Here is a 56,885-nt window from a genome sequence, read left to right on the forward strand (position 1 = left end):
GGTATGGCATTCGCAAATGCATTCCTAGGTGTATGTCACTCAATGGCTCATAAGCTAGGTGCTTACCATCACCTACCACACGGTATTGCAAATGCCCTACTAATCGACCTAGTAATCAGATTTAATGCTGCAGAATGTCCAAGAAAGATGGGTACATTCAGCCAGTATGCTTACCCACACACAATGAGAAGATATGCTGAATTCGGTGAATACCTAGGCGTAAAGGGTAAGAATGATGAAGAAAAGGTAGAAAACCTAATCAAGATGATTGACGAGCTAAAGGAAAGAGTTGGCATTAAGAAGACAATCAAGGATTACGGCATTGAAGAAGATAAGTTCCTAGAAACACTAGACAGTATGTGTGAAGATGCATTCGATGACCAGTGTACAGGTGCTAACCCAAGATACCCATTAATCTCAGAAATTAAGGAAATGTATCTAAAGGCTTACTATGGTGAATAATTTAAGATTTTAATTATCGCTAATTAAAACTTAGTTAACCAAGTAAACAACAAATAAATGTGCAAACTAAAGTAAAACTGATAATAAGTTCTATTTTGTGTGTCTTTAATAGAATAACATTGTTGTCAGTATGCTTTAGTTTTGTACTTGAATATTTTGGTTTCCGTAAACCAATAAATAAAAAGTCTAAAAGAAGAATAATCTCAGCAAATAAAGTATTCAATTAGATTTATGAAATACAAAACCCCTCACAATTGTGAGGGGTTATTTGTATATATAATCATTTTCTGTTTTTCTTTAAACAGTTTTTGTCAAATTCAGGGTTAAAGGCATAGAAGTTTTTACAGTCAAGTCGGTCAGTTAGTATTCGTAAGTTTTCACCAAATCGCTGATAGTGTACAACCTCTCTTTCTCGTAAGAACCTAATCGGGTCAATAACATCCGGGTCATCACAAAATCTTAGTATGTTGTCATATGTTGACCTAGCCTTTTGCTCTGCTGCCATATCTTCATGCAAGTCGGTTATTGCGTCACCTTTTACTTGCATTGACGCTGTTGTATATGGTGTACCATTTGCGTCACAAGGATAAACACCGGTTGTATGGTCAACAAAATAAGCATCAAATCCAGCATCTTTTAATTGGTCTTCTGTTAAGTCTTTAGTTAGCTGATAAACAATAGTGCCTATCATTTCAAGGTGACCAAGTTCTTCTGTACCTATGTCGGTAAGTGTTGCTTGAAGTTCAGGGAACGGCATTGTGTACCTCTGACTTAAATATCTAAGTGATGCACCGAGCTCACCATCAGGTCCCCCATATCCCAAAAGTTATAATTCAAAAACAGAAAAATAACTCAACGGAAGAGAGGGAACGATTGAAGATGATTTTATCGATAAAAGTGCATAGCAATGCGTTTTTTTCCACTTCAGGAGTTGACTTACTTTTAAGAGTAGAGATAATTTCTTTTCTTCTGCTCATTAGTTTTTTCTTCGCTAAAAGGTGGTCTGGCTTAGGCTCTGGTGGTTTATTTTGCTTTTGTAATGAACGTATCTTGCTTTCAATTAACTCTTTTCTCTGCTTAAATTCAGCAAGGTTATAAACACCTTCCTCATAGGCCTCTTTAATTCTTCTTAACTTTGTATTTTCTTTTTCTATCATAAAATCAATGTTCAGTTCTTGTGGTTCTTCATGTGGTTGCTCTTTAGGTTTTAACTGAAAGTCACCACTCTTTAGAGTATCATCAATAGCATTAATAACAACCTCGTTTAGCCTATTAACTTGAATTGAATGTGATACATTACAAGTGCCATGTGCATACTTTATACACTGTAAACTATTACAAGCCAATGAAAGAGTAGCACCACAGTTAGAACACTTAACAAGACCTTTAAGCATATAATCCTTGCCATTTTGTCTGTCAGTAATGTAAGGTCTGTATTTTGCTTTGTTTTCGTCTAACTTTTTTTGGACCTTATCAAATATGTCAGTATCTATAATAGGCTGATGAATACCATCAACAATCATTATATCTTTATCATCATAATTTCTCCTGGTTCTTCGCTTAGGGTTCCAACGAATTTTGCCTATGTAAACCGGATTACGCAAAATGTATTCAATGGTTCTGTTTTCCCAGTTATTACCTCTAGTTGTCTTAATGCCTAGGTCGTTCAGTTCATTGGCTATTGCTCTGCATCCAACACCATTAAGGTACTTGATGAAAATTCTTTGAACAATAGGAGCATTGATAGGGTTGACTTGATACTTCTTATCAACAATATCATATCCAAATGCCGGTATAGATACTGCACCACCTCTGCTGACCTTTTCTGTCATTCCTCGTTTAACTTCTGTGGATAGATTAATAGAGTAGTATTCATCAAACCATTCAATAATTCTCTCTATCAGACTACCAAAAGGACCATCTATAATAGGCTCTGATGTGCTGATAACATCAATGCCACGCTTTTTTAACATACCCTTATAGAAAATAGCCTCTTCCTGATTTCTTGCAAATCGGCTAAACTTCCACACCATAATTGCAGAGAATGGGGAAGGGGTTTGTTTAGCAACTGCTATCATATGGTTAAACTCAGGTCGCTTACTTGCCTTTCTACCGGAGATACCGTCATCACGAAAAATATATTCTTTAGGTATCAAGTAGCCTTTTTGTTTTGCAAATTCTCTAACAACTTTAATTTGGCTATCCGGTGAAAGCTCTGTCTGATCATCTGTGCTAACTCTGATGTAAGCAGCTGCGATTTTTAAATCATCCATTTATTTTGCTCCTTTCTTATCTAAAAAAGGGTGCAAAAATCCCTTGTAAATTATATTGAAAAATTTACAAGGGTATGATACAATATTACTTGCTATGAAATAGTATCATTGCACCCTGTGTAATGATTATCGTCCTTTGGTATTGCCGTACCAGAGGGCGATTTTTTATTATAAATTAAGTGCGTTCTTATAACTCACAATCCATTGTGGTTTATAACCGTTGGAATATTGGAATTTATTATTTTTGATTTCGGCTACTTTTACAAAACCGTTTTCATTATCGTAAAAGATAACTTCATCACAAAGTGGAAGTACAGAGCCAAGTGACTTAATTCTTCTGTCAAATCTGCGTTTAACATCATCAGAAGGAATGTTGTGACCACCCTTTCTAACTCTGTTAGCAATACGGTTTATGCTTTCTTCCATTGAATTAAGACCAACATAGTACATTGTAACATAGTAGCCTTGTTTTCTAGCTTGTTTAATGGTTCGTACAGTTCTATGACCGGCAAGAGTAGTTTCTTGTGTGAAAGAAATATTGTTATCTAGGCAGTAGTCTATTTCTTCTATTGCCTTTTTACCTGCCTTAATGTTATCAAAGTTGTTTTCCTTTGCAATAACATCTGCATCTATAATGTGACCTAGAAGAACATTCTGACCTTCTAGTACACCTCTTAAACTTGACTTGCCTGTACCATTAACTCCAGCTATTAAAATATAATTGTTCATTTTATCACCTTTAACTCTTTAGTAGTTCATCAGTAGATACCTTGAAAATCTCTGAAATGTTGATAATGGTATCTATGGATGGTTCCATTTTCCCTTGTTCGTAATTTGATATTGCACTTCTGCTTAAATGCAACATACTTCCTAACTCAACTTGAGTTAGTTTGTTTTTTAGCCTATATGCTCTAAGGTTGTAAGAAAAAGACATTAAAATTCCTCCTTCTGTGATAAAAATAAGAATTGCATAGTAATTATTAATCATATGTAATATAATTAATATAGGGTGATAATATGAAAAACAAAATTTTACATTTACTAAATATAATAATTTTTAAGTATATATATTTATCTGTTTTGTTCCCGATAGTTGTGATAATAATTATTGATTGCTTGTCAAACTTCAAATTATTTGAAACTTTTATATCACAAAGTTCAAATATGAGTAATTTGGCTGGCATTTCCGGTACTTTTATAGGATTTTTATTAACAGCTGCAACAATATATCTTTCTTTACCTCTAGACAGTAAATTTAAAGTGTGGTTTATAAAACATGAACATCACAAAATATTCGTAAAAAATATTTTGTTTGGAACTATATTTTTTATGGTGCCTATTATATCTTGGATATGTAATTTAGAAATTTTAAATATAATAGGAATATATTGCTTTATAGCTGGTTGTTTAGAAGTACTAGTTTCTATGTACTATATATATCACTTAATAACAAAACAGAAATCATGAATTTATTTCTTTATACAACAATTCAATTTCTTGTTGAAACTTTCTTTTTATAAAATTAATATTTTCTTCTGGGTTACCTTGAATTTCAATAGGTGCACTTCTGTAAAATGTTTTTGATAAAATATCAAAAAATTGTTCTGTACCATCATCTGATTCACCAGATATTTTGTATTTTAAATATTTTCCCCTTTCACTTTCAATCTTATTCAAGTCATTGATGAATTGAGGTCCTGTATGTTTAAATTTGACTGATATTGTCACTTTATCAGCCTCAGCCGATTCTGTTTCTTGATATTGGTTCAAACTTCTAAATGTTTCTTTTGATGTTGATGGATTACATACATATTCTATGCCTTTAACTTTTTTAAATTTTTTTAATGCGTCATCTAAAGAAGTTATGGAATAAGGAATAAATCCAATGTGAAAATTTTCTTGAAGCAAAAATTGATTAATCATTTTAGTAAATTTTCCAGAATGTATGCTTGAAATAATTGAGGTGATGCACTTGTTAATATCAATGTAAAAGAAAGAAAAGTATTCAAAAATAACATTTTGATTAAGATCTTCTTTGTTATCATTGTTTATTACTTTTAATTTTAAAAATTCATCTTTTGGTTCGTCCTCTTTAAGAAATCTACCAAATAAGTGCTTTTCGTCAGATGAAATAATTTCAATTCCAATTTTCATATCTTTAGAACGATATTCTCCTAATTGTGGAAAGCATTTTCTAAACATGCTTTGAAGCATAGATGGATCATCTATCTTATTTGAAAAAAGAGAATAGTCTGGAATTGTTTTGTAAAAATATACGGTTTTTTTAATTGTTTTTGTTGCCATTTTTTTCACTCCTAGTATTGACATAATATGCCAAAATATATTATAATCATACTGAAAGTGAAACAACCACTCTTTACTTTCATATAAGTACTATCTTGTTCCCAGCAAGGTAGTGCTTTTTCTTTTATTATATCCTCAAGTACCAAAACGGTAGTTGAGGTTTTATTTTATATTACTATAAAAACTAATTGCTTTACCTAATATTCTGATTTTTTCAAGTTCTGAACCTTCATAATTCATAACTTTGTAGGTAGGATTTTCAGGACGAAGTTCTATTCTGTTACCGTATTTATATACTTTCTTTAAAGTAGCGTCATTGCCGATAAGAACGGCAGCAATTTCCCCATTTTCAACATCAGGTTGTTCTCTAACAAAAACTATATCACCATCAAATATTCTAGCATTAATCATACTATCACCTTTACAACGCAAAGCAAATGTGCCTTTAGTATCTGTTGGCATAGGAACATAATCCTCAATATTTTCATCAGCGAGAATTGGTTCACCACAAGCAATAGTACCAACTAGAGGGACTAACTTAGTCTTTGGTAGGGGAATAATATTGTCTGCCTTTTGAGTGGTAGGTTCTTGTGTGTCTCTTTCCATTGGTACATTATCAAATCCCATTAACCAAGCTTCATTTACATTTAATGCCTTTGCAATTAAGTATGTGCGAGTTTGTTTTGGTTTGAATTTACCAGACATATATTGGCTCATTGCAGATTTAGGGATTTTTGTTTTATTACAAAGTTCGCTTTGAGTAATTCCCTTTATATCCATAGCTTTTAGTAGTTGTTTGTAAAACTCAGCCATAAATATCACCTCTTTGATTGAATTATATAATATAGTTTAGAAAAAATCAAGAAATATTTGAAAAAAGTTTAGAAAAATTGAAATTTTATGTTGACAATATAAATTTCTTAGGTTATACTAAGTTTAGAAAAACTAAACAAGAGGTGAGATAAGTTGAGTATAGAACCCTATTACCCTAATTTAGAAGCAGAATTTTCTAGAAAAGGTATTAAGAAAAAGCAAATTGCCGAACAATTAGGAATTTCAGAACGAGCATTTAGTAGTAAAATGACTGGCAAAAATGATTTTTGGTTATCTGAAGCATTTGCTATTTATTCATTATTTACTGATGTATCATTCACAGATTTATTTGCCCATAAATAAAAGAGCGAAGTACAAAACTTCGCTCAGCTGGTTAATTATTTTGTTTTTCTTCCGGTTCTAGTTTGTGATAATGCACTACCAGCAACAGATTTGCTAGTCTTACTACTACTATTGCTACGCAAAATCTTTGATGCTTTAGATGCAACACTTTTACTAGTCTGTTTAGTATTAGCCATAGTGTACCTCCTTTCTTAAATTATAGATATATTATACTATATATAGAAATTTAAGTCAAGGAACCACTACATAAAATACTATATATCGATTGTGCATTATTCATAAGGTGTAGTAGTAGAATTACAAATTTAGTTCAAAATATTTCAACTTTTGGGTAAAGTGAATTTGTAGGTACATTAGAAATATTGTTAATAATACACAAATCTTTCTTTTTTTATTATATTAAGGAGGTGAATATAATGCCTAATGAAACTGCATTTAATTATAGTAAATTAAAAGGTAGGATTAAAGAAAAGTGTGGAACTTGTTTTAACTTTGCCAAACAGTTAGGTTGTTCAAACAACACTTTATCTGCGAAAATTAACAACGCTAGTGATTTTTCTCAAACAGAAATTATAAAATCAGTAGATATTTTAGATTTAAAGGTAGAAGATATTTCCACATATTTTTTTACTCCAAAAGTTTAGTTTTCTAAACTTTTAACCTAACAAAAAACTGAATAGAGTGTGTTTCTATCCAGCTATTGCCCAAATTTGTTTACCCAATATTTCTTGCAGGTTTTCACCACATATCAACACACAATATGTTTCTATCAGAAATGTTATTGCTTTGGCAGTATTGGTTCTGCACTAATAGCCTATATGTCAACAACCTTTTAAGGAACACTTTTTGAGGTGGGCATTTTTACGAGTGCCACTCTAGAGTTTACGTGGTCCACACTTAACGCCTCAACAGTTGTTTCACCCCTAAAACATGGGAACTGGCAAATTCAAAAGTTTGGTCAAAAAGACCAGCTCCTTTCTATGCCAATAGGCTAGTCTAATGATACAAATATTTTTGTATTTTGTCAAATAAATTTGGGATAAAACAATGTAAATCAACTGTCCATAATTGGGACTTATGAAAGTAGGTGAAAGAATGGATGATAATATTCTACCACATATTCTAATTGTATTGTTGGTATTGCTGGTGTGTTGCACGATCGTACAAAATTTTATCATGCAGGACACAATTAATGAGCAAAAGGATACTATAGCCATTATGCAGGACACTATAGACACCCAAGAAGACACTATAGCAACTATGCAGGAAATTATAGATATTCTTGAAGAAAGTAGGTGAGAAATTTGGAACTAGTCGGGATAATATTACTTGTATTAGTTATTGTACTGATTGCAAGTTTTATAACTGCAAAAATAATAGCCGTCCATTTCTTTAAGATAATAGACGACTTTTTGACAAGTTATGAAAATAATATTATGGATTTGATTCGTTGGGCAAAGGAGAAAGACAAACATCAATAAAGGATTCTCCTAGTGGAGTGATTTGTGCATATCCTTTATTGAATGCTAACTTATTATTTTCTCCTTTGCAGTGATTAATTTTATCAAATTCTTCTTTTAAGCATTTGTAATATTGTGTTTCAAAAAAGGGTTTATAGTAATCATCATTTGATAAATGCCCACTATATATAGTTTCTATTAAACCTAATCTACTAAGAGATGATATTGAAACATTTTGTAAATCTATATCATCACAGTTTGGATTACTAATAAATAGGTATGAAGTAATCAATTTACTGCGATTTTTATCATCAACAATTTTTAATTGTAGAATAGGATATTGAATTTTAGTTTGAAAAAGTTTGAGATTTTGAGCATCTAATGGTGACATTTGTTTGATAATTTCTGCAAATGAAGGATGAACTTTAGTGGCCATACGATTATCCATTGAATTCACAATTAATTTTTCAAACATGTTTCTGATTTCTCTTTCATCAAGGTAATACTTTGAAGTATCAAGTGCCGGCAAGATGATAGATTCTTTAGGTTCTATTTGATTTTTTTCAGGAATATTATCAACACTATCGGCTAGGGTCTTTTTAAATTCTTCAAGATTCTTTTTACGGATAAGCCTACTTTTTTCAGCTTTTTCATGAAGACCACCAAAACATAAATCGCATAGGTCTCCTAAAGCAGTACCAAAAGACTTGCAAGGTGGATTAGTAAGATTTTTAGCTTGTTCAGTATTAAGAATATTAGAAACAGGGTCAATATTAGGAATATCATTTTTTGACATAATATCTTCCTTTCTTTTAAATATTTCTCTTTCATTTTATAGCTTTTTGATGAAAATTACAAGAATACTGAAAAGTTTTATTGAAAATGTGAAGAAATTAAAAGAATAGGACAATCAAGGCACAACATAACTTTTAGTGAGGTGATGAAATGGCAAAAGAGTTAGCGTATAGGGTATGGGTTAATGATGGTGGTAAGCAGGTGTTGTGGGCAGAAAAGGACCACAACGGCAACAAGACCAATCATCTAACCAAGGAACAAGAACAATGCTATATTAATGGCATATGTTCAAGAATAAGTCAGGGTATGACTGACTATGTGAATAACCATCCTGATTCAGTACTACTGAATTAGGCAAAAGAAAGGAAGTGAAAAAAGTGGGAAGTTTCACTATTGCAGTTATCATACTGGCATTTGTACTTCTAGTCCTAGGTGTTATAGGTTGTCTGAATAAGGCTCACACAGATAATACCAAGTGGCTACAGAATAGCTGGAATGAAGTGATGAACGAACAAAGGCATTTGCTAGAAATGATTAGGGAAAACCAAAATCAGATAGTAAGACTGCTAAGAAAGTTGGAGGAAAAGGACAATGAAAGAAAAGATTAAAGCAGTAGGATTGGCAGTATCAATAGTGGTTACAATCATTGTTTCCTTAGTGCTACATATCAATCTGATGTCAAAGCATGGTGGTTTCTTACTTCTTCCGTTTCTCTACTTTGGTTTTGTGTACATTATGCCACGCATATTGTCTGATATTTTAGCAGACTTCAAAGTTGCATACAGTAGGGAAAACCTCTGTATAACTAAAGACGATTATCAGACAAAGTGTTTTGAAGAGGCACTAGGCACAAAACCGGAAGAAGTTGAACACATTGTTGAGGGCAAAGAAGTATGAACACAAAGTACATTTTTCCGTTGCTATTAATAGCACTTGATGTAGGTGCTGCAATAGTCTATGGCATCAACAAAGACATCAGAATGGCAACATATTGGATTGCAGCTGCAGTTCTTAATATATGTGTGACCTTTTAGGGGGTGGACTGGTTATATTAAATCTTTTTTATCATTATATAATTAATGGCAAAAATAAAAGCCACTAGAGAACTGCAATTCCCTAGTGACCTGAAAGGTGTTCCTATGACGGAACATATTAAAGTAAACTAATTTCATTTTAGATTATCTAAAGTGAAAAGTCAAGGAGGAATTGAAAAATTGGAACAGATTACTTTATCTGAACAACATAAAAGGGCTGTTGAACTTCATCAGAAGATTATTATTTCTGCTAATCTGGCTCAGCAGAACTTATGGGATATGTGTACTTCTCTTAAGTTAATGAGAGATAACAAACTGTATAAAGAGTTAGATTATTCTAACTTTGAGGACTACTGTGAGAATGAAGTGGGTTTTTCAAGAATGCAAGCTCATAAGTATATTTCTATTGTAGAAAATGTAAATACTGAAAATGTAAACTCGAGTTTACATTTAGGAGTAACTAAACTATCATTACTTGCCTCTGTAAGCCAATCACAACAGGCTGAAATAGCCGAAAAAGTTGACCTGGAAAGCATTTCAGTACGAAAGCTAAAGGAAGAAATAGAGACTTTAAAGGCTGAAAAACTTGCAGAGAAAGAAAGTCTTGAACGAAAGAACAATGACCTTAAAAGGGTAGCTGACGAAGTAACAGAGAACAACTCTAAATTAGAGAAAGACTTGTTTTCAGCAAGGAAAAAGCTATCGGTTGCTACTGCCGATAAGGAGTGGTTGCAAAAGAAGATTGATGACCTGGAAAGCCGACCAATAGAAGTTGCAGTTGCCGAAACATCAGACAATGAAAGAAGACTTCAAGAAACAATCAAGTCCCTTGAAAGAGAGAATATCAAGAGGAATGAAGAACTTGAAAGACAGTATCGAGAAGATGAGCAGACAGTAAGAAGAATGCTTGAGAAAGAAAAGCAAGATGCACTTGATGATTTAACCGAAGAATATGAGAGCAAAATCAAGGACCTTCAGTCAAAGTCAAGGGTAAAGCAGTCAGACGGTACAGAGGCTTTTCAAGTGTGGAAACTGGTAGCAATGAAAGCATTAAGTAATATCCACAGAATTATTCTTATGAATGGAAGTAACAGACAAATGCAGAATATTTTTCACAGAGAAGTTTGTGAAATCAATGCTAAGATAGATGGCATTTTTGCAGAATGTAAATAATGAAAATGTGCAATCGATTGCACATTTTGAACATTGAAAACTAGAAAACAGGAGGAAGTAAAATGTCAAAACTTTATGAACTGTCAACAGATTTTCAGAATCTATTTGATATGTTTGAAGAAATTAATAACTGGTCACCGGACACAGACGCAGATGGACAACCTATTGACAGTGAGGGCAATGTAATTGAAAACCCTACTGCATACAAGGTGCAAATGCTTAACGGTTGGTTTGATACCCTAGAAGGTATTGAGGGTGAATTTGAAATGAAAGCAGAGAACATTGCTGCCTTTATCAAGTCACTAAAGGCTCAGTCAGACATTCTTAAGAATGAGGAAACTGCACTTAAGAAACGCAGAGACACTAAGGATAGACAGATTGAAAGTCTAAAGACTTATCTACTTAATCAGATGAAAGCAATAGGCAGAAAAAAGATTGATATGCCTAAGGCAGTTATCTCAATTCGTAACAATGCACCTTCACTTGTAGTTGATGATGAACTTGAATTGATTAATTGGGCAGAAGAAAATGATATGGACAGTTTTCTTAATTATCAACTGCCTAAGATTAAGAAGTCGGAAGTGAAGAAAGCTTGTAAGGATAATATGAATATTCCGTATGTACATATGGAAAGTAAAGAGTCACTAACTATTAAATAAGGAGGATATTATGGGATTACCGGTTTTAATTTTAGGTTTTTCAGGTAGTGGTAAGTCAGCATCACTTAGAAACTTTGCTCCTGACGAACTGGCACTTGTAAATGTAAATGGTAAACCACTACCATTTAGAAATAACTTTAAGTCAGTTATTTCATCAGATGATTACAAAACTATTGAAAGCTTTATTAAGAGTACAAAGGCAAAGTCTATAGCCATTGATGATACTCAGTACCTTATGGCCAATGAGTTTATGCGTAGATCTACAGAGAAAGGTTATGATAAGTTTACGGAAATAGGCAAGAATTTTTGGGAACTTGTAAAGATGACTGAATCATTACCAAGTGATACTATTGTTTATTTCTTAAGTCATATTGATGTGGATGATAACGGTAGGCAAAAAGCCAAAACAATAGGAAAACTTCTTGATGAAAAGATTACTGTTGAGGGTATGTTCACAACTGTATTAAAGACTGCCGTAGTGGATGGTAAGTATTATTTTGCTACTCAAACAGATGGTAATGATACTTGTAAAAGTCCTATGGGGTTATTTGATACTATGTTGATTTCTAATGATTTAAAGATAGTAGATGAGGCACTTAGAAACTATTACTATATGACAGAAGAAAAGCTTTGTGAAGTGTGCAAAAAACCTATTGTGTCTGATGGTAAAAGAACAGTACAGCAGATTATTGAGGGTACAAAGAAGAACTACAAAAAGCAGATGTGTATGTCTTGTGTTGCAAAGCTGATTAAAAAGAGAAAAGAAGAAAAAGAGGCTAAGCAATGAAACTAAGACCATACCAAGAACAGTTAGTTAATGAACTCCATACTGCTTGGAAAGATGGTTACAAAGCCCCTTGTATTGTTTTAGGTTGTGGTGGTGGCAAGTCTTGCATAGTTGCAGAAATTGCAAGACGAACCACCTGGAATGGCAAGAGAGTTTTGTTCCTGGTACATAGAAAAGAACTAGTTGACCAAATCTTTCGTACATTCGTACGGTGGGGTGTTCTTATGGATTTGTGTCAGATAGGTATGGTTCAAACCTTTACAAGAAGGTTAAAGAAACTACCTAAACCGGCACTGATTATTACAGATGAAAACCACCACAGTACAGCCTCATCATATAAAAGAATTTATGACTACTTTCCCAATGTACCTAGGGTAGGTGTTACTGCAACACCGGTAAGGCTGAACGGTGATGGCTTAGGTGATGTTAATGATAAGTTAATTGTAGGTGTAAGCACAAAATGGTTGATAAATCATAAGTGTCTTGCACCTTATGATTACTATGCACCTTGTATTGCAGATTTAACAGGACTGCATACAAAGATGGGTGAATATGTTACTGCCGATATTGAAAAAGCAATGATAAAGAATACTGTATTCGGTGATGCAATTAAGTATTACAAAAGTCTAGCTAATGGCAAAAAGGCAGTGTGCTATTGTTCATCTCTAAAGCACAGTATGGCAACTGCAAAGGCTTTTTGTAATGCCGGTATTAAGGCAGTACATATTGACGGTTCAACTCCTAAGGCAGAAAGAGATAAGATTATCTCTGACTTTAGAAAGGGTGACATTACTATTCTTTGTAATGTGGACCTTATCAGTGAAGGCTTTGATGTTCCTGATTGTGAATGTACCATACTGCTAAGACCTACCCACAGTCTTACTTTGTATATACAACAGTCAATGCGTTGTATGAGATATAGGGAAGGTAAGAAAGCAATAATCATTGACCATGTAGGCAACTATGCAAGACATGGTATGCCTGATGATGACAGAGTTTGGACCTTAGAAAAGAAAAAGCATAAGAGTGTTAAGAAAGCAGAAGAAGAACAAAGCAAAAAGATAAAATCTTGTCCTGAATGTTTCTTTACCTTTGAAAGTCCACCACCGGGTACTACCCCTGTATGCCCTCATTGTGGATATGTTTTTCCTAAAGCTGAAAGAGAAGTTGAGGTTGACACCGAAGCACATTTAATTAAGGTTGAGGGTTTCAAACTTGATTTTACTTCACCGGAAGATTGTCATTCTTATCAAGATTTACTTACCTATGCAAAAGAACATGGCTATAAAAAAGGTTGGGCCTTTTATCAAGCAAGAAATAGAGGTTTGTTAGTATGACAGAAGAACATATTATACAGAATAATATCCGTATTGTCTTGTCAAATGATTGTGTAATCTTTAGAGGGAATGTTGGCAAAGGCTTTACTAAAGATGGCAGATACTTTGATACAGGACTACCAAAAGGCTTTCCAGACTTGTTTGGTTTTCGCAAGTCTGATGGCAGAGCAGTATTTATAGAAGTAAAAACTTATAAGGGAAAAACATCAAAAGAACAGAAAAATTTTATAAACAAAATGCTTTCATATGGTGCTATTGCAGGTGTATGCAGAAGTACAGAGGATGCATTAAATTTAATAAAGGAGTTTTAATATTATGGGATTTAAAAATAATTATTCTGATGTAAATGAAAACAGCATTAAGCCTATAGGTGACTATGAATGTGTTATCCATAAGGTAGAAGAGAGAACTACTAGGAACGGCAAAGTAGGTCTTAACATTCAGTTCCTTATTCGTTCTGATGTTAATCAGAAGTACCAAAAGGGCTACATTTTCCATACCTTATGGAAAAGGAAAGAACCTACCGACCTTGATAAGCAAGTGAATGGCTATGGCTTTAATCAGGTTATGCAGTTAGGTAAGGCATCAGGTTTACCGGAAGGCAAAGACTATGACAACCTAACTCAGTTTATCAATGACTTAATTAATAAGCCGGTAAGAATTACTCTTAACCATAGGGAGTACAATGGTAACACTCAAGAAGAAGTTAAGTACATTAATAAGACTAAGTTCCCATTAAATGGTGCTAATATTCAACAACCTAAAAGCAATGATGGGTTTGAAGAAATGCCTGTTGAAGATGATTTACCATTCTAATTGTAATCATTCTATTAAAATTTCTGTGAAATTGCATAGTGCTATGCAACTTATTTGTGATTTAGGGGTATTAAGTGGGATACCCCTAAAAAATATTTAAGGAGAGATAAGATGAATATAAATAATAAATATATGGCAGTTCCACAGGAATTAAAGGCTTTGCCAAACTGGGTGTGTTACAAGAAAGAACCTGACCCAAAGTCCCATAGTGGATTTAGCAAAAAGCCTATTAACCCCAGAACCGGTAACTTTGCAATGTCCAACAATCCGTCAACATGGAGTGACTTTGAAACTGCTGTAAGAGAATCAGAGAAGTATTCAGGCATAGGCTTTATGTTTTCTAATTCACCATACTTTGGTGTTGATCTTGACGATATGCCAAAGGATATTGAAGATTTTAAAAATGGTGGTACCGACAATATAATCAGTGAGTTTGTACATACACTCCAATCCTATACAGAGTTTTCTCAATCTAAAACAGGTGTGCATATTATTTGTAAAGGTACTTTACCTAAAACAGGAAGGAAGAAAAAGCATACCTTTGGTGGCTTTGAAATGTACGATAAAGGCAGGTTCTTTGTTGTTACCGGTGACTATTGCAGTGAATATGTGGATATATCTGAATGTACCGAAAAGATAAAACCACTTCATTCAAAGTATATTGGTGGTGGCAAAGAACCTACACCTAAAATTCAAAAGCCAGTAGTAACTTTATCCACAACTAATGAAATAGTTGAAACTGCTATGAATGCAAAGAATGCCAACTTGTTTACTGCTTTATACAGAGGTGATTTCTCTGCTTATGGCAGTCAAAGTGAAGCTGACCTTGCTTTCTGTAATATGTTAGCTTTTTGGACAGGCTGTGATTCTGAAAAGATGGATGCAATCTTTAGACAGTCAGGTCTTATGAGAGATAAATGGGACAGAAAGCAAAGTGGCTCAACCTATGGTACTATCACAATTCAAAAAGCAGTAGCCGGTTGTAACAGTGTTTATGAACCTAAAAGCAGTGATAATTACAAAATATCAATAGGTAATAAAAAAGCACCTACAATACCTAGTAATGAAACGGTAAGGAGTTATTCCTTTGACGATATGGGTAATGCTCAAAGGTTTGTTGATTTATTTGGTGACAATATCCGTTACTGCTATACAGATAAGAAGTGGATGTACTATGACGGTAGAAAGTGGTGCATTGACAATATGGGTGCAGTTCATAGGATGGCCGATAAATCTGTTAATGCTATGAAAGCAGAACTAAAGAACTATGTTAAGTCTGATGAAGAGGCAGGTGGTGATATGGAAAAGGAGTTTAGAAAGCATATGAAACAAAGCCGTAGTAACCGTTCCAAGAATGCTATGCTTAATGAAGTTCAGCACTATGTTCCTATTCTTCCGGCACAACTTGACAGATACAAGATGGCACTTAATACACCTGATGGAGTTATTAACCTTAAAACCGGTGAACTAAAGCCTCATTCCTATTCTCATTATTTTACTAAGGTTACAGCAGTAGAGTATTCCAACAATGCTGATTGTCCTTTATGGCTAAAATTTCTTGATGATATTTTTAACGGTGACAAGGACTTAATAAGATATGTGCAAAAAGCAGTAGGCTATAGCCTTACCGGTTCTACTGCTGAACAATGTGCATTCTTCCTTTATGGTACAGGTAAGAACGGCAAGTCAACTTTTATTGATGTTATCAGAGATGTGTTTGGTGACTATGCAGCCAACATTCAGCCTGAAACAATTATGGTTAGAAATAGCCAAAGCAGTGCTATTAACAGTGATATTGCAAGACTTAAAGGTGCAAGACTTGTAACCTCAGTAGAACCTAATGAGGGTGTACGAATTAATGAAGGACTACTAAAACAGCTTACAGGTGATGATACTGTAACTGCCAGAAAGCTATATGCAGAGGAATTTGAGTTTAAACCTGAATTCAAGCTATGGATGGCTACAAATCATAAACCTATCATCAGAGGTACAGATACAGGTATATGGCGAAGAATACATATGATACCTTTTACAGTTCAAATACCGAATGATAAAGTTGACAAAAAGCTAAAGTATAAGCTTAAAGCAGAGATGACAGGAATATTCAAGTGGTGTGTTGATGGTTGTTTACTATGGCAGAAAGAAGGTCTAAAGATGCCTAGAGCAGTACTTGAGAGTGTAAACGAATATCGCAGAGAAATGGATGTTATTTCTGCCTTTGTAGAAGATATGTGTGTAGAGAGTGGCAGTGTTCAGGCTAGTACACTTTATGCAGTGTATGCTAAATGGGCAGAGGAAAACCATGAATACCGAATGTCTGCTACTAAATTTGGTGTAGAGGTAGCCAAAAAGTATGAGAAAATCAAACTAACTAAAGGAATATTCTATAAGGGAATTTCTCTTATTCAATAACATTTATGCAGGGTTATGCATAGTTTCAGGGTTTTTTCTATTCTTTATACAAAAGAAAAAATAATAATATATATATAGAAAAGGTTTTTGAAAAAGGGTTCAAACCCTGCATAACCCTTCATAGTTTTACATTATAGGAGTTTTTATGAACCACAGAATTAATTTGAATTTTAGTGATAGCAAAACCTTTGCTACTCTTGAGGGCAAGGCTATTGACGGGGTACTTGATTATAAGAACTTTCCACCAGTTGAGTATAAGTACTTTTCAAGATTATCTAAGCTGGGTTACCTTAACCGTCATAGTGGGTGGGATAAAAACCTTTGCGAAGAAAAGCAAAAGGATTTGCTACTTGAATATAAGGAAGAAAAAGCAGACTCAGAAAAGTTTCTGAACCTATCAAAACATATTCAAGAGAATATTAAACTTGGCAATGAACTAAACAGAAAGATTTATACACTATCTGATAAAGACAAAATCTTGGATTGTGCATTATTGATTATTGAATTAATCACTAATGAAAACGGCTTTTCAGATAGAATACATAGGAGAATTAAGGAGTAACAATAATGGAAATTAAGAGAGTATGTGCAGTATGTGGAAATGAATTTACTGCAAGAAACCACAATGCAAAGTATTGCAGTTATGAGTGTGTAAAGATACACAACAGAGTGAAGAACCAAAGGCTAAGGCAAGAACAAGCTAAAACGCCAAAGCAGTCAAGAGAACATAACCTTAACCGTACTTTGTACAATTTACATAAGTACAACGAAGAAAACGGTACAAGGCTAAGCTACGGTCAGTATAGAGCTAAGATTGAAACAGGAGAGATTGCTATATGAGTAATTATATTGATATTTCAAAGGGCAAATATATTGATGTTACAGAATTAGGAGAAATGATTGATAATAATGAATATGATGTTATTTGTGAGGAGAGTTTCCCATGTTCTTCTTATGGAATGACAACAGATGATTTTATAGACCTGATTAATGATTGCAAAAGAGTAAACTTGGGTAAGGCTGTTTCAAAACGAACACCTAAGAAGGTGGCATCAAGCAAAAAAGCATTGCTTGATAAATTTTGTCCTAGTTGCCATAAGAACCTTACTATGTTTAGTGCTAGTTGGGAATATAATTACTGTCCTCATTGTGGCCAGAGGTTAGATTGGAGTGATAACCTTGAACGCTAAAGAGTACCTTAATCGTGTAAGGTTTGCTGATATAAGCATTAATACTAAGAGTGATGAATTGTATCACCTAAAGCTAAAGTCATTACAAGTAAGCCCACAAAGCCAAGGTGAAAGGGTACAGAGTTCCGGTAGTGGTGGCGACTTTACAAAGATTATTGATAAGATTGTTTTATTGCAAGACAAAATCAATGAAGAAATTACGGGACTTGTAGAATTAAAGGAACAAGCCAGAACCCTTATACATATGCTGACTGATGAACGATATAAAACAGTTCTGACAGAGTATTACCTAAATCATAAAACATGGGAGCAGGTAGCTGATTGTATGAATTATGATTTGAGATGGGTATATAGAATACATGGGAAAGCCTTGAAAGAGTTTAGCAAAGTATTAAATAGCCATTAAAAGCCACTATAGAAAGTGCTATAATGATATTATGGAAAACCGAAAGAGATAGATAAGATTGCAAGAATGATTTTCACTTCTACTATTCCTCTTGTATAAAAATTCAGCATTACCCACCTAAGCACTTAGGTGGGTTTTGTTATCAATATCCAAAAGTTGACAATTTATTTAATCTTTTGTACAATGTATATGTATAAAATTATTGAGGTGAATTGTATGCTTAAGCAAGATAAAACATATAGAAAAATTAAGAAGTATGCTAAGAATGAGTTTAGCATAAAGGAACATATAGATGGTTATTCAAGTCTAATTGATGTGATTAAGAAAATTTTAGGCAACAGATACACATTGAAAGAATTGAAAGATGAAAAAATGAAATTAGAATTTATGACAATTCCTAAATCAGAATATAAATTCTGGATACAATTAATTGTAACTATTGTATTTTCCTTAGCAACACTAGTTATTAATTTTTCGAAAGATTTTCCAAAAATGACTGATGAAAATCAAGTTGTTATATTCATTAAAATATTATTAAGTTTGTTTATTATAGCGATTGCTGTAGCTATTGATATGGTAATTAATAAATTAATTGATAACCATAATTATTATGTAGAAAGATATAATGAACTTAAACTAAGTTGTTTAAACCAAGTTCTAGAAATTAAGCTTAAAGAAAAACATAATCAAAAGCATAAAGCAGATTATACACAAAAGCATTTTAAGGTGAATGTAAAATCAATTAAATAATATTCCAAAGGTTAAGCACTGCTTAGCCTTTTTCTTTTGCTATAAAAATGCTGAAAGGTGGTGTTATCATGAATGATAAGCTAAACGCAAGACAAAAGAAATTTGCTGAATATTATGCACAGAGTGGTAATGCCACAGAAAGTGCAATAAAAGCAGGATATTCAAAAAAATATGCAAACACTAATGCATCAAAACTACTACAAAATACTACAATAGTACAGTACATCAAAGAACTTTCCGACAAGCTGAAAGATGAAAGAATAATGTGTGCAAAAGACAGACAGGTAACATTATCTGATATTGCAAGAAACGGTGAAGAAGAAACATCAGACAGAATTAGGGCTATTGATACCCTTAATAAAATGACAGGTGAATATACCCTAAAAGTTGATGCAAATGTCAGTGCAGAAGTTTCTAAACTTGATGACCTGATTAAGCAAATGAGTGTTGATGATGAGTAATTTATTACTTTCTCAAAAGTATAAAGATTTCATCAAATGTAAAGCACCGGTTGAGTTTCTTGAAGGTACTACTGCTGCAGGAAAAACAACGGTAGGTATCTTTAAATTTTTTCTAAAGGTTGCACAGAGTAATAAGAAATATCATATCATTGCCTCAAAAGATACAGGTACTGCTGAAAAGAATATTATTAATAAGGACCTTGGTGTTGTTGATGACTTTGGTGTTCTTACAGAGTACAACGGCACCGGTACAAAAGATGAAAAGATACCACACATTCTGTTTCATACAAACAAGGGCAATAAGATTGTGTATGTTATGGGTTATGGTGATAAGAAAAAGTGGCAGAAGGCTCTGGGTGGTCAGTATGGTTGCTTGTATATTGATGAAATCAATACAGCAGATATAGACTTTGTGAGAGAAGCAAGTATGCGTTGTGACTACTTTATGGCTACTCTTAATCCTGATGACCCTAATTTACCGGTGTATAAGGAGTACATTAACTGTTCCAGACCACTTGAAAAGTACAAGTCAGATACACCGAAAGAAATATTAAATATGCTAACAGAAGAACCAAAGCCTAACTGGGTCCATTGGTTCTTTTCTTTTGAACATAACCTAGGACTGTCAAAGAATAAAATAGAACAAATTAAACTGAATGTTCCAAAGGGTACAAAGCTTTATAAGAATAAGATTTTAGGACTTAGAGGCAGGGCTACAGGTCTTGTATTTAGTAACTTTGATAGAAATGTTCATATTAAATCAAAAGAATGGGCAAAACAGTTCCTTGCTGATGATAGAAAAAGAAAAAAGGAACATTTTATTATCTTTACTTCAGGGCTTGATACTGCATATTCCCAAAAGTCACCTGACACAATAGCAATGACCTTCTTTGGAATAACTAATAGAGGTAATTGTATTCAGCTAGACGAAAAGGAATATAATAATGCAAAACTAAAAACACCACTGGCACCCTCTGATGTGGCTATAAACTACATTGAATTTTTAAAGAGAAATCAAGCTGAGTGGGGACTTGCGAGAAATGTATTTATTGATAATGCAGATCAAGCGACTATAACAGAATTGAACAAATATAAACGCAAGAACGGTTGTGTATTTACATTTAATAACGCATACAAGAAAACAACAATAATAGATAGAATTAATATGCTCTTAGGCTGGTTTGCTAAAGAGCATTATTTTATATTGGAACATTGTACAAGCACTATACAGGAATACGAACTGTATTCTTGGCTAGAGGATAAAGACAATACTCCTGAAGATGGTAATGATCACTTTATAAACTCATCACAGTATGGGTGGCTACCCTATAAGGATAAGATAGGATGTGAGTAGAGAATGGGGCTGATTAATAGAATGGCTGATACAGTAAGAAAAGGATTAAGAAGTTTTCTTAGGATTACTTCTGCATCAGATACTACCATTACAATCAGTGAGGGTGTAAACCACCTAACTGATTGTGCTAAAAACAGAATATGGTATTGGGGCAAGAGTAAGCAACTTCAAGAACTGTATGGAAGTCTTGATGTTCAGAAAACAATGTTTTGGAAAGCTAGACCTACAGCAGGTCAGGAAATACAGAAAATCCATGTTGCTATCCCTGCCTTAATCGTTGATGTTATTACCAATATTCTAAAAACCGATTTTAACGGTATTGAGATACACAATAATAATACAACCGAATATGAAGAAGTATGGGAGGAAATACAGAAAGAAAATAATTTTGCTGATGTGCTTGAAAGTGCAATTAAGGACCTTGCAATAGTAGGTGACGGTGCATTTAAGATTTCATTTGATAATGAGATTTCTAAATTACCTATCATTGAATGGTACGGTGCCGAAAAGGTAAAATACACTTATGCTCGTGGCAGAATCAGAGAAATTAAGTTCTATACAGAATACACAGAAAAGACAAGGTGCTATCAGTTTGAAGAGACCTATGGATATGGATATATCAAGTATGCTTTATATGACAGTAACGGAAGAGAGGTTGACCTTCATACTGTGAGTGCCTTGTCTTGGATAGATAGTGAGGGCATCACATTTGATAAATCATATATGTGGGCAGTACCTTTAATTTATAGCAATGGCTTTTATGAGGGTAGAGGTAAGGGTATTATCAGTAACAAGGAAGATGCCTTTGACAGTATAGATGAAATATGGTCGCAGTGGATGGATGCCTCTCGTTCAGCCAGATCAAAAACATATATGCCTGATTGTTACATACCTAGAAATCCTGAAACAGGTGAGCCTATTGCACCAAACCCATTTGACAACAGGTACATTGCTATAGGTAACGATATGAAAGAGGGTGTAGGCAATAAGATTGTAACAGAGTCACCGTCTATTCAACACGAAAGTTACCTATCAGCCTATGTAACTGCTTTAGATTTGTGCCTACAGGGTGTTATCAGTCCAAGTACTCTTGGTATTGATAATAAGAAATTGGACAATGCAGAGGCACAGAGAGAAAAAGAAAAGACTACTTTATATACAAGACAGAACTTTGTTAAACTTCTTGAAAAATCATTACCTAATCTTGTTAAGTCCGTACTTAATGCTTATTATGAACTAACAAATAAAGCCTTAGTACCGGCTGACCTTGATGTGGCAATTAACTTTAGAGAGTATGCTAACCCTAGCTTTGAAAGTCAAGTAGAAACTGTAGGTAAAGCAAGACAAAGTGCAATAATGAGTGTTGAAACTTCTGTTGAAAAGCTCTATGGAGATAGTAAGTGTTCTGATTGGAAAGCTGAGGAAGTCAAAAGAATTAAGGAAGAACAAGGCATAACCACCCTTGATGAAACTTCTGAAATTGATGACCTAAATACGGTACTAAACAATGGCTGATTATGATATTTCTAAAGCCTTTGAAACCATAGAAAATGAACTCATTGACAGTATGATGAGAAATTTTAAACATCATAGGGCAGAGGAAGAAAAAGAAGGTTATAACTGGTCACAGTGGCAGTCTGAACAACTTAAAAGCCTTGAACAGTACCGTAGAACCAACCAAAAGAAATACGGTAAGCAGTTTTCCACATTAAATAAGAAAATTGAGGAAATGCTGAAAACTGCAATGGCTGACGGCAATGCAAAGCAAGAGGCTGAAATATTAAAAGCTATTAAAAAAGGCTTTAATGTCGGTAAGGTAAGTCCTTCAGCTACCGGTGAATTTTTCAAAGTCAATGACAGAAAGTTAGATGCACTTATTAATGCAACTAAGAGCGATATGAAAAAGGCAGAAACTGCAATACTCAGAATGTCTAACGATAAGTACAGAAAAGCTATTTTCAATGCTCAGGTCTATGCAAACAGTGGTGCAGGTACATATGAAAAAGCAGTTGATATGGCAGTTAAGGATATGTTACAAGCAGGTCTTAATTGTGTGGAATATCGTAACGGTGCTAGGCATACACTTTCCGACTATGCAGATATGGCAATCCGTACTGCTAATAAAAGGGCTTATCTCTACGGTGAGGGTCAGAAAAGGCAAGAATGGGGTATCTCACTTGTAGTGGTAAATTCCCGTCAGGGTGGTTGCCCTGATTGTGCACAGTACATTGGCAGAGTATTTATTGATGATGTGTATTCCGGTGGCAGTAAAGCTGACGGTAAGTATCCTTTGCTTAGTGAGGCTATCGCAGGTGGTTTGTTTCATCCAAGGTGTAAGGACAGTACAAGTACCTATTACGAGGGTATTACCTCTCTTGAACCTGTAAGCAGTGAAGAACTTACCCAAATGGAAGAAAGAGAAACCCTAGAAACAAAGCAACAAAACGCAGAAAGACAAGAAAAACGATACAACAGACTTGCCCAACATAGCCTTGATGAAGATAATAAAATAAAGTATCAGAATAGAGCTGATGATTGGCATACAAGCAATGAAGAATATAAAGAAAAACTTGATGAAATAATTGAAAATTCTGTTGAAAATTCTAGTGAAAGTGGTATAATTGAATTAAGAAGTGTTGATGCAAGAGATAAGTTGAAAGATATTGATACTTCAAATATCCAAAAACTAAAGTCAGGTTTTTCTTGTTTTCCTAAAGGTGATTTACTTAATCAGTTTATCAAAAAAGTAAAATCAAAGGATGGTTACTATGATGTAGGGATGCATGGCACTCCTACTGCAATGTGCTTTGGTACAGATGCACCAAACACTTCACCTAGATTATTAGCAGATGTTATAAGGCGTAGAAAAGATTATAACGGAGAGAATATTCGTTTATTATCATGTAGTACAGGCAAAATAGTAGATGGTAATTATTGCTTTGCTGAAGAATTATCCAATGCTTTAGGAGTTTGTGTTGAAGCTCCTAGTGATGTATTGTACATAAGAAGTAACGGAACTTTTTCTGTTGGTGAAGAAGAAACAGGTAAAATGATAACATATAAACCTAATCAGAGGGGGCGTATAAAATGACAGAAAAAAATGGAATGAAATTTTTTGGTTATTGGGATAATATGCCATATTCTACTCTTACAGATAGCTTTGATGAATTATCAAAGATAAATAATAAAATTGATAAAAAGAAAGTTATTAAGCATATAGAAAACTTAGATGTTTGGGCTACTAGTTTACCAACTTATGATATGTTTACTGGTGAAAGAATACAAGCTGGTAAATATAAGGATGGGAAATATGTTTTCCCATTGGATTTTTTGCACTACTATAAAAATTATGATATTGGTATTCCTTTGGAGTATGAAGAATATCTGAAATCTATATTATAGCACTTTACGATTTGTGAGGTGCTATTTTTATTTAAAAGAAATTAGGTGATATGTTGATATGTCCGTATAGAGATAAAGTGGAAACCACTGTGCAGAAAGAAAGTTATTGTTATAATGACGATAACCCTGAACAATGTACAAAAACAGATACTATCGTACAAACCATTCATCAGCCAATGAAATGTGTAAAAGCTGAGTGTGGGGCATTTTACAATGGTAAATGTAATTACAAAAATTAATATTGTTATTAGGCACTAACTCTTGTTAGTGCTTTTTTAATACCTAAAAGGTGGTGATGATATGAAAGTAAAGGTTACTAGGGACTTTAATGATGTTGAGAATAACCTATGCACAAGGCATAGTGGTGAACTGTATGATTGTTCTGATGAAAGAGCAACAGAACTAAACAAACTTGGCTTTGTTGAATTTGCAGAACCTAAGCCAAAAGAAGAAACAAAGAAGTAATTTATCACTAACTTAACCGTTAGTGCTTTTTTATTGTCCGAAGACATTAAACTACGAGAGACACTTGTACAACTGTAAATGAGAGACACTCTATAACTGTATTTTGGGAGACACCCACAAAACTGAAAGGATGATTAAAATGGCAGAACCAAATAATCAAAACAACAACCAAAACAATAATCAAAACACCAACCCACCAAGTGGCAATGAACCAAGCAGTAATGCACCAACTATTGATTATGATAAGTTGGCAAGTATTATCAGTGGCAAACAAAGTGCAACAGAGGACACAGTTCTAAAGTCTTACTTTAAGCAACAGGGTCTTTCTGCTGATGAAATGCAACAGGCTATTGCTACATTTAAGGAACAGAAAAAGCAGAATACACCTGACTTTAACCAAATGCAAAGAGACCTTGATTCAGCCAATAATGCAAGACTTATTGCAGAGGTGAACCAAGTAGCAACTCTTGAAGTTATTAAGCAAGGTGTGGATGTTTCAAGTGTTCCATATGTGCTAAAGTTAGCTGATTTTTCCGGTGCAACTACTGACGGCAAGATTGATAATGACAAACTTTCAGAGGCTGTCAAGAAGGTGCTTGACGAAGTACCGGCACTAAAGAAACAATCTAATGACGGTGCAGGTGTACAGAAAATCGGTGGTGATGGTGGTAACAACAACAACCCTGATGAAGATACTTTGAGAGGTATCTTTGGTATCAAAACAAAAAAATAAAAGAAATGAGGTAATTAAATTATGGCAGTATTAGAATACGCAACAATTTTCAGTAATGTTTTAAGAGAATTATATGGTCAAGAACTAACTTGTGATGACCTATATCATTCAAATTCAGACATTCAGATTGTCAATGGTAAAGACATTAAAATTCCAAAGCTATCTGTAAGTGGTTACAAGGACCATACAAGAGGTGGTAGCTTTAACTCAGGTACATATTCAAATGGCTATGAAACAAAGACACTGGATCATGACAGAGATATTGAGTTCACTGTTGACCCACTTGATGTTGATGAAACAAATCTTGTAGTTACTGTCAGTAATATTCAGAATAGATTTGAAAAGACACAGGCTATTCCTGAACTTGACAGTTACACTTATAGCAAGATTTACACAGAGGCTAAAAGAGTAAATGCAAATATTAAGACAACTGCACTGACAAGTGCAAATGTACTTTCTGACTTTGACGATAACCTAGAGGCCTTTGCAGAGGCAGGTGTGCCACTTGATAGAGTTATTCTATATGCAACACCAAGTTATAAGAAGTTACTAAAAAATGCAGAGGGTATTCAGCGTACACTTGAAGTTAGTTCATCTTCAGGTATCGACCGTAGAGTTCGTTCTCTTGATGATATTAACAAGATTGTAGAAGTGCCTAGTGCAAGAATGAAGTCACTATTTGACTTTACAGACGGTTGTAAGGCAGATAGTACTGCAAAACAGATTGACTATATCCTTATTGACCCAGAGGCACAGGTTTCAAGAGTTAAGTATGCATATATCAAGATGTTTACTCCCGGTACAGATAGTAGAACTGCTGACAATTATATGTATCAGAACAGAAAAGTAAACGGTACATTTGGTATTGATGAACTTCTAAAAAGTGGTGTTATCATTCACGCAGAGGCTTAATGTGAGGTGATTAGAAGATGAAAGCTATTAAAGGCAATAAGTCCTATACAGTAAACACAGAATCAGAGGCAAATACTTATCTTGCACAGGGCTATGATGTGTATGAGGATAACGGTACACTAAAAGAATATGGTGTCGGTAAAACAGTACCACTTGAAAAGTTTAGTGCAGTAGAAAAGGAAAATGCCAAGCTAAAAGCTGAACTTAAAAAGCTAAAGTCAAGTTCTAAAAAGGAATAGGCTATGTATGTAGATTACATTAGAAGTATTACTAATGATAACACAGAGATAACTACTGCTAACCACATTGACATTCTAACATTTAACCGTATCAATTTTGACAAATTGACCTACTTTCAGAAAAAGGTTATCAATGAAGTTCATAGCAGACTTACTGCTTTTTATAGAGAAAATCAAGAATTGATTACTACCTATCTGCAAAGCTACTCAATTAACGGTACATCAATGACTTTCGGTAGTTGTTGGAATTTAATGGTGGTTAGTGGTGTTGCTATTCCACAAGAACTTTATTCTTTGCTTAAAACTACAGGTTTATGTTATCCGACAATATGAGGTGATAATATGAAATTTCCCAGATTGGTGTTGAAAAAGTTTTGCAAAACACCTTGTGAGGTTGTGGTGTATGATGAGGGATTAACAGAAGATGGTGCACCTAAAGTTATTTATGAATGTAGGTTTATTTATCCATCAGACAGTATATATCCCTCTGATACATTGTTTTTAGCACCTCTGTACTGTAATTATCAGGATAGAGTTAAAACTGTATATACAAGTGATAAAAAGAAAGTAGAGTGTACAGGTGTTTTGCTGATACCCTTTGACTTTTGCCCTAACAGTTCCATTAGCAGTGGATATGTTACAGTAAACGGTGTGAAAAGAGAAATTGTTAAGTGTACAAAAGGAAGAAACCCTGACGGTACAGTAAACTATGTTGAATTGGATGTGATGTAGTGATTAATGTTAATTCTAAGGTTAAACTTAATATGAATGTTATAAGGCAATTTGATAAAGCTACTGTAACTGCTTTAGAACAAACTACTGATGCACTTTTGACAGAAGTAAAAAATGCACAGGTAATGCCCTTTGATACAGGGAACCTTCAAAATGAGTCAACATTTGTTGACTACTCACATTCAGCACAGGGGAAAACTACAATAAGTTCAAGCACTCCATATGCAAGAAGACTTTATTATCATCCGGAATTTAACTTTCAGAAAACCAACAATAAAAATGCCGGTGGTAAGTGGTTTGACCCCTGGTTAAAGGGTGGTTCAAGGGAAAACTTCTGTAATGAAGCTTTTGAAAAGATTTATAGGAGGCTTACAGGCTTATGATGACTTTAGCAAATGTAAGAGATTTCTTGAAAACAATTATAAATGCAGAACATTTTTACATAGGCAGACTTGACAATAAGCAAGATAAATCTGTTGGTGTATATACATTAAAAACCGGTGGTGAGCCTCTTCGTGGTGTTGGCACAGAACTATCTTATGATGTTATAGCAGTATCATTGCTTATTCATTGGAATAATAATGCAAATGAAACAGAGGTTTGTGCAAGAACTCTGTATAATAAACTTCGCACAATTAAGAATGTTACAATAAATAATTCTAAAGTGTATCTGATTCAGCTACTGACACCTGAACCAATAGATGTGGGTACTGATAATGAGGTGTACGAAAGAGTTATTGAGATGAAAATATTTTTTGAAAGAAAGGAAGATTAATTATGGCAAAAACAACAGGTGTTTATCCTTGTTATGAAAATCAGTTTCAAGTAAAGACAACCGGTTCACCAGGTACATATGCCGATATTGCCAATATGACAAGTTTTAGTGTGGCATTTGATAATGGTGTTCAGGAATGGAATTCTTTTGACCAGCAAGGTTGGACAAGTAGATTAGCTACTACTAAGGGTATTACAATTACTGCCAGTGGTAAGCGTACTGTTGGTGATCCGGGCAACGATTATATTGCAGGTTTGGCTATGAAAAATGGCAGAGATTTATACACAGATTTCAAATGGACATTTCCGGATGGTACTACTGTTGAATTTACAAATGCAGTTATCAATGTAACATCAAACGGTAGTGGTGAAACAGGTGATGTAGCACCACTTGAGTTTGAAGTTATGTCAAACGGTAAACCTAAAGTAACACCGGCAGCATAAGGAGTGATAAAAGTGAGTAGAATTATTGATATTACGGACAAACTTAGCTTTGACGAAAAGCCAAAGATTAAGATTAAGGACAAAACTTTTGAAGTAAATGACAGTGCAGTAACAATGCTAAAGATTTTACCTAGTCTTGAAGATTTAACCCCAAGTAAACTTTATGATTTCTTTGAACTTCTATTTAATGAGAAAGACAGAAAAGTAATTGAAAAAATGAACCTTAACCTTGAAGATTTCTCTCAGGTCATTATGTCAGCAGTTGAACTTGTTGCAGGTACTGAAGATAATGAGGGGGAAACAGTGACCCCGGATATGACCTAATAGATGATTTTGACACAATAATTTCATCCTTTAGGTCTGAATATGGGGTCTCTATCCGTTCAGAAGAATTTAGGACAATGCCATGGAGTGAGTTTGTTTCTTTGTTATCCGGTCTAGGTCCTAATACAAGCCTTGCAAGACTTGTACAAATCAGAATAGAAGATGACAAAGAGATACTATCAAACTTCACTCCTGCACAAATGCGTATAAGAAATGAATACAGAAGAAAGAGAAATGCCACACTTGCTAACTCTAAATCACTAGACGAAACTACACAATTCCTTAATGATATGAAAAATATTTTTATTCAAATGTCATAATTTAGTGTTGATTTTCACCACATTGTGTTGTATAATGTAGTAAAATTAATACAAAGGGGAAATGTGCAATGAAATGTCCGTATTGTGGTTCAAATGTAAATAATGAGAAGTTCTGTCCTAATTGCGGAGGAAAATTAGTTGGGGTTCAACAACCTAAAGTTCAAGGAAATAATCCTATGCAACAACAGATGAATAATCCACAAGGTGGCTATCCACCACAACAGAAACCTAAGAAACCATTTTATAGGAAGTGGTGGTTCTGGGTTATTATCGCAGTTATAGTTATTTCTATTGGAGCCGGTTCTGCCGGTGGTGGAAAGAGTAGTAAAGATACCGGTACTAAAGAAACAACAACAGTTAGTACAAGTGCAGTAGAAAAGACAACTGCTGAGAAAACTACTGAAGAAACTACAACAGTACAACCAACTACAAAAGCGAAGAAAAAAGTATCAGCTAAGGCTTACAAAAATAGTTGTAAAATAGTTTCTTTCAAAGATTTGTCTAGAAACCCTGACAAGCATAAAGGTGAGAAACTAAAATACACAGGTCAAGTTATTCAAGTACAAGAAGATGAGCATTGGCTTGATGATAATACTACTGTTGATTTAAGAATTAATGTTACTAAAGATGAATATGGTCTTTGGGATGATACCATTTATGCAACTGTTGAATTACCAAAGGATGCAGACAGAATTCTTGAAGATGATATAATAACTATTTGGGGTGAATGTGATGGTAAGTATTCTTACACATCAGTTCTTGGTTCTGACATTACACTACCAAAGATTAATATTAAGTATTACAGTATTAAATCAAAATAAAAAACTAGCCACTCTGTAATAGAGTGGCTAAAATTTTATAAAAAGCCTCTTGACTTTCTGGCTGACAAATATTATAATGTGTTTAGTGGCAGACAAAAAGAGGTGATAAAGTGAGCCCACGAACAGGCAGACCTAAATCTGAAAATCCTAAAAATACAAGAATTACTGTAAGGCTAGACAAAAAGCACACAGAAATTTTAGAAGCCTACTGCAAAGAAAAAAATGTTGAAAAAGCTGAGGCTATCAGAATAGGAATTTTAAAATTAAAGTCTGATATAAAAAAATAACAGTAACCAGTCGCTTTGGTCGGGGACGGTTACTGTTATACACGACAGGTTACCCTATCTGAAATTCATTATATCATTTAGGGCAACTTCTGTCAAATTACAATTGATAGGAGTTTTTTTTATGGCTTGTGTAAAAAACACAATGGAAGTTATTAAGAATGTGCGTGGTACTATTAATCCGTACTATGATATGAGTTGTGCTAATCTTAACGATATTTATGCAAACAACAAGAGTTTATTTGATATGCTTTGTGATGCTTTTAACTTTGGTTATGCACAAGGTACTAAAGCAGCTAAAGCTGAAATGAGAAAGGCGGTAAAATGATATGATGAATAGTGATATACAAACTTTTGAAAATTCTGAATTTGGTAGTATCAGAATAGTTGAAATTGAGAATGAACCATATTTTGTTGGTAAAGATGTGGCTGATGTTTTAGGTTATAATGAATCAAATAAGGCTATATCAAGGCATATTGATGAAGAGGATAGGATGAAACATCCTATCCCTTCTACTGGTGGAATTCAAAGCAGTTGGGTAATCAATGAATCCGGTCTTTACAGTCTTATCTTATCAAGTAAGCTACCCACTGCAAAGAAATTTAAGAGATGGGTAACATCTGAGGTTCTTCCATCTATCAGAAAGCATGGTGCTTATATGACATCTGCAACGATAGAACAGGCAATTTTGAACCCTGATACAATTATCAAATTAGCTACGGCTCTTAAAGAGGAACAAAGCAAGAATAAGCAACTACAAGCAGTTAATTCAGAATTGGCTGTAAATAATCAAATAATGAAGCCTAAAGCTGATTATTTTGACGAATTAGTTGACAGAAATCTTTTGACTAATCTAAGAGAAACGGCTAAGCAACTTGAAATCAAGCAAAAGGATTTTATCAACTTTTTGCTTGAAAAGAAATATCTTTATCGTGATAAGCGTGGAAAACTTATGCCTTATGCTAAAAAGAATAATGGTTTGTTTGAAGTAAAGGAAGTTTATAACGATAAAACAAAATGGTGTGGCACTCAAACACTTGTTACACCTAAAGGTAGAGAAACATTTAGATTATTATATCTAAAAACAGCATAAATTTTATTTGAATTTAGCGTACATCAAGTGGTGTACGCTATTTTTATACCTAATTTTAGGAAGGAGGTATGCTAATGACAACAGCCGGACAAATTGGAATTGACTTAATACTTAATAGCACTAGCTTTAAAAAGTCGCTTAATAACATCCAAACACAAGCTAATAATGCCGGTTCAAAGATTTCAAATTCTTTTAGCAAAATTGCAAAAGTAGTAGGTACTGCTTTTAGTGTTGCTATGATAACTAGATTCAGTAAAGAATGTGTATCTGCTGCAAATATTCAAACAGAGGCTGAAACAAAGCTAACCACAGTTATGCGACAGAGAATGAGTGCAAGTAACAAGGCAATATCAAGTGTGAAAAACTATGCATCAGCTTTACAAGAAACCGGTGTTGTAGGGGATGAAGTTCAGCTTGCCGGTGCACAACAGTTGTCAACTTTCCTTAAAACTGATGATGCACTAAAAAAGCTAATGCCGGCAATGAATAATCTTGCAGTACAACAAAATGGGGTTAATGTAACATCTGAGAGTATGGTTAATATCGGCAATCTTATGGGTAAAGTAATGCAAGGTCAAACCTCTGCACTTACTCGTGTAGGTATTACATTTTCAGATGCACAAGCACAAGTCTTAAAGTATGGCAATGAAGAACAGAGAGCTGCAATGCTTTCTCAGGTTATTACTGATAATGTAGGTAATATGAATAAGGCTTTAGCAAATACACCTGCAGGTAGAATTCAGCAACTAAAAAATAGTTTTGGAGATATGCAAGAAACTTTAGGCAGAGGGTTAAATAATGTGTTTTCACCTATGCTTGGTTTTCTTACAAAAATAGTTACAAAGCTATCACAGGTAGCTAGTGGGTTTGAAAACCTTACTAAGAAGATATTTGGTGATTCTAATAGTGAACAATCATCAGCCGGTATGAACAATCTGTCAACCGGTGCAGATGATGCAACTGCTTCTGTTGATAATAACACAAAAGCTATTAATAACAATGCCAAAGCAAAGAAAAAGGCAGAAAGAAGTCTTGCAAGTTTTGATAAGCTAAATGTGCTTACAAAGACCAATAGTAGTACATCTTCCGGTGGTAAAATATCTACTCCTACTACTGGTGGCAACACATCATCAAATAAAAAGCCAAAGTCTAATAATAAAACTACTCCAAAATTTAATTTTTCAAAATTATATGAAGAAAGTGGTTTAAAAAACTTTTTTGATAAAGTACAAAGGGGCATTGATAAAGTCGATTGGTCGGCCATTGCCGAAAACTGCAAAAACATTTTTAAAAAATCAATACCAATAGCAAAAGCATACTTAGGGCAAGTAAAAAATGTCAGTAAGTCAGCTTTAGGAGCAGTTGGCTCTTTTATTGGTGGTATAGTCCAGGTGAGTGGTAAGCAATTACAGACCCTTACAGGTGGTATTAGTAATTGGCTTACAAAAGACCAGGGGAAAATAATAGGATTTATCAACACTATTGGCACGCACCTCTCAAAGGGGTTTGATAATTTATCAACATTTTTTGACGGTGCTTTTGACCTGCTGGGTGATAGCATTGATAGGGTCAGACCGACAATGGAGACTGCCATATCTGACTTGTTATCAGGTTGTACAGATTTAGCCGGTGGTATTGGTACAATTGTATCTGATGGATTTGAAATCGCAACCGGAAAATTGGTTGAATGGATTGAAAATGATAGCGAAACTATCGGAACATTTTTTGATAATGTGCAATTGCAGATTGCTGATGTTTTATCTTTTGTGGGTACTGTTTTTAGTGACATAGGTACCTACCTATCCGACTGGTGGGAGAGTGACGGCTCATCCGTATTTAGTAACATATGCAGTATGTTTACAAATATTGGTACCACCCTCATGAACGTTTATAACGAGTGGATTAAGCCAGCTTGGGACGCTATTGTTGATGTTTTTCAATCAGCTTGGAAGAGTTACTTAAAACCGATTTTTGAGAAAATAGTCTCATTTTTCGGCAAACTAGGGGATTGTATTTCAGCGATTTGGAATAACTTTTTATCACCTATTGTTAACTATCTTGTAAAAACTTTCGGACCAATTCTAACAAATATTTTTAGTGCCGTTGGTGGCGTGTTTAAAACAGTATTTTCAATAGTGGGTGATGTTGTCTGTGGCATCTTAGACGCTCTAGGTGGCTTACTTGACTTTATTACAGGCGTTTTCACCGGAGACTGGGAAAAGGCTTGGAACGGTATCAAGAGCTTTTTCAAAGGAATTTGGGATGCCATTTGGGGCATAATCAAGGGTGCTATCAATTTAATTATTGATGGTATTAATTTGCTTTGGACTGGTATCTATAACGCGATATCGGCTATCGTTAATGCAATTGGTGGAGTAGCCGGTGCTATCGGTGATGTATTTGGCAAAGACTGGAGTTTTTCAATGCCTAAAAAAGCTCCTTTAATCCCTAAACTTGCAAAAGGTGGCCTTGTTAAGGCTCCTACTCTTGCCGTTGTTGGTGATAACCCGGGAGCCAGCTCAGGCAATCCTGAAGTTGTAGCACCGTTAAATAAGCTAAAAGGTATTATGCAACAAGGCTCTGATAGTAATGATACTGAGATACTCTCACAGATTTTAACATACTTAAAGAGATTGTATGAGATGTTTATTATCTTTAGAAATAAAGGTGGAAATACATATGAATTTGTTGCAAAAATCAACGGTAGCGACATTTTCAAAGAGATTGTTAAGCAGAATGAAATGTACAAGAAAAGGCATAACGGTAAGTCGGCATTTGTATAAGGTAGGTGGTTATATATGGCGAACTATAAAGGTTATCTAATTGCATTTAATAAAAACATATTTCCTAATAAGTGTATTGCTGAGTATTCCACTACGCCAAACCAAAGAATGGAAGTATCTGCTGAAAGAGATAATAACGGTGACTTGCAAAGAAAAACTTTATCAAACCACAAAACTAATATTACTTTTTCCACTCATACTCTTTTTCTTGATGACAAGATTAAGATACAGAATATTATCAATAAAGGTATTGTAAATTCTACACAGAGAAAGTGTAAGGTTGAATATTGGAATGATGAAGAAAACAAATACAAAGAAGGCTATTTCTATATTCCTGATGTGGAATTTTCAGTAATGGATGCATCATCAAATGACATACAGTACAACCCTATTACATTTGAATTGATTGAATACTGAGGTGATGTAGTATGTATATGTTTAGCGAGAATAAAGCTGAGGACCTTGAAATTAAGAAGAAACTTCTGGAAAATACAATATCAAGAAATATTCAGATTGTCTTTACCGATACAAAAAGCATTTTACCAAATGAAAATATTGTATTTGATAGCCTTGAATTAACTAATTCTATTTGTGACGATAGCACACTCCGTTTTGGTGGGTGTATATCGTCACAACTTACTTTTAGCACTATTAATTTTAAGGAGCAATTAGTAGGTAGAGAAATCAAAGTGTACATAAAGCAAAGTTATTTGGATAATGTTTATCCGTCTAAGGACTTGTACCCATCCGGTGAACTTTATCCTTGTAAAGTGGTAGATAAGTCAGCTTGTATCTTTACCGGAACTATTGATAGTGCAAAAAGACAACAGAATAAAACTATTAAAGAAGTTACTGCTTATGATAACTTTTATCTAGCCGGTAAAATTAATATTTACACTTGGTTCTTTGGTTTTGCAACTTACTCTCCAAATGCAACAATTAAAGTTTTAAAAGAATGTGTAATTGATATGTGCGAAGAAAAAGGTCTTATTGTTGACAGTAACTTTTATGGTAGTGAAGATGATAAAAAACTTTCTTTATCAGCTACAATTGTAAAAGAAGTTTATAACGGTAAATTAACAGTACTTAATTTACTTCAAGATTTGTGTGAGTGTTCTGCAAAGTTTGCTTTTTGTGATGGGGAAGGAAGTATTAAGTTTAAGAAATTACCACAAGAAAAGGATGTAACAGATGTTTATACTGTTGGCTATTATACAGACTTGAATTTTGAAGATTACACAGTTGCTAAGATAACTAAAGCAAGATTTAAGTACAACAAGGATAAGACCTACACAGAAAACATAGTAACCACATCAGGTAAACAAAATTATTATGACGGTGATAACAAATTTATCTCTTGTAATACAGAGAAAACTCTTGTTAGTAAATTTATAAGACCCTCAGGTGCAGTTTATGGTGGATGGATGTTCTATGAATACCGACCTTTTAGCGTTAACCTGTTTGACCGTTGGTGGCTAGAACCTGGTGATACTATACAGTTAAATACAGGAGTAGAGGACACTCCAATAATTACAAGTACAATTTTTAACAGAACTTTATCCGGAACAGTTGGCCTTACAGTCCAAGTAAGTACAGAAAGTTCAGAATATCAAGGAGATGATGATAAACAATGGGCTACAACTTAATTAATTGGGAGAATAGTCCCAGTAAGCAAACACCAATCAATGCAGAAAATTTGAACCAAATGGATGAGAATATAGCTAAAGCTATTCAAGGTACTAGGTTCAATTTTTCTGCAACCTTTACAGCAGACAATGTGCTAAAGAACACAACATCAACGAAAGCATTGGGTGCAGGTAGTTTTGCGACAAGTCAGACAGATATTGTAACAGTATTTGTTGCAGATAATGTTACAAAAATTAATAGTGGTACATTTAGTGGGTGTACCTCATTAAAGACAATTTATATTGATAACACAGTTGGCAATGTTGAAATTGTAAGTGGTTCAGTACCATCAGGTGTTAGTATTGTTTACTCAAATGATGGTAACTTCATCAATGTAAATGAACTATTAGCAAGTGCTATTAGGTCATTAAAGTCATCAGTTAACACAAATAGAACTGATTGGGAGAACAGAGCAACAAGTATTGAAGCTCAGCACAAAACAGATGTACAAACTTTAAACGCTAATATTAGTCAGGTTGCTGACAATTTACAGATTGTCAAAGAAACAGCACAACGAGAAATTGCAACAACTAATACGAATGTAAATGGCAAGGAAAGCCTATCTAATAAGGTTGATGTGATTACACACCCTAGCACAACTACTTATCCTAGCGTAAAAGGTGTGTGGGATTTTGTTGAAACAAAGTCAGAACAACCACGTGCAGACATTGCACAGAACAAAGCTGATATTGTTGTATTGAAAGTAGATAAAGTTGATAATACAGACTTTAATGCATACAAGACAAGCAACGATACAGCAGTAAAGCAGAACGCTACAGACATTGTACAACTTAAAGCAGATGTTTTACAAAACGCTATTAAAGTCACAACAGATAAGTCAACTAGCATTGTGCTTAATGATAGTAGTGATTGTAACATTGTTGGGTTAACTTTGTACGGTAAATCAACTCAAAGTGCAATACCTACACCAACAAATCCTGTTGATATTAATAATATTAACAATCCGAGTATCACTTTTTCAAATGATAGTGACAGACAAAGTAATAATATACAATGCACATTAAGAGGTATAGGAAATGTGTGTGATACTCTAACAGTAAATAGTGATGGTACAGGTTACATAACACAAAGATTATTTGTAGAAAGAATCACATCACAGAGAAAGTCAACCAGCCTCGAATGGAATTATTCAAAAGCAACCCATAGATTTTTCAGAAACGACTATTCATATTCATTTGATGTGAAAGACAACAAACCTTTGATTTTATGCAGTCATCTTGATGTAGGAGAAAATGAAAAGAATACTGCTTTTGATAATTCAATAGGTTGGATAAATGTTAGTGGTGTTGGAATTGCAATCAGAATGACTGAATTAGATGGTGATATTGCAAAATTTAAAAAGTGGCTTGATGACAATGAAGTGTATGTTGTAGCACCACGGTCAAAACCCATTACCGTTAATTTGTCAAAAGATGAAGTAGATAAAATAATATCACTACATACTTACTATCCAAATACAACTATTATTGCAGACTGTGATTGTCAAGTTGAATATGTTGCTGATACTAAAAACTACATTGACAACAAAATCATTGAAGTTGCTACTGCCTTGGTAGCACACGAAAGTGAGGTGATGTAATAATGTTTAGCTTACATGATTTTGTTTTTAAGACTTTAGAAACAATGAAGAACAGACTGGATGAATACCAAGTCAGAGCATACGCACTAAGCTGGTATAGTAAGTCTGTTTTAACTGATGAAGATATGAACACAATCGACAGTTGGTACTCAACTGAAGAAACTGAAACAACTAACGAAGATACAGAAAACTCAAATAGTGACTTTGAAGATGTCACAACAGATACGGAAAAGGAGAATTAAGATGAAAGAATGGATTTGTACTGCTATTGGTGCAGTAGGTGGACTTTTTGCATGGTTGTTTGGTGGTTGGGATACTGCTCTGGTAACACTATGTTTATTTATGGCTATTGACTATGTGTCAGGTCTTGTTGTTGCAGGTATATTCCACAATAGCAAGAAAACATCCTCAGGTGCATTGGAGAGTAAAGCCGGTTGGAAAGGCTTGTGTAAAAAGGGTATGACCCTATTGTTCGTATTAATTGCGTATAGGCTTGATTTAGCAATTGGTACTAGTTACATAAGAGATGCCGTAATCATTGGTTTTATGGCTAATGAACTAATCTCTATCGTAGAAAATGCCGGTTTAATGGGTTTACCATTACCGGCTATTATTAATAAGGCTATTGATGTATTACAGAACAAAGGAAAGGATGATAACTAATGTCATACAAACTGAAAAAATTACATACAAAGTGTAATTATGAAAAAGGCAACACTGGAAGAAAGTATATAGTAATTCATTATACGGGTAATACAACTGATACAGCAAAAGCTAATGCTAATTACTTCTATAACACAAATAGGGGAGCCTCAGCACATTATTTTGTTGATGATACCAATGTATATGAGGTGGTATCACCTAACAATACATCTTGGGCAGTTGGTGTTAACTATGGTCACAACAATCTGTTTGGCAAGTGTACTAACTACAATTCAATCAATATCGAAATGTGCAGTACCAAAGGTAAAATTTCTGACAAAACTTTTGCAAATACAGTAGCGTTAGCAAGAAAGCTAATGAATACATACAATATTCCTGCAAGTCATGTTGTTAGACACTATGATGTGTGCAGTAAGATTTGTCCCGGATGGTCAGGATGGGTAGGTGACAATGAAACAATTTGGAAGAAGTTTAAGAACCAACTTAAATATAACCATTGTGTTGTCACTAAAGAAAGCATACTAAGACAGAAAGCATATGTTGATGTTATTTGTAACACAAGCAAAAGCGTCACTACAGTCAAGAAAGGCGCTAAGGTACAACTTGTTAAGGACTTAGGTAATGGTTGGTCACAGGTCAAATATGGCAATAAATCAGGCTATATTGTTAATTCACATCTTGATGATAAGAGCCTATCTAAGTACAACAAAATTACTGTTCTAAAAGGCAATACTTATTCAAGAGTTAGTAATGGCAAAATTGCATATACTAAAAAGCTGGATAAGAATAGAGAGTTTACTGTAATTGCAGTTATTACATCAGGCAAATATAAGGGTTATAAGTACCTTTATCGTAACCTTAAGTATTATCTAGTTAGATAATTTAAACATTAACGATAATAATTAATTTTTGAAATTCTTTCGTTAATTTTGAAAACTTAAAACACTATTTTCAAAGTTTTTAAACGATTTTCAAAATTATAAAAGAGATTTTCAAAACTTTTGAAATGCTTTGAAATGTTTAATTAAAGTTTTAAAATTTTAAGCAAACTTTTAAAACATATCAGTAATTTTAAAAAAAATCAGTAAAACAAAATCAATTTTTCGTGCAAAGAAACCCCACAGCAGTATCAGAACTGTTGTGGGGTTGTTTTACTTTTGTTAACATATTTTTATTTACTCGTTACACTTTAGATTTTGTAAAGAAAAATCTCTAAAATACGGTATTTGCGTTTTGATAGCATAAATAAGTTGAAATGACAAGTCCTTGATTGGGGTACGGATGTTTAAATCATTAGCGTTAATTGTCTTTATTAAAAAAGATATATTATAGTCAATATGAGCGGCTGTTTTGTCAGTAAGATGTTTTATAAAGGTGTAAAGTGATAAGTCGTAGTAACCAATTTTATTTAATAATCTTAATAATTGTCCACTATAATCAACACTTTTTAGTTTCTTACCTTCGAATGTTTTACCCATACATTCTAAAAAACAGTCAGTAAACAATCCTTTAAAAGTATCTTTGTCATTTGGCTTCATTTTATTACAAATTTGTTTAAATATAATGTTATCAAAATACGGATATACATCGTCGGGTTGTATAGTGTGATAGGCTATATTTTGTTCTCTCCATTCATTGATACTAATCCAGTTATTAATATCTTTATCAAGTGAATAGGGACCACAAACAATACAAAAGCCTTTGCTCAATTTGTCACAATGTAAAATATTACCTTTTAATGGTGGCATCTTAAAATCAGGGCATACCTTTTCCAAAACATTATTTTTCTTTTCACACAATAATTTTCTTAGATTAATTGCAAGAATTTTATCAATTGCGTCATTATATCTTATATCATCTTTTCCATAATCTAAGGTTATCATCATAGCAGTGAGATCTGTTTTTATTTCATCAATAATTCCTTTTTTAGAAAGAGCCATCTCATTAACAAAATTTAATTGTGGTTTATATTTTTCGGTCGTCATATTATTCTCCAAAGTATTAATATTTACATCTTATTAATACATCATATAAATATAAAAGTCAATAAATATGATTAAAATTACACATTTGAATTTAACATAATTGAGTCATATTTGAGTCATACTTCTATAAAATATGACTTATTTTTATTAAAAATATTAAACTTTAAATAAAGATATTTTTACCTTAATAGTCGCATATCTAAGCCATTATTTATAATGTTAAAATATAGTAATCATAACATTTGAAGTATGCACCCCCATATTGTGTAATAATGATTTTGGCAAGTTTTGGGTTAGTTTGTTTTATTCTGATAGGGTACTGAAGTCTTTTTTCATATACAAACATTTACTGCACCTCCCAAGGCCAAGGTCCTTTTATCCATTGAACGGGACTATCGGCATCTTTACTCAGTAGTGGACCGTATTCATCTTCATATTTTTCTTTCAGTTTTACATATTTATCATTTAAGTCATCAAATTTAGCCATAGCATCTGTTGAGTCAGGGTGAGTGTCTAGAAAAAGTCTGATTTCAAACATTGCAAATGCTACGGAACTTAGTTTCTTAAGCAGAATATCTCTTTCAGTCATCATTTTTGCCACCTGTACATTTAGAACCGAAAAATGGTTTGTGTAGAGTAGGGAACATTGTCCCTGCCTCAAAACCATGTGCTACTGAATAAAATTTTGGATTGTTGCTTTGATATGGCACATAAGCCATAGCTTCTGTATAATCAGATGGTATTGGTGATATACCATAACTCTTAAAAATTTCTTCTACCAATGTAATTCTCCTTTTTCTAAATTAAGTTCTTTAAAACTCATTTATATAATATGATTAATATATTGGTATTGTGAATTAGAGAATTGATAAATTTAAAAAAATATATATTATTTTGTAGAAAAGTATTTATTTTTTGTAGAATATACTGTATAATGCTTATGTAAGTTGTAAACATTTATGTAATATATTATTTTAAAATTAAAAGGAGCTTAATTATGGGTCTTATAAAAGCTATTGCCGGTTCAGCAAATGGTGTTATGGCTGACCAGTGGAAAGAGTTTTTCTACTGCGAGTCAATGCCAAAAGATGTACTGGTAACAAAAGGTGTTCACCGTACTGGTAAGCGTTCATCAAATACAAAGGGTACAGACAATGTTATTACTAACGGTTCAGTATTAGCAGTTGCTGACGGTCAGTGTATGCTAATTGTTGAACAGGGTAAGGTAGTAGATATTTGTGCAGAACCGGGAGAATATATCTTTGATAGTATGACAGCTCCAAGTGTCTTTACAGGTGGCTTAGGTGCAGGTATCTTAGATACTTTTAGAGATATCGGTAAGCGTTTTACTTTTGGTGGCGATAAGCCTTCTGACCAAAGAATTTACTATATCAACACTAAGGAAATCCTTGAAAATAAGTTTGGTACACCAAACCCAATTCCATTTAGAGTAGTTGATAAAAATATTGGTCTTGATGTTGATGTATCAGTTAGATGTAGTGGTGTTTACTCATACAAGATTGTAAACCCAATTCTATTCTATACAAATGTTTGTGGTAATGTTCAGGGTGACTATACTCGTGGTGAGATTGACTCTCAGCTAAAAACTGAGTTTATCTCAGCTTTACAACCGGCATTTGCAAAGATTTCCGATATGCAGGTTCGTCCATCAGCACTACCGGCTCATGCTGAAGAACTTTCTGAGGCTATGAATACTGCTCTAACTGCAAAGTGGGCACAGTTAAGAGGTATTCAGGTAATTTCAATTGCTATGAATCCTATTACACTTCCACCTGAAGATGCCGAAATGATTAAACAGGCTCAGCGTACTGCAGTTATGCGTGACCCATCAATGGCAGCAGCAACATTAGTTGGTGCTCAAGCAGATGCTATGAAAGCAGCAGCAGAAAATGAAGCCGGTGCATTTACAGGCTTTTTGGGAATGGGTATGGCTCAACAGGCAGGTAACGCCGGTAATGTAAACGGTCTATTCCAAATGGGTCAGCAACAACAGGCTCAGCAGTATGCTCAACAACAAGCACAAATGCAACAGCCTCAGCAACCACAACCAACTCAGACACCACAACAAAGTGCCGGTGAAGACAGTTGGGTATGTTCTTGTGGTACTACAAATACAAGCAAATTCTGTACAAATTGTGGTAATAAGAAGCCTGAGAATGACGGTTCATGGATTTGCTCTTGTGGTGCAAAGAACTTTGGTAAGTTCTGTACTGAATGTGGTTCTAAGAAACCTGAAGAAAAGAAAACTTTCCGTTGTGATAAGTGTGGTTGGACACCTGAAGACCCAGCATCACATCCAAAGTTCTGCCCTGAATGTGGGGATATTTTTGATGACAACGATATTGTAAAATAATTTAATTAGGTAATGTAGGAGAATAGAATATATGGCAGATATGCTTGAGTATAAATGTCCCTGTTGTGGTGGTGCAATTAACTTTGACAGTAAATTGCAGAAAATGAAATGTCCTTATTGTGACACAGAGTTTGATATGGAAACTCTAAAGTCATATGATGAGGACCTTAAGAAAAATACACAGGACAATATGAATTGGGATAATTCCAATGAACAAACATTTACTGATGAAGAAACAGAAGGTATGTCAGTTTATGTATGTAATTCTTGTGGTGGTGAAATTGTTGCCGATGAAAATACCGGTGCAACAAGTTGTCCCTATTGTGGCAACCCTGTTGTGTTAAAGGGTAGATTCTCAGGTGACCTAAAGCCTGATTATGTTATCCCGTTTAGACTAACTAAGGAAGATGCTATCAAGGCACTTTCTAAACATGTTAACAAGAAACTAGTTCCAAAAATCTTCAAAGACAAAAATCATATTGACCAAATTCGTGGTATGTATGTGCCATTTTGGTTGTTTGATGCTGATACGGAGGCTCATATTCAGTACAAAGGTACAAAGGTAAGACATTGGAGCGATAGTGACTATGATTACACAGAAACCAAATATTACCTAGTTGGCAGAGGTGGTAATGTTGGCTTTACTAATGTACCGGTTGACGGTTCAAGCCAAATGCCTGATGACCTTATGGAAAGTATCGAACCTTTTAACTTTGATGAAGCAGTAGATTTCCAAACTGCTTATTTAGCCGGTTATCTTGCTGATAAGTATGATGTTACAAAGGAAAACAGTATTAACAGAGCTAATCAGAGAATTAAAAATACTACCGAACAGTTGTTTAGAGAAACTGCAAGTGAGTATTCTTCTTTAATGACACAGAGTTCAAGTGTGCAGTTCCAAAACGGTACTTCAAAATATGCACTATATCCTGTTTGGATACTTAATACCTCTTGGAATGGTCAAAATTTCCTATTTGCAATGAATGGTCAAACCGGTAAAATGGTTGGTGACCTACCTATTGATTGGGGTGCATTTTGGAGATATTTTGCCATTATTGCAGGTTCTATAGCAGCAGTTATTATTATAATTGGCTTGTTATATAATTTACTGTAAGGAGGTACTAAAATGAAAAAAAGAGTTGTTTCAATTATTTTTGCAATTTTTCTGGTATCATTGTCTGTACTTCCTGTATTTGCAGAAAGTGAAGGTGCCAGTACATATGGTAGGCTTGTAGATAATGCAAAGCTACTATCAGAAGATGAATATAGTCAATTAAAGGAACATATTGATACTGTATCAGAAAAAAATACATTTGATGTTGTTATTGTTACCGAAAAGTCTATTGGTGACAAAACACCTACAGAATATGCTGATGATTTCTTTGACTATAAAGGTTATGGTGAGGGAGATAATCACGATGGTATTCTTTTCTTGCTAGATATGGAAAATAGAAAATGGGCTATCAGTACAACAGGTGCCGGTATTCCATATTTCACAGACTATGGTCAAGAAAAAATTATGGATGATGTTAAGCCATATTTAAGTGATGGTGAATACTATGATGCATTTGATACATTTGTCACAATGTGTGATGACTATATTAATAAGGCTATAACTGATGAACCATATGATGTAAACAATCAGCCTAAGACTATAATTCCAATATACTATATTATATTCGGTGGTGTAGGTGTAGGTGCTTTAGTTGGTTTCATTGTTGTACTTATTATGAAGTCAAAGCTAAAGTCTGTTCGTATGCAACCATTAGCAAATAGTTATGTAAAGAGTGGTTCATTTAATGTTACAGAACGCAGTGACCTTTACTTGTACCGTAATATAAGTAAAACTGCTAAACCAAAGGATAATGATAGTAGCAGTGGTGGCTCTAGTACACATACTAGTTCATCAGGTACTTCTCATGGTGGTTCAAGTGGTAGCTTCTAATTAAATAATTATTATAGAAAGGCAGTTTATACTGTCTTTCTTTTTTACAAATTTATGGCATAAAAATACCGACCTAACTAGACTGATTCTAACTTAGGTCGGTTATTTTAATTAAATTTGTTTTACATAGGGAGTGACTCTTAATCACTTATTAAAAATTATACATTTTCTGCATCAATAGCTTTGTCCTCAGCTAAACTTTTTTTAACATCAAGCAGTCGTTGATTTTTGCTACCTCTAAAGTGTAGCATTAAACTTCTTTCAGCAAGAATAAAGGGACCATCAACAAGATAGTCAACTTCCTCCAAAAGTTCTTTCCATTCAGGATGAGTGTCAAAGGAAGAAACCAGCTTTTCGAATGTATAACCTGTGTAACAGAAAACATTATATCCGTTTTCGTGACACATTTTAGCTAGTTTTGCAAGTGGCTTAGCTTGTGCAAATGGTTCACCACCGGAAAAGGTGAGTCCTTGAAGTAGTGGGTCTTTCTTAGCAGTATTGATTAACTTCTCGATTTCACAATCAAAACCACCCTCAAAGTCCCAAGTTTCAGGATTATGGCAACCCTCACAGTGGTGAGGGCAACCTTGTGTGAAAACTGTCATTCTAATTCCGGGACCATCAACGATAGATTCCTTAATTACACCGGCAAGTCTGACTATATTGTCAGCCATTAAATAGCCTCCTCACAGTCAAGACAACCACAATCAGTTGTTAGTGTGTGCTTTACTCTGTCTTCAACTTCAGCTCTCTTAGCATTGTTGAAACGGTCAACAGTACCTACAAGATAACCGGTAATTCTTCTGATTCTTTCAAAGCCCTTACCTGATTCTCCTTCTTTTCTGCCACACTTAGGACAAACATCACCGATAATACCTGTGTGACCACATACAGGGTCTCTGTCAACAGGGTGGTTAATAGAACCGTAGCCAATGCCTTGTTCCTTCATATATCTGATAACTGATTCAAAGGCATCTAGGTTTTCTGTTGGGTCACCGTCAAGTTCAATATAACTGATGTGACCACCGTTAGTTAGGTTGTGATAAGGAGCTTCAATTCTAATCTTATCAAATGCTGAAATATTGTAGTAAACAGGTACATGGAAAGAGTTAGTGTAGTAATCTCTGTCTGTAACACCCGGGATAATACCGAACTTTTCTTTATCAATACGAACAAATCTACCTGATAGACCTTCTGCAGGAGTAGCAATAACTGAGAAGTTTAGGTGATACTTTTCAGTAGCTTCGTTCATCTTCTTACGAATGTAACCAACAATTTCAAGACCAAGTCTTTGGCTTTCTTCACTTTCACCGTGGTGCTTACCTGTAAGAGCCTTTAGACATTCAGCAAGACCAATGAAACCACAAGTTAGTGTACCATGCTTTAGAACTTCTCTAACTTCATCATTAGGGTTTAGCTTGTCTGAGTCTAGCCAAATACCTTGTCCCATTAGGAATGGGTAGTTAAGAACCTTTTTCTGACACTGAATTTCAAATCTTTCCAGTAGCTGGTCAGTAACAAGGTCAACCATTCTGTCTAGCTGTTCAAAGAAGAAGTCAATGTTCTTGTTAGCAAGAATTGCAAGTCTAGGTAGGTTGATAGAAGTAAATGATAGGTTACCTCTGCCGTATGTAATTTCTCTTGTTGGGTCGTAAACATTGCTCATAACTCTTGTACGGCAACCCATATATGCAATTTCTGTTTCAGGATGACCAGGCTTATAGTAAGGTAGGTTAAATGGAGCATCAATAAAGCTAAAGTTAGGGAATAGACGCTTAGCAGAAACCTTCATAGCTAACTTGAATAAATCATAGTTAGGGTCACCCGGATTATAGTTAACACCTTCCTTAACCTTGAAAATGTGGATAGGGAAGATAGGAGTTTCGTTGTTACCAAGACCTGCATCTTCAGCAAGAAGGATGTTCTTAATAACAAGTCTGCCTTCAGGAGTTGTGTCAGTACCATAGTTTAGTGATGAGAATGGAATCTGAGCACCTGCTCTTGAATGCATTGTGTTTAGGTTGTGGATAAGTGCTTCCATTGCCTGATATGTTGAACGGTCAATTTCCTTTTCAGCATGCTTCTTAGCAAATCTCTGAATTTTACCACCAATTTGTTCACCATACATTTCTACAAGAATTGGAAGTTCAGCCTTAGCATATTCTTCACCTGCCTGTAGAGAAGGTTGGTCACCACTGATTTCTTTTGCCTTTTCAATAATTTCACTTGCAGTAGCAACTGTTTCGTCAATGTCATCAACTTCTGCCAAAAGTTCAATAGCTCTTGCTAGGTTCTGACGATATAGCTTAACATAAGTTTTCTTAACACCCGGAGCCATACCGTAATCAAAGTTAGGTACTGACTGACCACCGTGCTGGTCGTTTTGGTTGCTCTGAATAGCAATACAAGCAAGTGCTGAGTAAGAAGCAATATCATTAGGTTCTCTTAGATAACCGTGACCTGTAGAGAAACCACCCTTAAATAGCTTTACAAGGTCAATCTGACAACAAGTAGTTGTTAGTGTTAAGAAGTCAAGGTCATGAATATGAATGTCACCATCTTCGTGAGCCTTAGCATGTTTAGGGTTAAGAATGTACATTTTGTAGAACTGCTTAGCACCTTCACTACCATACTTAAGCATAGTGCCCATTGCAGTATCACCGTCAATGTTAGCATTTTCTCTCTTAACATCATTATCTTTAGCTGATTTAAAAGTTAGGTCCTCATAAATCTTCATTAGCTTTGTGTTCATTTCTCTATGTCTTGTTCTTTCAGCTCTGTAAAGAATGAACTCCTTAGCTGTTCTTGCATGACCGTTTTCAATCATCATCTTTTCAACAGTATCCTGTACATGTTCAACTGTTGGTGCAGGAATTTTCTCAACATTTTCAATATAGTCGCATACCTTGTTGGCTAAATCCTCAGCTTCTTCATAGTTTGAGCCACCAATTGCCTGTGCTGCCTTAAAAATCGCATTAGTTATTTTTTCAATTTCAAATGGTTCTTTTCTACCATCTCTCTTGGTGATTTCAGTAATCATTTCGTTCCTCCCATGTAAAATATCATATATTGTAAAACAAAATCATCAAATTACCTTATGTAAATTAAAAATAAATAAAATGTTTGTTTTTTTCGTGCTTTATTAGTATATGCCATATATTGTGTTAAGTCAACCGTTATTATTACCAATTTAACGAATAAATTTTATGTAATTTTATAAATCCTAGAATTTATGGGATTTACAATAGATTGTGTTACAAAATTGTAAACACACAATATATAGTATAGGCGTTGTAAAATGTTCAATAGTTAAAGTATAATATTCTTATTAGGAAATAAACATCTTACCTTTGTGGCAATATATAACATACACCACAATATATAGTTTCACAAAAACTTTAATCATTCTTGAAACATTTGTGTTTCTATATTATAATGTAAGTTAGAACTTTTGAAAGGAAGTATATATGAAACTTTTAGTTGTTGACGGAAATTCAATTCTAAACAGAGCTTTCTATGGAATAAGATTATTGACTACAAAAGATGGTCAGTTTACTAATGCAATATATGGCTTTTTAACAATGCTACTTAAAATACAGGAAGATGTTACCCCTGATGCTGTGGCTATTGCTTTTGACTTAAAAGCACCAACCTTTAGACACAAAGCATATGATGGGTACAAATCTAACAGAAAAGGTATGCCTGAAGAACTACATCAGCAGTTGCAACCTTTAAAGGACTTATTAACTTTACTTGGCTATACTATTATAACTAAGGAGGGTTATGAGGCTGATGATATTCTGGGTACACTTTCTCATACTTGTAAGGTTAATGGTGATGAATGTGTACTTGCTACAGGGGATAGAGATTCACTTCAACTTATTAATGATAAGGTAACAGTAAGACTTGCATCCACTAAAGGTGGCAAGGCTAATGCTATACTTTATGATGAAAAGAAGATTATGGAGGACTATGGTGTAACACCAAGACAGCTTATTGAGATTAAAGCTATTCAAGGTGATTCATCAGACTGTATTCCCGGTGTTCCCGGTATTGGACCTAAGGGTGCAGGTGACTTAATCCAAAGATTTAATAACCTTGACTATATATATGAAAACCTAGATACTATTGATATTAAAGATGGTATGAGGAAGAAACTTCGTGAAAACAAAGACAGTGCCTATATGTCACGAATGTTAGGTGAAATCAAGCTTGATATTCCTATTGATACTGATATTAATCATTATCTTGTAAATTGTACTCAGCCGGATGAGGCATCAAGAATGATGGCAAAACTAGAACTTTTTTCCTTAATAGATAAGTTTAAGCTAAAAGAAGTTGAGTCAGCAGAGGAAACTCCTAAAGAAAAGAAAAAATATTCTTTAAATGAAAAAAATACCATTGATTTATTAGGCAAAGAATTGTATATTTATAGTAATAGCAAAAGTAAAGGTGATATTGACTATCTATATATAATAGAAGAAAATGAAATCATCAAAACTACTGATGTTGATACTGTACTAAAAAGTGAAAACAAAAAGTATGTTTATTCTTCAAAAGAATTATTTGCTTATGCTGATAAAACCGGTTTTGAAATCAAGAACCTTGTTTTTGATATTACTTTAGCATCATATTTGTTGAATCCTAATTCAAGTTCATATGATATTGATAAGTTAAACGGTGAATATGAAGTTGAAACTTATGATGGTGAAGATGAATTCCTATGTAATATTGCACCAATGATTGATTTGTGTAATATTCTTGAAAAGAAAATAGAACAGTGTAATCAAAAAAAGTTGCTTAATGAAATTGAAATTCCACTTTCAAATGTACTAGCCAGAATGGAGAACCTAGGTTTTGCAGTTGACAAGCAAGGAATTGAAGATTTTGGCAAAATGTTGAAAGAAAATATTGAAAATCTTAAGTCAGAGATATATAATTCTGTAGGGAGAGAATTTAATATTAATTCTCCTAAGCAACTTGGTGTAGCATTATTTGAAGATTTAGCTTTGCCTTGTAAGAAAAAGACTAAGTCAGGTTACTCTACAAGTGCTGATGTATTGGAAAGTCTAAAGAATCAGCATCCTGTAGTCAGTATGGTGCTACAGTACAGAACATTAAGTAAGCTAAATTCTACTTATTGTGAGGGATTGTTAAAGGTTATCGGTGATGACGGTAGAATTCACTCATCATTTAATCAGACCGAAACCAGAACCGGTAGAATTAGCTCAACAGAACCTAACCTACAGAACATTCCTGTAAGAACCGAACTTGGTAGAGAAATGAGAAAGTTCTTTACTGCAAGAGAAGGTTGGGTACTTGTTGATGCCGACTATAGCCAAATTGAACTTAGAGTATTAGCCGATATTTCCGGTGACAAGAATATGATTGATGCTTTTAAGAATAATCAAGATATTCACGCAATTACTGCAAGTCAGGTTTTCAATATGCCACTTGACTTTGTTACCGGTGAAATGAGAAGTAGGGCAAAGGCAGTTAACTTCGGTATTGTTTACGGTATCGGTGCTTATTCTTTGGCTAAGGATATTGGTGTAACCAATAAAGAGGCTAAGAATTATATTGAGTCCTACCTAAAGCATTACAGTGGTATTGATAAGTATATGCACGATGTTGTAGAAAAGGCAAAAGATACAGGTTATGTTGAAACTGTATTTGGCAGAAGAAGATATTTGCCTGAACTTTCTGCAAGTAACGGAATGACAAGAGCTTTTGGCGAAAGAGTAGCAAGAAATGCTCCAATCCAAGGTACAGCAGCAGATATTATCAAAATTGCAATGATTAAGGTTGATAAGCGTTTAACGGAAGAAAACCTTGAGGCAAGACTTGTACTGCAAGTACACGATGAACTTATTGTTGAGTGTCCAAGTCATGAGTCAATGAGAGTTGCAATGATTCTTCAAGAAGAAATGGAAAAGGCAGTGTCACTTTCTGTGCCACTTGTTGCTGACTCAGCAGTAGGCAAGACTTGGTATGATGCCAAAGGTTAATGATATAGTTATTAAATAGTTTAGATATTATAGAGAATAGAGAAAAGTTTTTAAGCAGGAGGATATTTTATGAACTGCGTTAAATGTGGTAAGAAAATAAACGGTAGTGAAATGTTTTGTAAAGTGTGTGGCACTAACAACAAGGTTACTACCGATATAGTTAATAGTGCCATTGATGGCAACAAGGAGTCTTTATCATTCCTTTATAAACTAACATATAAGGATATGTACAAGACAGTTAAGTTTGCAGGTTGTCCTAAGGATAGCATTAATGAAGTAATGAAAGACAGCTATGTTCTAGGCTTTAGCAACCTATCTGGACTTAGCCATCCCGATAGATTTTCTTCTTGGATTGACAAGATTGCAATTTACCGTACAATCAACCAGCTAAAGGATACTGTTGTAGATTCTTTCCCTGTGTCAGACGGTGAAGATGAAGAAGTTGAGTTTATTCCTGAAATGCTAAAGGAATTGCCTAACAAACTTGTAGGTGAGAAAAAGGCTAAGGAATATATTGACAAAATCCTAGGTGCTTTATCTGTTGAACAGAGAATGACAATTGTTATTTTCTACTATAACAAGCTAAGTATTAAGGAAATTTCTCATGGTACAGGCTGTTCAGAAAACACAGTTAAGGATAGACTTAACACAGGTAAAATGGCAGTTGAAAAGCAAGTAGAAGCATTACAGAAAAAGGGTACAAATACTTATGGTCTTGCACCTATTTCTTACTTACTACTTTTATTTGAAAGTTTCAACAACATTAAGGGTGAATTTGATGATAAGTCACTTCTTAATTCTATATTAGAAAATAGCACTGCTACAGAAGAAGATAATGTACCGGTTGTTAACTCTAAGAAAGAAGAACCAAAGGATGAACCTAAGGAAGAACCAAAGGAAAAATCCGATGAAGCAGTAGCACCTATTAATGTAAAGGACATTAGTTCTTTAGCACCTGTAGATGTTGATGATGAACCTACCGAAGAAGGAAATAAAGAAGATACAGATACTAAAGAAAACATTGAAGATGTAAAGGTAGAAGAATTATCCGATAAGGAAGATAATTCTACTGAAGAAAATAAATCTGAAAATGTAGAGGCAACTAAGGTTATTCCTACAGAAGAAATTAAGGAATCAACACTTACTCTTGATGTACCACTTGATACTTATGAACTTGGTGCTAGTACTGATAGTGATAATCTTGATGTTGAAAGCAATTATGATGTACCATCTCATGCTATGGATATTGATGATGATGACTTTGAAAGGGAAGGCAAAAGCCTTGGTTTCAAAATCGGTATCGGTGTTGTAGTATTTATTGTTGTTATTGCTTTAACAGTAGCAGGTTACTTGTTCTATGATTACAATTATAGCGATGACCCAATTATTAAGCCTGAAACAACTACTCAGAGTACTACAGTTAACACATCAACAACTGCACCATCTTCAACTGTACCAACAACAGTTGACCCTGATAAGGCAAAGCTAACTAATGCTGAAACAGTAAAGATGATTAGCTTACTACTTCCAACTGATAGCCACCATACACCTAACTTTGTATCAGCATCAGCAAGTGACTTAATTGATATGTGTATCAATTCAGCTACTAACTCAGCAAATGATGAAAACGCAAAGAGCCTTGTGGGTGACTTTAAGAAAGACAGCAACGGTTTCTATATTAAGAAAGATGATGTTGTTACAGCAGTAAAGAGTGTATTTGGTAAAGATGTAAGCAGTAGTAAATATGATGGTGCTTACAAGCTAAAGGATAATAAGTTCTATACTGATAATCCGGCATCAAGTGATGCTTATAACCATAGTTATAAGATTGAAAAGATTATCACAGATGACGGTAATGCACTAAATGTTTACTATACTTATTATGACAATACTGCAAAGAAACTAAGATACAATCATGCCGGTGTTGTAAGAAATAACGGTGATACTGATTATCCATTCACTCTATATGGTAGTGAAGAACTAACAAAGAGTGAATATAAGGATGCAATCGGTAAGTAAAAATATTGCAAAGAAATAGGGTGGACAATTTGTCCACCCTTTTACTTTATAAATTTTAAACTATTAGATAAAGTGTGTATAAATTCTTTCTTCATACTTTGGAAGTCCAAATTCCTTTTTGCCAAGTTCAATGCTTTTCATAAGAAATGTCATATTCTGAGCAAGAACCCTCATAGTCTGTTTACCCTCATGGTCAAGGTCTGCTTGACCTTTTTCTCTGCCATGAATACTGTTCCAGTATTGACTTGGTGCAACAGGCATATTTGAAATTGTAAAGTACTTGTTCAGTTCATCAAATGTAGCTGAACAACCACCTCGTCTAGCACATACAACACTAGCACCTACCTTCATACTTTTATCAAAGTGAGTGCTATAGAATAGTCTGTCTAAAAATGCAATTAGTGTTGCATTAGCTGATGCATAATAAACAGGACTTGCAATAACAAGACCGTCTGCCTTTTCAAACATAGGTGCAATTTTGTTTACTTCATCATCAAAGATACATTTGCCTTTTTCGTAACAATAACCACAAGCAGTACAACCTCTAATATCCATATTGCCGATTTGTACTGTGTTAACTTCAATATGGTTTTTCTTAAAAACAGTTTCCATTTCGTTAAGTGCAATAGATGTGTTGCCGTTAACTCTGGGACTGCCATTAATCATTAAAACTTGCATACTATTCTCCTTGAATGAAAATTAGTCTATATAATAAACATACTCATCTTTTCTTTTAGCCGGTGTAGGTTCTTCACAATCTGCATAACCTAATACACAATGACCGATACCCTCATAGTCACCACTAATGCCAAGTGACTTTAACAGTTCTTTGCCTTCTTCACTTTCAAATTCTTCCTTTGCTCTGTGAATCCAACATGAACCAATACCTAAGTCATGTGCAGCTAACATAAGGTTCTCCATAACCAAAGTACCATCATAGATATAAGTAGGTTTTTCCTTGTTAGCAAGTACAATTAAGCATACAGGTGCATTGTAGAATGGGTCAAAGTTTTCATCCTTACCCATAATAATGCTATTCATTTTGGATAGCTTATCTCTAACTTCCTTGTTAGTAACTGCAATAATAATAGGGGACTGAGCACCTCTGCCGGTAGGTGCATATGTTCCGGCTTCAATAATTTTATCCAAAACATCCTTTGGAATCATATCTGACTTAAACTTTCTGATACTTCTTCTTGATTTTATAGCTTGTAATGTTTCCATTATAAATACCTCCTTAGTTTCTATTATTATTTTATCATTTTACATTGTTAGTTACAAGGTGCTTATATGTGCTTTTCACATAATTTTCAGGTTGAAAATGAAAAAATTTGTAAAAAACTAGTGACAAATGCAAAATAAAGGTGTACAATATAGACAATAAATATTTTGATACGATATATTTTTTATAAGGAGTGTTTAATATGGCAAATAGATTTGTCTTAAATGAAACAAGTTATCACGGTAAGGGTGCAATTCAAGAGATTGCTACAGAAGTAAAGGGCAGAGGCTTTAAGAAGTGCTTTGTTTGTTCTGACCCTGACCTTATTAAGTTTAATGTAACTAAGAAAGTTACAGATGTTTTGGATGCAAATTCTATTGATTATGAAATTTATTCCAAGATTAAGGCTAACCCAACTGTTGAAAATGTAAAGACAGGTGTTGAAACTTTCAAGGCTTCAGGTGCTGATTGTATTATCGCTATTGGTGGTGGTTCATCAATGGATACTGCAAAGGCTATCGGTATTATTATCAAGAACCCTGAATTTGCCGATGTTGTTTCTCTAGAGGGTGTAGCCCCAACAAAGAACAAGTGTGTTCCTATTATTGCAGTTCCTACAACTGCCGGTACTGCTGCCGAAGTAACTATTAACTATGTTATTACAGATACTGAGAAGAACAGAAAGATGGTTTGTGTTGATGTACACGACATTCCTGTTGTTGCAGTTGTTGACCCTGATATGATGAGCTCAATGCCTAAGGGACTAACTGCTGCTACCGGTATGGATGCTCTAACTCATGCAATTGAAGGTTATATTACTGCCGGTGCTTGGGAACTTAGTGATATGTTCCACCTAAAGGCAATTGAAATTATCTCCAAGAACCTTCGTGGTGCAGTAGAAAATACACCTGAGGGCAGAGAAGGTATGGCTCTTGGTCAGTACATTGCCGGTATGGGTTTCTCAAATGTTGGTCTTGGTATTGTACACTCAATGGCTCACCCACTAGGTGCAGTTTATGATACACCTCATGGTGTAGCTAATGCTATTATTCTACCAACAGTTATGGAATATAACGCACCTGCTACAGGTGAAAAGTATAGAAATATTGCAAAAGCAATGGGTGTTACAGGTGTTGACGATATGTCACTTGATGAAGCAAGAAAGGCAGCAGTTGATGCAGTAAAACAGCTTTCTCAAGATGTTGGTATCCCTGAAAATCTAAAGGATATTGTAAAGCCTGAGGATGTTGACTTCTTAGCACAAAGTGCTTATGATGATGCTTGTCGTCCGGGTAATCCAAGAGAAACTTCTGTTGAAGAAATTAAGGAACTTTATTTATCCCTAATCTAATTATATTCCTCCAAAGAATTAAAATGAATAAATGTTAAAAAAGATAATTTTATATTTCTTTTGTTCCTACCTCTTATAGAAAAGGCCTCTAACTTTTTTAGTTAGAGGCTTTTTCATATATAGCTTATTAAATTATGTGTAAAATCAGAACCACTTTTTCTTTTTAAAGAAAATTATACTGCCCACCACAATAACAATGCATAGTGCAATTACAATAGGGTAACTGTATTGGTAGTGAAATTCAGGCATTTGCAAGTTCATACCGTACCAACCGGCAATTAAAGTCAAAGGTGAAACAATAACAGTGATGATTGTTAGAATTTTCATAGTTTTGTTAAGTTCAAGGTCAACCTGAGATTGATATGTACTCCAAACTTCTGATGCGTAACTAAGCAGGTTATTTGTCTTAGAATATAGTCTGTCCAGCTTACTGTCAATTAGTGAAAACTTTTTTAATGTTGATTTGCTATAAAAACCATTTCTGTTTTCTGAAAGGTCAGCTACTAGGTTAAGCAGTAATTCATAGTACATTTCAATTTTCATAAGGTGCTTTTTGATAATAAGCATTTTCTTTGCCATATGCTCATCAATATTATTGTCAAAAATTTCAGACTCAAACTGTCTAAGTTCTGCACCAATATCCTCAAGGTGAATTAAGTCACCACGAATAATTCTCATCATAAAGTGAAACAGTACTGTATTAATATTGAAACCGTTAGGAAAGGACTTCATTTCATCCATAACAGAAATAACATAGTTGTAGTCAGTTGAATAAAAGTCAAGGTGACCGTTAGTAATAATTATATATACGGGATTGATTTCATCTTGCAAATTTTCAATGTGAATGTGGTTAATGCATATAAGGTCAAAGCCATCATAGCTTTCAAACCTACTGTATGTTCTTGATGCCATATAGTCGTCAGATAACTGTTCGCTATGTGCAACAAATGGATTCACACCTTCTTTAAGTTTTGAAACTGTAATCAAACTTTCTTCTTTATGCTCGATTCTTATAACTTTTCCATCTAATATTGTGTAGTACATTTTCAATCACCACCTTATCCATTATATGTTTTTTCAGCATTATTTTCAAGGTGGTTTACTTTATTTCACCTTGATTTACAATGTGAAAAGTAAAAACTGCATCCTACTGTTAAGTAGAATGCAGTTAATTATTGATTTAGAATATAACAATACTTCTCTAATAAATTATTAACTAATTATCAATAATATAACTATTAGGGTCGCACTCATGATATACTAATTTGTTACCAAACATATACATGTCAATATAATAATCTTTATTTGTAGTCTTAAAGAATACAGATGGTTTGCTACCTCTGGTTTTTACATTAACAATGTAGTATGAACCATCAAGAGAGATATTAATATATACCTTGTTATTATAGAATAAAGCATCATTAATCCAATAGTGTTTCTTTCCTGTATAGGATGTGTTGGTTACTTTATATATATCACTTATAGCACAAAGTTTATATTCTTTGTCAGTACCTGTACGCTTATAAAATAATTCTTCTTTTTTGCTATTTAGCTTACTATAAATAACACTACTACCATTATTAGAGTTATAGTACTTATAAACATTCTTTGTAACAATTCTTCTTACATCCTTTTTGTCAAGGCTCTTAAGATTGTTGTTCTTGTTTATATAGTACATATAGTTCTTTGTAACATAAATCTCTTTTGCAGTAAATGTTGTCTTTTTACCATTAGCAAGGTTATAGGCTTTGTTTTGATAATAAATTTTACCATTAAATACATTAATGTTTGTTAGATTATCGCTATACACTTTAAAAAGTGTAGTAAGCTTATTGTTTCTGAATAATTTAACAGTG

Annotated in this window: 71 protein-coding genes and 2 pseudogenes (1 of these 73 running past the window's edge); 55 read left to right on the plus strand and 18 right to left on the minus strand. The window is 34.1% G+C overall.

Annotated elements, in window-relative coordinates:
* A pseudogene (locus WMO18_RS03260) lies at positions 1-462 on the plus strand (iron-containing alcohol dehydrogenase); the annotation flags it as partial.
* A 280-nt stretch (positions 463-742) separates the two neighbouring features.
* On the opposite strand, the gene WMO18_RS03265 reads toward WMO18_RS03260, so the two are convergent.
* The 4 genes from WMO18_RS03265 to WMO18_RS03280 all read right to left on the minus strand — a co-directional run bounded on the left by WMO18_RS03265 (position 743) and on the right by WMO18_RS03280 (position 3,669).
* Positions 743-1,285: a manganese catalase family protein gene (locus tag WMO18_RS03265; protein WP_211148476.1), complete on the minus strand. Its 543-nt coding sequence runs from the start codon at positions 1,283-1,285 to the stop codon at positions 743-745.
* A 10-nt stretch (positions 1,286-1,295) separates the two neighbouring features.
* A complete protein-coding gene (locus tag WMO18_RS03270) occupies positions 1,296-2,735 on the minus strand; it encodes a recombinase family protein (protein WP_367286316.1) in 1,440 nt (479 codons plus the stop codon).
* Between the two features lie 168 nt (positions 2,736-2,903).
* On the minus strand, positions 2,904-3,464 hold the full coding sequence (locus WMO18_RS03275) for an ATPase (protein ID WP_367286317.1): 561 nt from the start codon (positions 3,462-3,464) through the stop codon (positions 2,904-2,906).
* A gap of 10 nt (positions 3,465-3,474) precedes the next feature.
* On the minus strand, positions 3,475-3,669 hold the full coding sequence (locus WMO18_RS03280) for a helix-turn-helix domain-containing protein (protein ID WP_296077218.1): 195 nt from the start codon (positions 3,667-3,669) through the stop codon (positions 3,475-3,477).
* An 83-nt stretch (positions 3,670-3,752) separates the two neighbouring features.
* Here WMO18_RS03280 and WMO18_RS03285 point away from each other — a divergent pair, with 83 nt between their 5' ends.
* A complete protein-coding gene (locus WMO18_RS03285; RefSeq protein ID WP_367286318.1) occupies positions 3,753-4,202 on the plus strand; it encodes a hypothetical protein in 450 nt (149 codons plus the stop codon).
* On the opposite strand, the gene WMO18_RS03290 is transcribed toward WMO18_RS03285, so the two are convergent.
* Both WMO18_RS03290 and WMO18_RS03295 read right to left on the minus strand, forming a co-directional pair.
* Positions 4,197-5,039 (minus strand): hypothetical protein, encoded by an 843-nt coding sequence (locus WMO18_RS03290; protein WP_367286319.1) that lies wholly within the window; start codon positions 5,037-5,039, stop codon positions 4,197-4,199. The genes WMO18_RS03285 and WMO18_RS03290 overlap by 6 nt on opposite strands.
* Positions 5,040-5,201: 162 nt before the next feature.
* Entirely contained in the window at positions 5,202-5,852 is a 651-nt protein-coding gene (locus WMO18_RS03295; RefSeq protein WP_367286320.1) for a LexA family transcriptional regulator, read from the minus strand.
* A gap of 153 nt (positions 5,853-6,005) precedes the next feature.
* Between WMO18_RS03295 and WMO18_RS03300 the strand changes: the two genes are divergently transcribed.
* On the plus strand, positions 6,006-6,215 hold the full coding sequence (locus tag WMO18_RS03300) for a hypothetical protein (protein ID WP_367286321.1): 210 nt from the start codon (positions 6,006-6,008) through the stop codon (positions 6,213-6,215).
* A gap of 35 nt (positions 6,216-6,250) precedes the next feature.
* Here WMO18_RS03300 and WMO18_RS03305 read toward each other — a convergent pair whose 3' ends face one another.
* On the minus strand, positions 6,251-6,391 hold the full coding sequence (locus WMO18_RS03305) for a hypothetical protein (protein ID WP_367286322.1): 141 nt from the start codon (positions 6,389-6,391) through the stop codon (positions 6,251-6,253).
* Between the two features lie 240 nt (positions 6,392-6,631).
* Here WMO18_RS03305 and WMO18_RS03310 point away from each other — a divergent pair, with 240 nt between their 5' ends.
* Entirely contained in the window at positions 6,632-6,859 is a 228-nt protein-coding gene (locus WMO18_RS03310; RefSeq protein ID WP_367286323.1) for a DUF739 family protein, read from the plus strand.
* Between the two features lie 433 nt (positions 6,860-7,292).
* On the plus strand, positions 7,293-7,514 hold the full coding sequence (locus WMO18_RS03315; protein ID WP_367286324.1) for a hypothetical protein: 222 nt from the start codon (positions 7,293-7,295) through the stop codon (positions 7,512-7,514).
* Positions 7,515-7,649: 135 nt separating this feature from the next.
* Here the strand turns inward: WMO18_RS03315 and WMO18_RS03320 are convergent, their stop codons facing one another.
* Positions 7,650-8,471, minus strand: coding sequence for a DUF4393 domain-containing protein (locus tag WMO18_RS03320; RefSeq protein WP_367286325.1), 822 nt, complete (start codon positions 8,469-8,471; stop codon positions 7,650-7,652).
* Between the two features lie 149 nt (positions 8,472-8,620).
* Here WMO18_RS03320 and WMO18_RS03325 point away from each other — a divergent pair, with 149 nt between their 5' ends.
* The 44 genes from WMO18_RS03325 (at position 8,621) to WMO18_RS03540 (ending at position 39,006) form a co-directional block, all read left to right on the plus strand.
* Positions 8,621-8,824, plus strand: coding sequence for a hypothetical protein (locus tag WMO18_RS03325; RefSeq protein ID WP_367286326.1), 204 nt, complete (start codon positions 8,621-8,623; stop codon positions 8,822-8,824).
* A gap of 23 nt (positions 8,825-8,847) precedes the next feature.
* Positions 8,848-9,078: a hypothetical protein gene (locus WMO18_RS03330; RefSeq protein WP_367286327.1), complete on the plus strand. Its 231-nt coding sequence runs from the start codon at positions 8,848-8,850 to the stop codon at positions 9,076-9,078.
* Entirely contained in the window at positions 9,062-9,367 is a 306-nt protein-coding gene (locus tag WMO18_RS03335) for a hypothetical protein (protein ID WP_367286328.1), read from the plus strand. The genes WMO18_RS03330 and WMO18_RS03335 overlap by 17 nt, the downstream gene beginning before the upstream one ends.
* Complete coding sequence (locus WMO18_RS03340; protein WP_287934132.1) at positions 9,364-9,504, plus strand: hypothetical protein; 141 nt, start codon at positions 9,364-9,366, stop codon at positions 9,502-9,504. The genes WMO18_RS03335 and WMO18_RS03340 overlap by 4 nt, the downstream gene beginning before the upstream one ends.
* A gap of 180 nt (positions 9,505-9,684) precedes the next feature.
* A complete protein-coding gene (locus WMO18_RS03345; protein ID WP_367286329.1) occupies positions 9,685-10,677 on the plus strand; it encodes a hypothetical protein in 993 nt (330 codons plus the stop codon).
* A 62-nt stretch (positions 10,678-10,739) separates the two neighbouring features.
* Positions 10,740-11,336, plus strand: coding sequence for a siphovirus Gp157 family protein (locus WMO18_RS03350; protein WP_367286330.1), 597 nt, complete (start codon positions 10,740-10,742; stop codon positions 11,334-11,336).
* Between the two features lie 10 nt (positions 11,337-11,346).
* Positions 11,347-12,123 (plus strand): DEAD/DEAH box helicase family protein, encoded by a 777-nt coding sequence (locus tag WMO18_RS03355; protein WP_367286331.1) that lies wholly within the window; start codon positions 11,347-11,349, stop codon positions 12,121-12,123.
* Positions 12,120-13,460 (plus strand): DEAD/DEAH box helicase, encoded by a 1,341-nt coding sequence (locus WMO18_RS03360; RefSeq protein ID WP_367286332.1) that lies wholly within the window; start codon positions 12,120-12,122, stop codon positions 13,458-13,460. The genes WMO18_RS03355 and WMO18_RS03360 overlap by 4 nt, the downstream gene beginning before the upstream one ends.
* On the plus strand, positions 13,457-13,771 hold the full coding sequence (locus WMO18_RS03365; RefSeq protein WP_367286333.1) for a VRR-NUC domain-containing protein: 315 nt from the start codon (positions 13,457-13,459) through the stop codon (positions 13,769-13,771). Before WMO18_RS03360 ends, WMO18_RS03365 begins: the two co-directional genes overlap by 4 nt.
* Positions 13,772-13,775: 4 nt before the next feature.
* The gene (locus WMO18_RS03370; protein ID WP_367286334.1) at positions 13,776-14,276 is read left to right on the plus strand and encodes a DUF669 domain-containing protein; all 501 of its coding nucleotides are present in this window, start codon (positions 13,776-13,778) and stop codon (positions 14,274-14,276) included.
* A 111-nt stretch (positions 14,277-14,387) separates the two neighbouring features.
* Positions 14,388-16,688, plus strand: coding sequence for a phage/plasmid primase, P4 family (locus tag WMO18_RS03375; protein WP_367286335.1), 2,301 nt, complete (start codon positions 14,388-14,390; stop codon positions 16,686-16,688).
* A 145-nt stretch (positions 16,689-16,833) separates the two neighbouring features.
* Positions 16,834-17,250 carry a hypothetical protein gene (locus WMO18_RS03380; protein WP_367286336.1) on the plus strand — a complete coding sequence of 139 codons (417 nt, stop codon included), beginning with the start codon at positions 16,834-16,836 and terminating at the stop codon, positions 17,248-17,250.
* Positions 17,251-17,255: 5 nt separating this feature from the next.
* Positions 17,256-17,528 (plus strand): hypothetical protein, encoded by a 273-nt coding sequence (locus WMO18_RS03385; protein ID WP_367286337.1) that lies wholly within the window; start codon positions 17,256-17,258, stop codon positions 17,526-17,528.
* Positions 17,525-17,878: a hypothetical protein gene (locus WMO18_RS03390; protein ID WP_367286338.1), complete on the plus strand. Its 354-nt coding sequence runs from the start codon at positions 17,525-17,527 to the stop codon at positions 17,876-17,878. Before WMO18_RS03385 ends, WMO18_RS03390 begins: the two co-directional genes overlap by 4 nt.
* Positions 17,868-18,284, plus strand: coding sequence for a DUF1492 domain-containing protein (locus WMO18_RS03395; protein WP_367286339.1), 417 nt, complete (start codon positions 17,868-17,870; stop codon positions 18,282-18,284). The genes WMO18_RS03390 and WMO18_RS03395 overlap by 11 nt, the downstream gene beginning before the upstream one ends.
* Before the next feature lie 216 nt (positions 18,285-18,500).
* Positions 18,501-19,034, plus strand: a complete 534-nt coding sequence (locus tag WMO18_RS03400; RefSeq protein ID WP_367286340.1) for a hypothetical protein — start codon at positions 18,501-18,503, stop codon at positions 19,032-19,034.
* A 68-nt stretch (positions 19,035-19,102) separates the two neighbouring features.
* Positions 19,103-19,495: a terminase small subunit gene (locus WMO18_RS03405; protein ID WP_367286341.1), complete on the plus strand. Its 393-nt coding sequence runs from the start codon at positions 19,103-19,105 to the stop codon at positions 19,493-19,495.
* On the plus strand, positions 19,485-20,849 hold the full coding sequence (locus WMO18_RS03410) for a terminase (RefSeq protein ID WP_437127956.1): 1,365 nt from the start codon (positions 19,485-19,487) through the stop codon (positions 20,847-20,849). The genes WMO18_RS03405 and WMO18_RS03410 overlap by 11 nt, the downstream gene beginning before the upstream one ends.
* Before the next feature lie 3 nt (positions 20,850-20,852).
* Positions 20,853-22,364, plus strand: coding sequence for a capsid protein (locus WMO18_RS03415; RefSeq protein WP_367286343.1), 1,512 nt, complete (start codon positions 20,853-20,855; stop codon positions 22,362-22,364).
* Positions 22,357-23,940 carry a phage minor capsid protein gene (locus tag WMO18_RS03420; RefSeq protein WP_367286344.1) on the plus strand — a complete coding sequence of 528 codons (1,584 nt, stop codon included), beginning with the start codon at positions 22,357-22,359 and terminating at the stop codon, positions 23,938-23,940. Before WMO18_RS03415 ends, WMO18_RS03420 begins: the two co-directional genes overlap by 8 nt.
* Entirely contained in the window at positions 23,937-24,251 is a 315-nt protein-coding gene (locus tag WMO18_RS03425; protein WP_367286345.1) for a hypothetical protein, read from the plus strand. Before WMO18_RS03420 ends, WMO18_RS03425 begins: the two co-directional genes overlap by 4 nt.
* Before the next feature lie 89 nt (positions 24,252-24,340).
* Positions 24,341-24,490: a hypothetical protein gene (locus WMO18_RS03430; protein ID WP_287933952.1), complete on the plus strand. Its 150-nt coding sequence runs from the start codon at positions 24,341-24,343 to the stop codon at positions 24,488-24,490.
* A gap of 61 nt (positions 24,491-24,551) precedes the next feature.
* A complete protein-coding gene (locus tag WMO18_RS03435) occupies positions 24,552-24,716 on the plus strand; it encodes a hypothetical protein (RefSeq protein WP_367286346.1) in 165 nt (54 codons plus the stop codon).
* A gap of 139 nt (positions 24,717-24,855) precedes the next feature.
* The gene (locus WMO18_RS03440; protein WP_211148005.1) at positions 24,856-25,449 is read left to right on the plus strand and encodes a hypothetical protein; all 594 of its coding nucleotides are present in this window, start codon (positions 24,856-24,858) and stop codon (positions 25,447-25,449) included.
* A 21-nt stretch (positions 25,450-25,470) separates the two neighbouring features.
* On the plus strand, positions 25,471-26,361 hold the full coding sequence (locus WMO18_RS03445) for a capsid protein (protein WP_367286347.1): 891 nt from the start codon (positions 25,471-25,473) through the stop codon (positions 26,359-26,361).
* Positions 26,362-26,378: 17 nt separating this feature from the next.
* Positions 26,379-26,600 (plus strand): hypothetical protein, encoded by a 222-nt coding sequence (locus WMO18_RS03450; RefSeq protein WP_367286348.1) that lies wholly within the window; start codon positions 26,379-26,381, stop codon positions 26,598-26,600.
* 3 nt (positions 26,601-26,603) lie between these two features.
* A complete protein-coding gene (locus WMO18_RS03455; RefSeq protein ID WP_367286349.1) occupies positions 26,604-26,933 on the plus strand; it encodes a head-tail connector protein in 330 nt (109 codons plus the stop codon).
* 9 nt (positions 26,934-26,942) lie between these two features.
* Positions 26,943-27,332 carry a hypothetical protein gene (locus WMO18_RS03460; protein ID WP_211148001.1) on the plus strand — a complete coding sequence of 130 codons (390 nt, stop codon included), beginning with the start codon at positions 26,943-26,945 and terminating at the stop codon, positions 27,330-27,332.
* A complete protein-coding gene (locus tag WMO18_RS03465) occupies positions 27,332-27,715 on the plus strand; it encodes a hypothetical protein (RefSeq protein ID WP_367286350.1) in 384 nt (127 codons plus the stop codon). The genes WMO18_RS03460 and WMO18_RS03465 overlap by 1 nt, the downstream gene beginning before the upstream one ends.
* A complete protein-coding gene (locus WMO18_RS03470) occupies positions 27,712-28,107 on the plus strand; it encodes a minor capsid protein (RefSeq protein WP_211148000.1) in 396 nt (131 codons plus the stop codon). The genes WMO18_RS03465 and WMO18_RS03470 overlap by 4 nt, the downstream gene beginning before the upstream one ends.
* 2 nt (positions 28,108-28,109) lie before the next feature.
* Positions 28,110-28,550, plus strand: a complete 441-nt coding sequence (locus WMO18_RS03475; protein ID WP_367286351.1) for a phage tail tube protein — start codon at positions 28,110-28,112, stop codon at positions 28,548-28,550.
* Positions 28,551-28,562: 12 nt separating this feature from the next.
* Positions 28,563-28,874, plus strand: a complete 312-nt coding sequence (locus WMO18_RS03480) for a hypothetical protein (RefSeq protein WP_367286352.1) — start codon at positions 28,563-28,565, stop codon at positions 28,872-28,874.
* A gap of 20 nt (positions 28,875-28,894) precedes the next feature.
* Positions 28,895-29,194, plus strand: coding sequence for a Gp15 family bacteriophage protein (locus WMO18_RS03485; protein WP_367286366.1), 300 nt, complete (start codon positions 28,895-28,897; stop codon positions 29,192-29,194).
* A gap of 68 nt (positions 29,195-29,262) precedes the next feature.
* Complete coding sequence (locus WMO18_RS03490) at positions 29,263-30,015, plus strand: zinc ribbon domain-containing protein (protein ID WP_367286353.1); 753 nt, start codon at positions 29,263-29,265, stop codon at positions 30,013-30,015.
* Positions 30,016-30,125: 110 nt separating this feature from the next.
* On the plus strand, positions 30,126-30,302 hold the full coding sequence (locus WMO18_RS03495; protein WP_367286354.1) for a hypothetical protein: 177 nt from the start codon (positions 30,126-30,128) through the stop codon (positions 30,300-30,302).
* A 121-nt stretch (positions 30,303-30,423) separates the two neighbouring features.
* Positions 30,424-30,627, plus strand: coding sequence for a hypothetical protein (locus tag WMO18_RS03500; protein WP_367286355.1), 204 nt, complete (start codon positions 30,424-30,426; stop codon positions 30,625-30,627).
* Between the two features lies 1 nt (position 30,628).
* Positions 30,629-31,393, plus strand: a complete 765-nt coding sequence (locus WMO18_RS03505) for a BRO family protein (protein WP_437127957.1) — start codon at positions 30,629-30,631, stop codon at positions 31,391-31,393.
* Positions 31,394-31,467: 74 nt separating this feature from the next.
* Positions 31,468-34,176, plus strand: a complete 2,709-nt coding sequence (locus WMO18_RS03510) for a phage tail protein (protein ID WP_367286356.1) — start codon at positions 31,468-31,470, stop codon at positions 34,174-34,176.
* A gap of 15 nt (positions 34,177-34,191) precedes the next feature.
* The gene (locus WMO18_RS03515) at positions 34,192-34,593 is read left to right on the plus strand and encodes a DUF6711 family protein (RefSeq protein WP_367286357.1); all 402 of its coding nucleotides are present in this window, start codon (positions 34,192-34,194) and stop codon (positions 34,591-34,593) included.
* 11 nt (positions 34,594-34,604) lie between these two features.
* Positions 34,605-35,822, plus strand: a complete 1,218-nt coding sequence (locus WMO18_RS03520) for a hypothetical protein (RefSeq protein WP_367286358.1) — start codon at positions 34,605-34,607, stop codon at positions 35,820-35,822.
* Positions 35,807-37,462, plus strand: a complete 1,656-nt coding sequence (locus tag WMO18_RS03525; RefSeq protein ID WP_367286359.1) for a leucine-rich repeat domain-containing protein — start codon at positions 35,807-35,809, stop codon at positions 37,460-37,462. The genes WMO18_RS03520 and WMO18_RS03525 overlap by 16 nt, the downstream gene beginning before the upstream one ends.
* 2 nt (positions 37,463-37,464) lie before the next feature.
* The gene (locus tag WMO18_RS03530) at positions 37,465-37,704 is read left to right on the plus strand and encodes a hypothetical protein (protein WP_367286360.1); all 240 of its coding nucleotides are present in this window, start codon (positions 37,465-37,467) and stop codon (positions 37,702-37,704) included.
* A 1-nt stretch (position 37,705) separates the two neighbouring features.
* On the plus strand, positions 37,706-38,125 hold the full coding sequence (locus WMO18_RS03535) for a phage holin family protein (RefSeq protein ID WP_296077074.1): 420 nt from the start codon (positions 37,706-37,708) through the stop codon (positions 38,123-38,125).
* Positions 38,125-39,006 carry an N-acetylmuramoyl-L-alanine amidase gene (locus tag WMO18_RS03540; RefSeq protein ID WP_367286361.1) on the plus strand — a complete coding sequence of 294 codons (882 nt, stop codon included), beginning with the start codon at positions 38,125-38,127 and terminating at the stop codon, positions 39,004-39,006. Before WMO18_RS03535 ends, WMO18_RS03540 begins: the two co-directional genes overlap by 1 nt.
* 294 nt (positions 39,007-39,300) lie before the next feature.
* Here WMO18_RS03540 and WMO18_RS03545 read toward each other — a convergent pair whose 3' ends face one another.
* From WMO18_RS03545 to WMO18_RS03560, 4 genes and pseudogenes are all read right to left on the minus strand, one after another.
* Positions 39,301-40,110, minus strand: a complete 810-nt coding sequence (locus WMO18_RS03545; RefSeq protein WP_367286362.1) for a hypothetical protein — start codon at positions 40,108-40,110, stop codon at positions 39,301-39,303.
* Positions 40,111-40,363: 253 nt separating this feature from the next.
* A pseudogene (locus WMO18_RS03550) lies at positions 40,364-40,456 on the minus strand (manganese catalase family protein); the annotation flags it as partial.
* On the minus strand, positions 40,457-40,702 hold the full coding sequence (locus WMO18_RS03555; RefSeq protein WP_211147897.1) for a spore coat protein CotJB: 246 nt from the start codon (positions 40,700-40,702) through the stop codon (positions 40,457-40,459).
* Complete coding sequence (locus WMO18_RS03560; RefSeq protein WP_248004700.1) at positions 40,692-40,892, minus strand: spore coat associated protein CotJA; 201 nt, start codon at positions 40,890-40,892, stop codon at positions 40,692-40,694. Before WMO18_RS03560 ends, WMO18_RS03555 begins: the two co-directional genes overlap by 11 nt.
* Before the next feature lie 215 nt (positions 40,893-41,107).
* Here WMO18_RS03560 and WMO18_RS03565 point away from each other — a divergent pair, with 215 nt between their 5' ends.
* From WMO18_RS03565 to WMO18_RS03575, 3 genes are read left to right on the plus strand one after another with little or no spacing between them, the layout of a single operon-like run.
* Positions 41,108-42,484: an SPFH domain-containing protein gene (locus WMO18_RS03565; RefSeq protein WP_211147898.1), complete on the plus strand. Its 1,377-nt coding sequence runs from the start codon at positions 41,108-41,110 to the stop codon at positions 42,482-42,484.
* Between the two features lie 31 nt (positions 42,485-42,515).
* On the plus strand, positions 42,516-43,598 hold the full coding sequence (locus tag WMO18_RS03570; protein WP_211147899.1) for a TFIIB-type zinc ribbon-containing protein: 1,083 nt from the start codon (positions 42,516-42,518) through the stop codon (positions 43,596-43,598).
* 12 nt (positions 43,599-43,610) lie between these two features.
* Positions 43,611-44,429, plus strand: a complete 819-nt coding sequence (locus WMO18_RS03575) for a TPM domain-containing protein (protein ID WP_211147900.1) — start codon at positions 43,611-43,613, stop codon at positions 44,427-44,429.
* A gap of 158 nt (positions 44,430-44,587) precedes the next feature.
* Here WMO18_RS03575 and nrdG read toward each other — a convergent pair whose 3' ends face one another.
* Together nrdG and WMO18_RS03585 are read right to left on the minus strand one after the other, a co-directional pair.
* Positions 44,588-45,103, minus strand: a complete 516-nt coding sequence (gene nrdG / locus WMO18_RS03580; protein WP_211147901.1) for an anaerobic ribonucleoside-triphosphate reductase activating protein — start codon at positions 45,101-45,103, stop codon at positions 44,588-44,590.
* Positions 45,103-47,469: an anaerobic ribonucleoside triphosphate reductase gene (locus WMO18_RS03585; RefSeq protein WP_211147902.1), complete on the minus strand. Its 2,367-nt coding sequence runs from the start codon at positions 47,467-47,469 to the stop codon at positions 45,103-45,105. The genes nrdG and WMO18_RS03585 overlap by 1 nt, the downstream gene beginning before the upstream one ends.
* Positions 47,470-47,896: 427 nt before the next feature.
* On the opposite strand from WMO18_RS03585, the gene polA reads away from it, so the two are divergent.
* Together polA and WMO18_RS03595 are read left to right on the plus strand one after the other, a co-directional pair.
* Positions 47,897-50,437 carry a DNA polymerase I gene (polA, locus tag WMO18_RS03590; RefSeq protein WP_211147903.1) on the plus strand — a complete coding sequence of 847 codons (2,541 nt, stop codon included), beginning with the start codon at positions 47,897-47,899 and terminating at the stop codon, positions 50,435-50,437.
* A 69-nt stretch (positions 50,438-50,506) separates the two neighbouring features.
* A complete protein-coding gene (locus WMO18_RS03595; protein ID WP_211147904.1) occupies positions 50,507-52,456 on the plus strand; it encodes a sigma factor-like helix-turn-helix DNA-binding protein in 1,950 nt (649 codons plus the stop codon).
* Between the two features lie 63 nt (positions 52,457-52,519).
* Here WMO18_RS03595 and WMO18_RS03600 read toward each other — a convergent pair whose 3' ends face one another.
* Both WMO18_RS03600 and WMO18_RS03605 read right to left on the minus strand, forming a co-directional pair.
* Positions 52,520-53,134, minus strand: coding sequence for a flavodoxin family protein (locus tag WMO18_RS03600; protein ID WP_211147905.1), 615 nt, complete (start codon positions 53,132-53,134; stop codon positions 52,520-52,522).
* A 21-nt stretch (positions 53,135-53,155) separates the two neighbouring features.
* A complete protein-coding gene (locus WMO18_RS03605; RefSeq protein ID WP_211147906.1) occupies positions 53,156-53,680 on the minus strand; it encodes a nitroreductase in 525 nt (174 codons plus the stop codon).
* A gap of 200 nt (positions 53,681-53,880) precedes the next feature.
* Here WMO18_RS03605 and fucO point away from each other — a divergent pair, with 200 nt between their 5' ends.
* Entirely contained in the window at positions 53,881-55,029 is a 1,149-nt protein-coding gene (fucO, locus tag WMO18_RS03610; protein WP_211147907.1) for a lactaldehyde reductase, read from the plus strand.
* Positions 55,030-55,173: 144 nt separating this feature from the next.
* Here the strand turns inward: fucO and WMO18_RS03615 are convergent, their stop codons facing one another.
* Together WMO18_RS03615 and WMO18_RS03620 are read right to left on the minus strand one after the other, a co-directional pair.
* A complete protein-coding gene (locus WMO18_RS03615; RefSeq protein ID WP_211147908.1) occupies positions 55,174-56,073 on the minus strand; it encodes a CorA family divalent cation transporter in 900 nt (299 codons plus the stop codon).
* 172 nt (positions 56,074-56,245) lie between these two features.
* Positions 56,246-56,885, minus strand: partial view of a hypothetical protein gene (locus WMO18_RS03620; RefSeq protein ID WP_367286363.1) — the 3' portion only. 479 nt of this gene lie beyond the right edge of the window; 640 of the gene's 1,119 nt are visible here — the last part of the coding sequence; the start codon falls outside the window, past its right edge; its stop codon occupies positions 56,246-56,248.

This window comes from Ruminococcoides intestinihominis, assembly GCF_040096285.1.
GTDB lineage: Bacteria > Bacillota > Clostridia > Oscillospirales > Acutalibacteraceae > Ruminococcoides > Ruminococcoides intestinihominis.

Coding starts and splice junctions, on each gene's coding strand:
- WMO18_RS03475 (WP_367286351.1), top strand. CDS start 28,110: ATGGCAAAAACAACAGGTGTTTATCCTTGTTATGAAAATCAGTTTCAA.
- WMO18_RS03370 (WP_367286334.1), top strand. CDS start 13,776: ATGGGATTTAAAAATAATTATTCTGATGTAAATGAAAACAGCATTAAG.
- WMO18_RS03325 (WP_367286326.1), top strand. CDS start 8,621: ATGGCAAAAGAGTTAGCGTATAGGGTATGGGTTAATGATGGTGGTAAG.
- WMO18_RS03515 (WP_367286357.1), top strand. CDS start 34,192: ATGGCGAACTATAAAGGTTATCTAATTGCATTTAATAAAAACATATTT.
- WMO18_RS03605 (WP_211147906.1), bottom strand. CDS start 53,680: ATGGAAACATTACAAGCTATAAAATCAAGAAGAAGTATCAGAAAGTTT.
- WMO18_RS03460 (WP_211148001.1), top strand. CDS start 26,943: ATGAAATTTCCCAGATTGGTGTTGAAAAAGTTTTGCAAAACACCTTGT.
- WMO18_RS03285 (WP_367286318.1), top strand. CDS start 3,753: ATGAAAAACAAAATTTTACATTTACTAAATATAATAATTTTTAAGTAT.
- WMO18_RS03555 (WP_211147897.1), bottom strand. CDS start 40,702: ATGATGACTGAAAGAGATATTCTGCTTAAGAAACTAAGTTCCGTAGCA.
- WMO18_RS03520 (WP_367286358.1), top strand. CDS start 34,605: ATGTATATGTTTAGCGAGAATAAAGCTGAGGACCTTGAAATTAAGAAG.
- nrdG (WP_211147901.1), bottom strand. CDS start 45,103: ATGGCTGACAATATAGTCAGACTTGCCGGTGTAATTAAGGAATCTATC.
- WMO18_RS03600 (WP_211147905.1), bottom strand. CDS start 53,134: ATGCAAGTTTTAATGATTAATGGCAGTCCCAGAGTTAACGGCAACACA.
- WMO18_RS03470 (WP_211148000.1), top strand. CDS start 27,712: ATGATGACTTTAGCAAATGTAAGAGATTTCTTGAAAACAATTATAAAT.
- WMO18_RS03310 (WP_367286323.1), top strand. CDS start 6,632: ATGCCTAATGAAACTGCATTTAATTATAGTAAATTAAAAGGTAGGATT.
- WMO18_RS03400 (WP_367286340.1), top strand. CDS start 18,501: ATGCTTAAGCAAGATAAAACATATAGAAAAATTAAGAAGTATGCTAAG.
- WMO18_RS03440 (WP_211148005.1), top strand. CDS start 24,856: ATGGCAGAACCAAATAATCAAAACAACAACCAAAACAATAATCAAAAC.
- WMO18_RS03585 (WP_211147902.1), bottom strand. CDS start 47,469: ATGATTACTGAAATCACCAAGAGAGATGGTAGAAAAGAACCATTTGAA.
- WMO18_RS03570 (WP_211147899.1), top strand. CDS start 42,516: ATGGCAGATATGCTTGAGTATAAATGTCCCTGTTGTGGTGGTGCAATT.
- WMO18_RS03525 (WP_367286359.1), top strand. CDS start 35,807: ATGGGCTACAACTTAATTAATTGGGAGAATAGTCCCAGTAAGCAAACA.
- WMO18_RS03355 (WP_367286331.1), top strand. CDS start 11,347: ATGGGATTACCGGTTTTAATTTTAGGTTTTTCAGGTAGTGGTAAGTCA.
- WMO18_RS03510 (WP_367286356.1), top strand. CDS start 31,468: ATGACAACAGCCGGACAAATTGGAATTGACTTAATACTTAATAGCACT.
- WMO18_RS03595 (WP_211147904.1), top strand. CDS start 50,507: ATGAACTGCGTTAAATGTGGTAAGAAAATAAACGGTAGTGAAATGTTT.
- fucO (WP_211147907.1), top strand. CDS start 53,881: ATGGCAAATAGATTTGTCTTAAATGAAACAAGTTATCACGGTAAGGGT.
- WMO18_RS03500 (WP_367286355.1), top strand. CDS start 30,424: ATGGCTTGTGTAAAAAACACAATGGAAGTTATTAAGAATGTGCGTGGT.
- WMO18_RS03615 (WP_211147908.1), bottom strand. CDS start 56,073: ATGTACTACACAATATTAGATGGAAAAGTTATAAGAATCGAGCATAAA.
- WMO18_RS03565 (WP_211147898.1), top strand. CDS start 41,108: ATGGGTCTTATAAAAGCTATTGCCGGTTCAGCAAATGGTGTTATGGCT.
- WMO18_RS03540 (WP_367286361.1), top strand. CDS start 38,125: ATGTCATACAAACTGAAAAAATTACATACAAAGTGTAATTATGAAAAA.
- WMO18_RS03415 (WP_367286343.1), top strand. CDS start 20,853: ATGGGGCTGATTAATAGAATGGCTGATACAGTAAGAAAAGGATTAAGA.
- WMO18_RS03575 (WP_211147900.1), top strand. CDS start 43,611: ATGAAAAAAAGAGTTGTTTCAATTATTTTTGCAATTTTTCTGGTATCA.
- WMO18_RS03305 (WP_367286322.1), bottom strand. CDS start 6,391: ATGGCTAATACTAAACAGACTAGTAAAAGTGTTGCATCTAAAGCATCA.
- WMO18_RS03405 (WP_367286341.1), top strand. CDS start 19,103: ATGAATGATAAGCTAAACGCAAGACAAAAGAAATTTGCTGAATATTAT.
- WMO18_RS03530 (WP_367286360.1), top strand. CDS start 37,465: ATGTTTAGCTTACATGATTTTGTTTTTAAGACTTTAGAAACAATGAAG.
- WMO18_RS03340 (WP_287934132.1), top strand. CDS start 9,364: ATGAACACAAAGTACATTTTTCCGTTGCTATTAATAGCACTTGATGTA.
- WMO18_RS03455 (WP_367286349.1), top strand. CDS start 26,604: ATGTATGTAGATTACATTAGAAGTATTACTAATGATAACACAGAGATA.
- WMO18_RS03425 (WP_367286345.1), top strand. CDS start 23,937: ATGACAGAAAAAAATGGAATGAAATTTTTTGGTTATTGGGATAATATG.
- WMO18_RS03275 (WP_367286317.1), bottom strand. CDS start 3,464: ATGAACAATTATATTTTAATAGCTGGAGTTAATGGTACAGGCAAGTCA.
- WMO18_RS03390 (WP_367286338.1), top strand. CDS start 17,525: ATGAGTAATTATATTGATATTTCAAAGGGCAAATATATTGATGTTACA.
- WMO18_RS03350 (WP_367286330.1), top strand. CDS start 10,740: ATGTCAAAACTTTATGAACTGTCAACAGATTTTCAGAATCTATTTGAT.
- WMO18_RS03360 (WP_367286332.1), top strand. CDS start 12,120: ATGAAACTAAGACCATACCAAGAACAGTTAGTTAATGAACTCCATACT.
- WMO18_RS03545 (WP_367286362.1), bottom strand. CDS start 40,110: ATGACGACCGAAAAATATAAACCACAATTAAATTTTGTTAATGAGATG.
- WMO18_RS03280 (WP_296077218.1), bottom strand. CDS start 3,669: ATGTCTTTTTCTTACAACCTTAGAGCATATAGGCTAAAAAACAAACTA.
- WMO18_RS03535 (WP_296077074.1), top strand. CDS start 37,706: ATGAAAGAATGGATTTGTACTGCTATTGGTGCAGTAGGTGGACTTTTT.
- WMO18_RS03320 (WP_367286325.1), bottom strand. CDS start 8,471: ATGTCAAAAAATGATATTCCTAATATTGACCCTGTTTCTAATATTCTT.
- WMO18_RS03410 (WP_437127956.1), top strand. CDS start 19,485: ATGATGAGTAATTTATTACTTTCTCAAAAGTATAAAGATTTCATCAAA.
- WMO18_RS03295 (WP_367286320.1), bottom strand. CDS start 5,852: ATGGCTGAGTTTTACAAACAACTACTAAAAGCTATGGATATAAAGGGA.
- polA (WP_211147903.1), top strand. CDS start 47,897: ATGAAACTTTTAGTTGTTGACGGAAATTCAATTCTAAACAGAGCTTTC.
- WMO18_RS03435 (WP_367286346.1), top strand. CDS start 24,552: ATGAAAGTAAAGGTTACTAGGGACTTTAATGATGTTGAGAATAACCTA.
- WMO18_RS03335 (WP_367286328.1), top strand. CDS start 9,062: ATGAAAGAAAAGATTAAAGCAGTAGGATTGGCAGTATCAATAGTGGTT.
- WMO18_RS03505 (WP_437127957.1), top strand. CDS start 30,629: ATGATGAATAGTGATATACAAACTTTTGAAAATTCTGAATTTGGTAGT.
- WMO18_RS03445 (WP_367286347.1), top strand. CDS start 25,471: ATGGCAGTATTAGAATACGCAACAATTTTCAGTAATGTTTTAAGAGAA.
- WMO18_RS03290 (WP_367286319.1), bottom strand. CDS start 5,039: ATGGCAACAAAAACAATTAAAAAAACCGTATATTTTTACAAAACAATT.
- WMO18_RS03385 (WP_367286337.1), top strand. CDS start 17,256: ATGGAAATTAAGAGAGTATGTGCAGTATGTGGAAATGAATTTACTGCA.
- WMO18_RS03420 (WP_367286344.1), top strand. CDS start 22,357: ATGGCTGATTATGATATTTCTAAAGCCTTTGAAACCATAGAAAATGAA.
- WMO18_RS03315 (WP_367286324.1), top strand. CDS start 7,293: ATGAAAGTAGGTGAAAGAATGGATGATAATATTCTACCACATATTCTA.
- WMO18_RS03375 (WP_367286335.1), top strand. CDS start 14,388: ATGAATATAAATAATAAATATATGGCAGTTCCACAGGAATTAAAGGCT.
- WMO18_RS03490 (WP_367286353.1), top strand. CDS start 29,263: ATGAAATGTCCGTATTGTGGTTCAAATGTAAATAATGAGAAGTTCTGT.
- WMO18_RS03380 (WP_367286336.1), top strand. CDS start 16,834: ATGAACCACAGAATTAATTTGAATTTTAGTGATAGCAAAACCTTTGCT.
- WMO18_RS03365 (WP_367286333.1), top strand. CDS start 13,457: ATGACAGAAGAACATATTATACAGAATAATATCCGTATTGTCTTGTCA.
- WMO18_RS03270 (WP_367286316.1), bottom strand. CDS start 2,735: ATGGATGATTTAAAAATCGCAGCTGCTTACATCAGAGTTAGCACAGAT.
- WMO18_RS03450 (WP_367286348.1), top strand. CDS start 26,379: ATGAAAGCTATTAAAGGCAATAAGTCCTATACAGTAAACACAGAATCA.